Source organism: Erythrobacter sp. HI0063 (assembly GCF_001635685.1).
Taxonomy (GTDB): domain Bacteria; phylum Pseudomonadota; class Alphaproteobacteria; order Sphingomonadales; family Sphingomonadaceae; genus Qipengyuania.
Genome location: NZ_LWFF01000214.1, coordinates 1 through 41,846 on the forward strand (window position 1 = coordinate 1; position 41,846 = coordinate 41,846).

Annotated in this window: 43 protein-coding genes; 23 read left to right on the top strand and 20 right to left on the bottom strand. The window is 64.4% G+C overall.

The genetic code is table 11. From position 1 onward, the window contains the following. Nucleotides 1-149: 149 nt before the first annotated feature. Both A3736_RS06910 and ruvA read right to left on the bottom strand, forming a co-directional pair. A complete protein-coding gene (locus A3736_RS06910) occupies nucleotides 150-659 on the bottom strand; it encodes a DsrE family protein (protein ID WP_067680859.1) in 510 nt (169 codons plus the stop codon). 11 nt (nucleotides 660-670) lie between these two features. Further along, nucleotides 671-1,270 carry a Holliday junction branch migration protein RuvA gene (ruvA, locus tag A3736_RS06915; RefSeq protein ID WP_067680860.1) on the bottom strand — a complete coding sequence of 200 codons (600 nt, stop codon included), beginning with the start codon at nucleotides 1,268-1,270 and terminating at the stop codon, nucleotides 671-673. Nucleotides 1,271-1,383: 113 nt separating this feature from the next. Between ruvA and aroC the strand changes: the two genes are divergently transcribed. Both aroC and A3736_RS06925 read left to right on the top strand, forming a co-directional pair. Next, on the top strand, nucleotides 1,384-2,451 hold the full coding sequence (gene aroC / locus A3736_RS06920; protein ID WP_067680863.1) for a chorismate synthase: 1,068 nt from the start codon (nucleotides 1,384-1,386) through the stop codon (nucleotides 2,449-2,451). Nucleotides 2,452-2,464: 13 nt separating this feature from the next. Further along, nucleotides 2,465-3,025, top strand: coding sequence for a ferric reductase-like transmembrane domain-containing protein (locus A3736_RS06925; RefSeq protein ID WP_067680866.1), 561 nt, complete (start codon nucleotides 2,465-2,467; stop codon nucleotides 3,023-3,025). A gap of 34 nt (nucleotides 3,026-3,059) precedes the next feature. Here A3736_RS06925 and A3736_RS06930 read toward each other — a convergent pair whose 3' ends face one another. Continuing rightward, complete coding sequence (locus A3736_RS06930; protein WP_067680868.1) at nucleotides 3,060-3,575, bottom strand: hypothetical protein; 516 nt, start codon at nucleotides 3,573-3,575, stop codon at nucleotides 3,060-3,062. Between the two features lie 252 nt (nucleotides 3,576-3,827). Here A3736_RS06930 and ahpC point away from each other — a divergent pair, with 252 nt between their 5' ends. Beyond that, on the top strand, nucleotides 3,828-4,394 hold the full coding sequence (ahpC, locus tag A3736_RS06935; protein ID WP_067680871.1) for an alkyl hydroperoxide reductase subunit C: 567 nt from the start codon (nucleotides 3,828-3,830) through the stop codon (nucleotides 4,392-4,394). Nucleotides 4,395-4,546: 152 nt separating this feature from the next. Continuing rightward, nucleotides 4,547-6,136, top strand: coding sequence for an alkyl hydroperoxide reductase subunit F (ahpF, locus tag A3736_RS06940; RefSeq protein ID WP_067680873.1), 1,590 nt, complete (start codon nucleotides 4,547-4,549; stop codon nucleotides 6,134-6,136). Here ahpF and A3736_RS06945 read toward each other — a convergent pair whose 3' ends face one another. Next, complete coding sequence (locus A3736_RS06945) at nucleotides 6,137-6,544, bottom strand: hypothetical protein (protein WP_156502028.1); 408 nt, start codon at nucleotides 6,542-6,544, stop codon at nucleotides 6,137-6,139. Nucleotides 6,545-6,900: 356 nt separating this feature from the next. Here A3736_RS06945 and katG point away from each other — a divergent pair, with 356 nt between their 5' ends. The 3 genes from katG (at nucleotide 6,901) to A3736_RS06960 (ending at nucleotide 12,330) form a co-directional block, all read left to right on the top strand. After that, the gene (katG, locus tag A3736_RS06950; RefSeq protein WP_067680877.1) at nucleotides 6,901-9,120 is read left to right on the top strand and encodes a catalase/peroxidase HPI; all 2,220 of its coding nucleotides are present in this window, start codon (nucleotides 6,901-6,903) and stop codon (nucleotides 9,118-9,120) included. A 166-nt stretch (nucleotides 9,121-9,286) separates the two neighbouring features. Continuing rightward, nucleotides 9,287-10,840 (top strand): catalase, encoded by a 1,554-nt coding sequence (locus tag A3736_RS06955; RefSeq protein WP_067680879.1) that lies wholly within the window; start codon nucleotides 9,287-9,289, stop codon nucleotides 10,838-10,840. Between the two features lie 8 nt (nucleotides 10,841-10,848). Then, complete coding sequence (locus A3736_RS06960; protein WP_067680882.1) at nucleotides 10,849-12,330, top strand: aldehyde dehydrogenase family protein; 1,482 nt, start codon at nucleotides 10,849-10,851, stop codon at nucleotides 12,328-12,330. 6 nt (nucleotides 12,331-12,336) lie between these two features. On the opposite strand, the gene A3736_RS06965 is transcribed toward A3736_RS06960, so the two are convergent. Genes A3736_RS06965 through A3736_RS06975 form a run of 3 tightly spaced genes read right to left on the bottom strand, consistent with a single transcriptional unit; the run spans nucleotide 12,337 to nucleotide 14,815 of the window. After that, complete coding sequence (locus A3736_RS06965) at nucleotides 12,337-12,915, bottom strand: Smr/MutS family protein (protein WP_067680885.1); 579 nt, start codon at nucleotides 12,913-12,915, stop codon at nucleotides 12,337-12,339. Beyond that, nucleotides 12,912-14,120 (bottom strand): murein transglycosylase A, encoded by a 1,209-nt coding sequence (locus A3736_RS06970; protein ID WP_067680975.1) that lies wholly within the window; start codon nucleotides 14,118-14,120, stop codon nucleotides 12,912-12,914. The genes A3736_RS06965 and A3736_RS06970 overlap by 4 nt, the downstream gene beginning before the upstream one ends. A 41-nt stretch (nucleotides 14,121-14,161) precedes the next feature. Beyond that, complete coding sequence (locus A3736_RS06975; protein WP_067680888.1) at nucleotides 14,162-14,815, bottom strand: Tim44/TimA family putative adaptor protein; 654 nt, start codon at nucleotides 14,813-14,815, stop codon at nucleotides 14,162-14,164. A gap of 325 nt (nucleotides 14,816-15,140) precedes the next feature. Here A3736_RS06975 and secB point away from each other — a divergent pair, with 325 nt between their 5' ends. The 4 genes from secB (at nucleotide 15,141) to A3736_RS06995 (ending at nucleotide 19,313) form a co-directional block, all read left to right on the top strand. Further along, nucleotides 15,141-15,674: a protein-export chaperone SecB gene (gene secB / locus A3736_RS06980; protein ID WP_067680891.1), complete on the top strand. Its 534-nt coding sequence runs from the start codon at nucleotides 15,141-15,143 to the stop codon at nucleotides 15,672-15,674. A gap of 64 nt (nucleotides 15,675-15,738) precedes the next feature. After that, nucleotides 15,739-17,325, top strand: a complete 1,587-nt coding sequence (murJ, locus tag A3736_RS06985; protein ID WP_067680894.1) for a murein biosynthesis integral membrane protein MurJ — start codon at nucleotides 15,739-15,741, stop codon at nucleotides 17,323-17,325. A 10-nt stretch (nucleotides 17,326-17,335) separates the two neighbouring features. Continuing rightward, on the top strand, nucleotides 17,336-18,421 hold the full coding sequence (gene trpS / locus A3736_RS06990; RefSeq protein ID WP_067680896.1) for a tryptophan--tRNA ligase: 1,086 nt from the start codon (nucleotides 17,336-17,338) through the stop codon (nucleotides 18,419-18,421). A gap of 205 nt (nucleotides 18,422-18,626) precedes the next feature. Then, on the top strand, nucleotides 18,627-19,313 hold the full coding sequence (locus A3736_RS06995; RefSeq protein WP_067680899.1) for a DUF4136 domain-containing protein: 687 nt from the start codon (nucleotides 18,627-18,629) through the stop codon (nucleotides 19,311-19,313). A 62-nt stretch (nucleotides 19,314-19,375) separates the two neighbouring features. On the opposite strand, the gene A3736_RS07000 is transcribed toward A3736_RS06995, so the two are convergent. After that, a complete protein-coding gene (locus A3736_RS07000) occupies nucleotides 19,376-20,434 on the bottom strand; it encodes a transcriptional regulator (protein ID WP_067680902.1) in 1,059 nt (352 codons plus the stop codon). 147 nt (nucleotides 20,435-20,581) lie between these two features. Here A3736_RS07000 and A3736_RS07005 point away from each other — a divergent pair, with 147 nt between their 5' ends. Beyond that, nucleotides 20,582-21,136 (top strand): hypothetical protein, encoded by a 555-nt coding sequence (locus A3736_RS07005; protein ID WP_067680905.1) that lies wholly within the window; start codon nucleotides 20,582-20,584, stop codon nucleotides 21,134-21,136. Here the strand turns inward: A3736_RS07005 and dut are convergent. Beyond that, complete coding sequence (gene dut / locus A3736_RS07010) at nucleotides 21,133-21,594, bottom strand: dUTP diphosphatase (protein WP_067680907.1); 462 nt, start codon at nucleotides 21,592-21,594, stop codon at nucleotides 21,133-21,135. The two genes, A3736_RS07005 and dut, sit on opposite strands and share 4 nt — an antisense overlap. Continuing rightward, nucleotides 21,587-23,212 (bottom strand): phosphopantothenate--cysteine ligase family flavoprotein, encoded by a 1,626-nt coding sequence (locus A3736_RS07015; protein WP_067680910.1) that lies wholly within the window; start codon nucleotides 23,210-23,212, stop codon nucleotides 21,587-21,589. Before A3736_RS07015 ends, dut begins: the two co-directional genes overlap by 8 nt. A gap of 174 nt (nucleotides 23,213-23,386) precedes the next feature. Between A3736_RS07015 and A3736_RS07020 the strand changes: the two genes are divergently transcribed. After that, a complete protein-coding gene (locus tag A3736_RS07020; protein WP_067680911.1) occupies nucleotides 23,387-23,806 on the top strand; it encodes a hypothetical protein in 420 nt (139 codons plus the stop codon). Here the strand turns inward: A3736_RS07020 and A3736_RS07025 are convergent. Genes A3736_RS07025 through A3736_RS07035 form a run of 3 tightly spaced genes read right to left on the bottom strand, consistent with a single transcriptional unit; the run spans nucleotide 23,757 to nucleotide 27,170 of the window. Further along, nucleotides 23,757-24,893, bottom strand: a complete 1,137-nt coding sequence (locus A3736_RS07025) for a hypothetical protein (protein ID WP_067680914.1) — start codon at nucleotides 24,891-24,893, stop codon at nucleotides 23,757-23,759. The genes A3736_RS07020 and A3736_RS07025 overlap by 50 nt on opposite strands. Continuing rightward, a complete protein-coding gene (ubiB, locus tag A3736_RS07030; RefSeq protein ID WP_067680920.1) occupies nucleotides 24,860-26,416 on the bottom strand; it encodes a 2-polyprenylphenol 6-hydroxylase in 1,557 nt (518 codons plus the stop codon). The genes A3736_RS07025 and ubiB overlap by 34 nt, the downstream gene beginning before the upstream one ends. Before the next feature lie 4 nt (nucleotides 26,417-26,420). Next, entirely contained in the window at nucleotides 26,421-27,170 is a 750-nt protein-coding gene (locus A3736_RS07035; RefSeq protein WP_067680923.1) for a class I SAM-dependent methyltransferase, read from the bottom strand. Between the two features lie 56 nt (nucleotides 27,171-27,226). Between A3736_RS07035 and mutM the strand changes: the two genes are divergently transcribed. The 5 genes from mutM to A3736_RS07060 all read left to right on the top strand — a co-directional run bounded on the left by mutM (nucleotide 27,227) and on the right by A3736_RS07060 (nucleotide 31,706). Then, nucleotides 27,227-28,054, top strand: a complete 828-nt coding sequence (gene mutM / locus A3736_RS07040) for a bifunctional DNA-formamidopyrimidine glycosylase/DNA-(apurinic or apyrimidinic site) lyase (protein ID WP_067680926.1) — start codon at nucleotides 27,227-27,229, stop codon at nucleotides 28,052-28,054. Nucleotides 28,055-28,211: 157 nt separating this feature from the next. Beyond that, entirely contained in the window at nucleotides 28,212-28,472 is a 261-nt protein-coding gene (rpsT, locus tag A3736_RS07045; RefSeq protein ID WP_067680929.1) for a 30S ribosomal protein S20, read from the top strand. Between the two features lie 546 nt (nucleotides 28,473-29,018). Further along, on the top strand, nucleotides 29,019-30,431 hold the full coding sequence (dnaA, locus tag A3736_RS07050) for a chromosomal replication initiator protein DnaA (protein ID WP_156502030.1): 1,413 nt from the start codon (nucleotides 29,019-29,021) through the stop codon (nucleotides 30,429-30,431). A gap of 76 nt (nucleotides 30,432-30,507) precedes the next feature. Further along, nucleotides 30,508-30,924, top strand: a complete 417-nt coding sequence (locus A3736_RS07055) for a DUF983 domain-containing protein (RefSeq protein ID WP_067680932.1) — start codon at nucleotides 30,508-30,510, stop codon at nucleotides 30,922-30,924. Continuing rightward, nucleotides 30,921-31,706, top strand: a complete 786-nt coding sequence (locus A3736_RS07060; RefSeq protein WP_197465530.1) for a HesA/MoeB/ThiF family protein — start codon at nucleotides 30,921-30,923, stop codon at nucleotides 31,704-31,706. The genes A3736_RS07055 and A3736_RS07060 overlap by 4 nt, the downstream gene beginning before the upstream one ends. A 570-nt stretch (nucleotides 31,707-32,276) precedes the next feature. Here the strand turns inward: A3736_RS07060 and A3736_RS07070 are convergent. Next, nucleotides 32,277-32,987 carry an NAD-dependent deacylase gene (locus tag A3736_RS07070; RefSeq protein ID WP_067680938.1) on the bottom strand — a complete coding sequence of 237 codons (711 nt, stop codon included), beginning with the start codon at nucleotides 32,985-32,987 and terminating at the stop codon, nucleotides 32,277-32,279. Nucleotides 32,988-33,022: 35 nt separating this feature from the next. Here A3736_RS07070 and dapB point away from each other — a divergent pair, with 35 nt between their 5' ends. The 3 genes from dapB to A3736_RS07085 are packed head-to-tail and all read left to right on the top strand — an operon-like array spanning nucleotide 33,023 to nucleotide 34,883. Then, entirely contained in the window at nucleotides 33,023-33,751 is a 729-nt protein-coding gene (gene dapB, locus A3736_RS07075; protein ID WP_067680941.1) for a 4-hydroxy-tetrahydrodipicolinate reductase, read from the top strand. 5 nt (nucleotides 33,752-33,756) lie between these two features. After that, nucleotides 33,757-34,422, top strand: coding sequence for an endonuclease III (nth, locus tag A3736_RS07080; protein ID WP_067680944.1), 666 nt, complete (start codon nucleotides 33,757-33,759; stop codon nucleotides 34,420-34,422). A 38-nt stretch (nucleotides 34,423-34,460) separates the two neighbouring features. Beyond that, nucleotides 34,461-34,883, top strand: coding sequence for a hypothetical protein (locus A3736_RS07085; protein WP_067680947.1), 423 nt, complete (start codon nucleotides 34,461-34,463; stop codon nucleotides 34,881-34,883). A gap of 3 nt (nucleotides 34,884-34,886) precedes the next feature. Here A3736_RS07085 and A3736_RS07090 read toward each other — a convergent pair whose 3' ends face one another. Both A3736_RS07090 and dapE read right to left on the bottom strand, forming a co-directional pair. Then, a complete protein-coding gene (locus A3736_RS07090; protein ID WP_067680950.1) occupies nucleotides 34,887-36,143 on the bottom strand; it encodes a dicarboxylate/amino acid:cation symporter in 1,257 nt (418 codons plus the stop codon). Nucleotides 36,144-36,238: 95 nt separating this feature from the next. Beyond that, nucleotides 36,239-37,372: a succinyl-diaminopimelate desuccinylase gene (gene dapE / locus A3736_RS07095; RefSeq protein WP_067680953.1), complete on the bottom strand. Its 1,134-nt coding sequence runs from the start codon at nucleotides 37,370-37,372 to the stop codon at nucleotides 36,239-36,241. A gap of 29 nt (nucleotides 37,373-37,401) precedes the next feature. Between dapE and A3736_RS07100 the strand changes: the two genes are divergently transcribed. Further along, on the top strand, nucleotides 37,402-37,869 hold the full coding sequence (locus A3736_RS07100) for a cupin domain-containing protein (RefSeq protein ID WP_067680956.1): 468 nt from the start codon (nucleotides 37,402-37,404) through the stop codon (nucleotides 37,867-37,869). Here the strand turns inward: A3736_RS07100 and A3736_RS07105 are convergent. Both A3736_RS07105 and A3736_RS07110 read right to left on the bottom strand, forming a co-directional pair. Then, nucleotides 37,866-38,732 (bottom strand): S1/P1 nuclease, encoded by an 867-nt coding sequence (locus A3736_RS07105; protein WP_067680964.1) that lies wholly within the window; start codon nucleotides 38,730-38,732, stop codon nucleotides 37,866-37,868. The genes A3736_RS07100 and A3736_RS07105 overlap by 4 nt on opposite strands. Then, nucleotides 38,732-39,400: a glutathione S-transferase family protein gene (locus tag A3736_RS07110; protein WP_067680985.1), complete on the bottom strand. Its 669-nt coding sequence runs from the start codon at nucleotides 39,398-39,400 to the stop codon at nucleotides 38,732-38,734. Before A3736_RS07110 ends, A3736_RS07105 begins: the two co-directional genes overlap by 1 nt. 103 nt (nucleotides 39,401-39,503) lie before the next feature. On the opposite strand from A3736_RS07110, the gene A3736_RS07115 reads away from it, so the two are divergent. After that, entirely contained in the window at nucleotides 39,504-39,920 is a 417-nt protein-coding gene (locus A3736_RS07115) for a VOC family protein (protein ID WP_067680966.1), read from the top strand. 57 nt (nucleotides 39,921-39,977) lie between these two features. Here the strand turns inward: A3736_RS07115 and A3736_RS07120 are convergent, their stop codons facing one another. Beyond that, the gene (locus tag A3736_RS07120) at nucleotides 39,978-41,213 is read right to left on the bottom strand and encodes a methyl-accepting chemotaxis protein (RefSeq protein ID WP_197465531.1); all 1,236 of its coding nucleotides are present in this window, start codon (nucleotides 41,211-41,213) and stop codon (nucleotides 39,978-39,980) included. A gap of 142 nt (nucleotides 41,214-41,355) precedes the next feature. Beyond that, the coding region (gene yihA, locus A3736_RS07125; RefSeq protein WP_067680972.1) for a ribosome biogenesis GTP-binding protein YihA/YsxC at nucleotides 41,356-41,846 on the bottom strand (491 nt) is incomplete at its 5' end.

The window sequence follows — 41,846 nt, forward strand, 5'->3', positions numbered from 1 at the left end:
CGGGGTCGGTCATGGTAGGCTGCAAAGGTCGCGTTCGTAATTCCAAGCGCCACCAGCATCAAGACAGGCATCGATCGATAGCCAGTCGTTTGCGTGCCAACCCGCGAGACATCCCAGTAGAAACACCGTAATCTTGACGACTGGTTGCCTCAAAACGGGTTCACCGTATATCCGCGCTGCTGGAGCAGGGCGTGCGCGGTCATGGCGGAGAGCGCCATCTCGACACCGGGGATCAGGTCTCCTTGTGCGATTTCCGATCCCGCCGCGCTCTGGCCGCAGACGATGAAACGCACACCTTCTTCGAGCAATCGTTCGACCATGTCGCGCGAGGCGTTGTCCTCGCTCGCCAGCAAGTCCTTCACCGCCCCGCCATGGACCACCACGGCGATGCGGATGTTTTCCGGGTCGACGCCTGCCGCAGCATGCATGTTGATGAAGCGCGCGGCGCTTTCGAAACCGCGATTGCGCGTGCCATCCTCCGCCGCCCTCGCCACGTCGAAGGCGACTGCGAACTCAGCATCCTCGGGCACACGATCGATCCCTTCGACCGCGTAATGCGGGCCGAATTCTTCGAACACGGGGCCATAACGAACTTCAGGCGCTTGCGCGGCGAGCGGCGCCGCCAGCGTCATTGCGAGACTTGCCAACACTGAACGCATACCGATTGTCCTCACCCCGCCGCCCTCTTCAAGGCCACTCTGATCAGCTCGCCCTCGCCGGCGCTATCGCCCAGCTCCCCCTGCGCCAGAGCGACCGCGCGCGCGGCGACGGCGGGCTTGAAGCCGAGATTTTCGAGCGCGCTGACGGCATCCGCGCTGGCACCACCCCTGGGGGCTGCGACCGCGCCAGTCCCGCCACCACCCGGCAGCGCCCCGGCCTTGTCCTTCAGCTCATTGACGATGCGCCCGGCAAGCTTTGGCCCGACCCCGTTCGCACGCGCGACCATCGCAGCATCGCCATTGGCGCAAGCCGCCTGCAATTCGTCCGCCGACAGCGCCGAAAGAATCGCCAGTGCGACCTTGCTTCCCACGCCCTGCACCTGCGTCAACAGCCGGAACCAGTCCCGCTCTGCCCCGTCGGCGAAGCCCAGCAGGCGCATGTCGTTCTCGCTAACCTGCAGGTCGGTAAAGACCGTGCACGCCTCCCCCGCCTCGCCCAGCTGGCTGAGCGTGCGGGCCGAACAATGGACCAGATAGCCTACCCCGCCGACATCGATCACCGCCCAATCGGCGCCGGTTTCGTCGAGCAGGCCTTTCAGCTTGGCTATCATACGATTTCTACGGGCAAGCGGTTTCTCCGGGCATGGTTTGTTCTTGGCCCTCAAGAAGGAATTGGTCCAGCGCGAATGGACACAAGCCCACAATTGCAGGCAAGAAGAGAGCCATGAGCTGGAACACATTCGGGCGCGTGTTGCGCTTCACGACCTGGGGCGAGAGCCATGGCCCCGCGATCGGCGCGGTGGTGGACGGGTGCCCGCCGGGTCTCGCGCTGTCGGAAGCGGACATCCAACCCTTTCTCGACGCGCGCAAGCCGGGGCAGAACAAGTATACGACGCAGCGGCAGGAAGCCGATCTCGTCCGCATCCTGTCGGGTACGTTCGAGGGCAAGACGACCGGCACGCCGATCGCGCTGATGATCGAGAACACCGATCAGCGGTCGAAGGATTATTCCGAGATCGCCAACACCTATCGCCCAGGCCACGCCGATTACGCCTATGACGCAAAATACGGGTTCCGCGACTATCGCGGCGGTGGGCGTTCCAGCGCACGCGAAACGGCGAGCCGCGTGGCGGCCGGCGCGGTGGCGCGGCTGGCGATCCCCGAAGTGACGATCACCGCCTATGTCGCCGAGATCGGCGGGGATGCCGTCGATCCGGCGAATTTCGATGCGGCGGAAATCCAGCGGAACCCCTTCTGGTGCCCCGATGCCGCAGCCGCGCAGCGCTGGCAAAGCCAAGTGGACGAGGCGCGTAAATCCGGCTCCTCGCTCGGCGCGGTGGTTGAATGCGTGGCGACGGGCGTTCCCGCCGGATGGGGCGCACCGCTCTACGCCAAGCTCGATGCCGACCTCGCCTCAGGAATGATGAGCATCAACGCGGTCAAGGGTGTGGAGATCGGCGACGGGTTCGCCGCGGCGCGATTGACCGGCGAAGAAAACGCCGATCCGATGCGGCCCGCCGATGACGGCACCGAATTCCTTGCAAATCACGCCGGTGGTATCGCGGGCGGGATTTCCACCGGCCAGCCGGTGACCTGCCGCGTCGCCTTCAAGCCGACCAGTTCGATCCTGACGCCGGTCGACAGCGTGACGCGCGACGGGCAGGCCACCCAAGTGCGCACCAAGGGTCGCCACGATCCGTGCGTCGGCATTCGCGGCACTCCCGTGGTGGAGGCGATGATGGCCCTGGTGCTCGCGGATCACAAATTGCTGCACCGCGCACAATGCGGCTGAGCGGGGAGCGAGCATGAGCCGGGAGCGATGGCTGTTGTGGCTGGCGTTGGCTCTGCCCGCATTGTGGATCGGCTGGCAGTGGATTTCGACGCCCGCAACGTACGGCTTCGGCCATGCCGTAAAGGATAGCGGCGATTGGGCCGCATGGTTGTTGCTGGCAACGCTCGCGGTCACGCCGCTACGGCTCGCCTTTCGCAAGAGCACCTGGACGCTATGGCTGATGAAGCGGCGGCGCGATCTCGGCGTCGCCAGCTTCGCCTATGCGGCGATCCACACCGCTATCTACCTCGTCAACAAGGCCGATCTCGGCGCGATACTGGAAGAAGCGGCGGGGTTCGATCTGCTGACCGGCTGGCTCGCGCTGATCCTGTTCCTACCGCTCGCGATCACGTCGAACGATCGGTCCGTGCGCGCGATGAAAGGCGGGTGGAAGCGGCTGCACATGCTGGTGCATCCCGCCGCCGTACTGGTGTTCGTCCACTGGGCGTTGACGGCCTTCGATCCGATCACGGCCTATATCCATATCGGGATACTGGCCGCGATCGAGATCGCCCGGTTCGCGCTCAAGCGGTAGCGCAAGCGGCTGGGCCGCTTGAGCGCGAAAAGGATCAGAGCGTGACGTACTGGCGCAGGCGCGCGACTTCCGCTTCGTCGACATATTTGCCGATCTCGCGATTGAATTCCTCGATGTTTTCGTAGGGACGGTATTCGAGAAATTCGCCGACCATCCGGTCGCTCATCCCGGGGACGAGCGCGATGTCTTCGCGGCTGGCGCTGTTGAGATCGATCGGCACGAAAACGCGCTCCCGGACCTGCGCCGCTTCGTCGGCGGACAGCGACTGCATCAGCACATCGTTGAACGCGGTCGCGCTCTCGTAAGGCTGGCCGTCGACGATTGCCTGGGCGAGTTCGGGGTTCACGCCGGTCAGGGCCTGAAGCTGATCGATGGTGACGAGGCTCGCATTGAGGACGGCGGTATCGGTCGCGGCCTGGTCCATCGCGGCGGGCTCTGCTTCCGAAGAGGCGGCGGTCGTCTCGGCGGGGGCTTCATCAGCCGGTTCGGAACAGGCGGCGAGAGAGAGCACGGATGCGGAAAGGGCGAGAGTGGCGAAAACTATACGCATGGCGATTCCTTTTTTGCGAATGCCTCGCACTAGCGGCGAAATCGCAAGAGCGAAACCTGTAAAGGCGCCGTTTTACCGTGAAGCCAAACGCTCTGGATCGCGCATCGCCGTGCTTTTCGAAAGTTCCAGTCCGGTGATGGAAAATTTCGATATTCGCAATCGCACATAATCGCTTTTGTGCGCTGCAACAGCGCCTATCTCTTACCCAGCAGTTTCACCCGAACCTTTTGAAAAACAAACGGAGACCATCCCATGGGTATCATCGGAACCGAAATCAAACCGTTCACCGCCACCGCCTTCAAGGCCGGCGAAGACTTTTACGAAGTCACAGACCAAGACGTGCGCGGCAAGTGGGCCGTGTTCTTCTTCTATCCGGCGGACTTCACCTTCGTCTGCCCGACCGAGCTCGAAGATCTCGGCGAGCAGTACGGTATGCTTCAGAAGATGGATGTCGAAGTCTACGGCGTCAGCACCGATACGCATTTCAGCCACAAGGCCTGGCACGATACCAGCGAACGCATCGGCAAGCTGACCTTCCCGTTCCTCGGCGATCAGAACCACACCCTTGCGCGCAATTTCGACGTGCTGCGTGAAGGCGTCGGCCTCGCCGATCGCGCCACCTTCGTGGTCGATCCCGATGGTGTAATCCAGATCATGGAGCAGACTTGTGAAGGTGTCGGCCGCAACGCCAACGAACTCGCCCGCAAGATCAAGGCCGCACAATATGTCCGCGCCAATCCCGGCCAGGTCTGCCCGGCAGCCTGGGAAGAAGGCAAGGACACGCTTGCACCGTCGCTGGACCTTGTCGGCAAGATCTGAGTTCAACGCATAACCGCGCCCGCTAATTCCTCCTGCGGAGCGCGGACAGAGCCCGAGCCCCGCTCGGGTCGCTGGAAGGCCCGGGGCACCCTCCCCCCCCCTCGCCCCGGGCCTTTTCATCTCCCCTGTTATTAGCCTTTCGGAGTCTTCCCGTGCTCGACGCCACCATGACGCAGCAGCTTTCGACCTATCTCGCCAATCTGCGCGAGCCGATCGAGCTCGTCGCTTCGCTCGGCGACGATCCGAAATCTCAGCAGACGCGCAAACTGCTCGAAGAGATCGCCGCGCTCCACGATATGGTGAGCGCGCAGTTCGACGGGACGGACGATCGCAAGCCCAGCTTCATTGTGCGCCGCGCTAGCGACGCGGAAAAATGGGTCCGCTTCGCTGGGCTCCCGATGGGCCACGAATTTACCTCGCTGGTGCTCGCCCTCCTCTGGGCTGGCGGCCATCCGCCGAAGGTCGATGCCGACCTGCTCGAACAGGTCCGCGGCCTCGAAGGCGATTACCATTTCGAGATGTATTTCTCGCTGTCGTGCCACAATTGTCCGGACGTGGTGCAGGCGCTGACGCTGATGGCATTCGAAAATTCACGCATCACCGCAACGCTGATCGAAGGCGGCACGTTCAAGGACGAAGTCGAAAGTCGCGAGATCATGGCCGTGCCCGCCACATTCCTGAATGGTGAGCCGTTCTACAACGGCAAGATGGAACTGGCCGAGATCCTGTCGAAGCTCGATACCGGCAGCGAAAAGAAGGCGGCGGACAAGATGTCGGCGAAAGAGCCCTTCGAGGTTTTGGTGGTCGGCGGCGGGCCTGCCGGGGCCGCGACTTCTATCTACACCGCGCGCAAGGGCTTCCGCACGGGCGTCGCGGCAGAACGCTTCGGCGGCCAGCTGCACGATACGCTCGGCATCGAGAACCTGCCGGGGACGCCTTACACCGAAGGGCCGAAGCTGGCGGGCGAGCTGGAACGGCATGTCGGCGAATACGACATCGACGTGATGAACCTCGCCAAGGCTGTGAAGCTTGTGCCCGCGCGCGAGGAAGGCGGCCTCCACACGGTCGAATTCGGCAATGGAGCAAAGCTCAAGACGCGCAGCCTGATCCTTTCCACCGGCGCGCGCTGGCGCAATCTCGGCGTTCCGGGCGAAGCGGAATATCGCAACAAGGGCGTGGCCTATTGCCCCCATTGCGACGGCCCGCTGTTCAAGGGCAAGCGCATCGCAGTGATCGGCGGCGGCAATTCGGGCGTCGAAGCGGCGATCGACCTCGCCAAGATCGTCGGCCACGTGACGCTGATCGAATACGATTCCAAGCTGCGCGCGGACGAGGTGCTTCAGGCCAAGCTCCGCAGCCTTTCCAATGTTGAGATCGTGACGAACGGCCAGACGACCGAAATCACCGGCTCGAACGGCAAGGTCGATGGACTGGTGGTGAAGGATCGCGCCAGCGGCGAGGAACGCCGCGTGGAGCTGGAAGGCGTGTTCATCCAGATCGGCCTCGTCCCCAACACCGAATGGCTGAAGGATAGCGGCCTCGACCTCACCAAATTCGGCGAGATCGCGGTGGACGAGGAAGGCCGCACCAACCTCCCCGGCGTGTTCGCAGCGGGAGACGTCACGACCGTTCCCTACAAGCAGATCGTCGTGGCGATGGGCGAAGGGTCCAAGGCCGGCCTGTCCGCCTTCGACTATCTTATCCGCACCGAACCGGCAGAAGAGATCGCGCAGGCGGCGTAGCTATCGCGAATAACGATACTTCAACCAGAGCCCCCGAATTCCAAGGACCGAGAGAATTCCGCTTCCACCAGTCCAAACGAAATCGACCGGCTCAGAAAAGCTCGACTGCGATAGTAGGGTAACACAAGCTATCGCAGAAGCTAGTGAAATGCCGACAAGTAAAAGCCAGCTGGTGGACGAAAAATGCGCCGCCAAAATCTCGTCTTTGGTCATGGGAACACCAACTGAAGGCCGGTCAGCGAGAACTCTGGCTGGCGCGCTTGAGTTTCGCATGCCGAAAAAGGCGATGGTCCCTATCGCAAGTAAGCTGATCACGAGCGTGCCATAAGGTCCATCTGAAAAATCCGGTGCAACCACTGAAGCGATCACAATAACAAATATCACCGCCGCACAGACGGCCCATATCATTCGGCTAGTCGCGCTCCGGTATTGCCGTGCAAACTCGTTCCTTTCGCCTTCCGTCACTGGAATGGGGGCTCCGCGCCTGGACCTCCGGTAGATAATTCCATCACTGCGGTCTTCGAACTGGCGAAGGAAAATAGCTTCTAACTGATCCAAGTGTCGTTTCAGGAGCATGCTTTTCCATAGGCTCAGCTTCCCATCCACGCCAACGAAACAACTCATCCCACAATCGGCTCAACCAATCAATTCGACGCAATTAATCGATTGGACCCATCAGAGGGTTCGGTGCATTCTCTTTCTAGACGCTCGCGCTCACGTTTCGCGCGCGCTTACGTACCAAATCTGAGAGAGGATTTCCCACGATGGACGCCAAGACCGGAGATATCAGCGGCTGCCCCTTCCACGGCGATGGAGGCTTTCGCGGCCTGCTCGGCCGGACCAACAAGGATTGGTGGCCCGACAGTCTCGACCTGCACATCCTGACGCAAGGCGGTACGTCGCCCGATCCGATGGGCGAGGATTTCGATTATTGCGAAGCGTTCAACGCGGTCGATTACGCAGGCCTCAAGGCCGACATCAAGGCGCTGATGACCGACAGCCAGGATTGGTGGCCGGCTGATTACGGGCATTACGGCCCGTTCTTCATCCGCATGGCCTGGCACGCGGCGGGCACTTATCGCACCGGCGACGGGCGCGGCGGTGCCTCTTCGGGCCAGCAGCGCTTCGCTCCGCTCAACAGCTGGCCGGATAACGGCAATCTCGACAAGGCGCGCCGCCTGCTGTGGCCGATCAAGCAGAAATACGGCAAGCACATCAGCTGGGCCGACCTGTTCGTGCTCACCGGCAATGTCGCCATCGAATCGATGGGCGGCCCGGTGTTCGGCTTCGGCGGAGGCCGCAAGGACGTCTACGAGCCGGAACAGGACGTTTACTGGGGCACCGAGGAAGAGTGGGTGGATACCGGCGCGGAAACGCGCATCATCCCAGATGAAGGCAAGGCGCTCGAAAACCCGCTCGCCGCAATCCAGATGGGCCTGATCTACGTCAATCCGGAAGGTCCGGGCGGCAATCCACACGATCCCGAAGGCATGGCGCGCGACATGAAGGAAACCTTCGCGCGCATGGCCATGAACGATGAAGAAACCGTCGCGCTGACCGCGGGCGGCCACGCCTTCGGCAAGTGCCACGGCGCCAAGCCGTCCGACACGTTCGGCAAGGCGCCCGAAGCCGAAGGCATGACCGCGATGGGCTTCGGCTGGATGACCGATCCGGAAGAAATCGGTAAGGGCCACATCACCACGTCGGGCATCGAAGGCGCGTGGACTCCAAATCCGACCGAGTGGGGCAACGACTATTTCCGCCTGCTGTTCAAATACGAATACGAGCTCGTGAAGAGCCCGGCAGGTGCCTATCAGTGGACGCCGATCGACCCGGAAGAAGCCGACATGGCCCCCGATGCGCGGGACCCTTCCAAGAAGGTCCCAACCATCATGACCACCGCCGACATGGCGTTGAAGCGCGACCCGGCCTATCGCAAGATTTCCGAGCGGTTCCGCGACGATCAGGCGGCGCTGGACGATGCCTTCGCCCGCGCCTGGTTCAAGCTGACCCACCGCGATATGGGCCCCAAGATCCGCTATCTCGGCCCCGACGTGCCGAGCGAAGACCTGATTTGGCAGGATCCGATCCCTGCCGGGACCAAGCCTTCCGACAGTGCCGTTTCGGAATTCAAGCAGGCCGTTCTCGATAGCGGTCTGACGGTGGCCGAACTGGTCAAGGCGGCGTGGGCTTCGGCCAGCACCTATCGCAAGTCCGACCATCGCGGCGGCGCCAATGGCGCACATATCCGCTTCGATGAATTGCGGAACTGGAAGGTCAACGATCCGGAAGAACTGACCAAGGTCCTCGGCAAGCTCGACGAGCTTCGCGGCGGTATCTCGATGGCGGATGCCATCGTGCTCGGCGGCGCGGCGGCGATCGAGAAGGCGGCCAAGGACGGCGGCTACGACATCTCCGTCCCGGTCACCACCGGTCGCGGCGATGCGGCCGAGGATCAGTTCGATGCCGAAAGCTGGGAGCCGCTGGAGCCCTTCGCCGACGGGTTCCGCAACTACCTCAAGACCAAGGCTTCGGTGAAGACCGAGGACATGCTGATCGACCGGGCGAACCTGCTCGGCCTGTCGATCCCCGAAATGACCGTGCTGGTCGGCGGGATGCGCGCTCTCGGCGCCGTCTCCACCCATACGGAGCATGGCAACAGCATCGGCGTCCTCACCGACAAGCCGGGCACGCTGTCGAACGATTTCTTCAAGAACCTGCTCGACATGGGCACGCTGTGGGAAGTGGTCGACGAGAGCGGGGACGAGGAATTCGTCGGCAAGTGCCGACGGGAAGGTCACGCCAAGTGGCACGCCACGCGCACCGATCTGGTCTTCGGCTCGAACTCGCAGCTGCGCTCGGTCGCGGAAGTCTATGCCGAGAACGGGAACGAAGAGAAGTTCGCCAAGGACTTCGTCAAGGCCTGGACCAAGGTCATGGACGCGGACCGGTTCGACCTCACCTATCAGCAATACCACTCGTAAGGGGCAAACCCTTCGGGACGCGGGAAGCCCCCGGTGCGCAAGCGCCGGGGGCTTCTTCGTTTGCGCCCGTCACCAGCCGCAGCGCAATTGCGACGAAGCGGTGGAACGCGCGCCTCCGCCTGGGCGTTCATCACCGTAACCTCCCAAAATCTCGAAAGGCGTCGCCATGGCCGACCGTACCGTTTCCCCCACCACCACCGATGCAGGCATCCCCGTCCAGAGCGACGAGCATTCGCTGACCCTTGGCCGTGACGGCCCGATCGTGCTCAACGATCACTACCTGATCGAGCAGATGGCGAACTTCAATCGCGAGCGCATTCCCGAGCGCCAGCCCCACGCCAAGGGGTCGGGCGCGTTCGGTTATTTTGAAACCACCGCCGATGTGTCCAAATACACCAAGGCCAAGGTCTTCCAGAAGGGCGTGAAGACCGACACCGCCATGCGCTTCAGCACGGTGGCGGGCGAACGCGGCAGCCCCGATACGTGGCGCGATCCGCGCGGCTTCTCGGTCAAATTTTATACCGAGGACGGCAATTTCGACATGGTCGGCAACAACACGCCGATCTTCTTCATCCGCGATCCGCTGAAATTCCAGCACTTCATCCGCAGTCAGAAGCGCCGCGCCGATAACGGACTGCGCGATCACGACATGATGTGGGATTTCTGGACGCTGAGCCCCGAAAGCGCGCACCAGGTCACGTACCTGATGGGCGACCGCGGCGTGCCCAAGAACTGGCGGGAAATGAACGGATATTCCAGCCACACTTACATGTTGATCAACGAGGAGGGTGAGAAATTCTGGGTCAAGTTCCACTTCCACACCGATGTCGGCGACAAGGGTGGCAACGCTCACCTGACGCAGGACGAAGCGGTAAAGAAGGCGGGTGAAGACAGCGACTATCACCGTCGCGACCTGTTCGACGCCATCCACGAGGGCAATTTCCCGAGCTGGACGCTCAAATGGCAGATCATGCCGTATGAGGATGCGAAGACCTACCGCATCAATCCGTTCGACCTCACCAAGACCTGGCCGCATTCGGACTATCCGCTAATCGAGGTCGGCACGCTGGTGCTGAACGAAAACCCGGTCGACTGGGATACGCAGATCGAACAGCTCGCCTTCGAGCCCAACAACATGGTGCCCGGCATCGGCCTCAGCCCCGACAAGATGCTGCTGGCACGCGGCTTTTCCTATGCCGATGCGCACCGCCACCGGCTGGGCGTCAATTACAAGCAAATCCCGGTCAACGCGCCGAAAAATGCCGATCAGGTCAATTCCTATTCGCGCGCGGGCGCCATGCGGACGGTCAACGCAGTCGATCCGGTCTATGCGCCCAACAGCTATGGCGGCCCGGCGGCGCAGCCGCAGGTCGGCGGCGAAGCGACGTGGTATGCCGATGGCGACATGGTGCGTGCAGCCTATACCCTGCGCGAAGACGACGACGACTGGAGCCAGCCGCGCGCACTGATCAACGAGGTGATGGACGATGCGCAGCGCGACCGGTTCGTCTCGAACGTCTCGGGCCATCTGGCCGACGGCGTCAGCGAAAACGTGCTGGTCCGCGCGTTCGACTATTGGAAGAATGTCGACAGCGCGATCGGCAAGCGGATCGAGGACAAGGTGCGTGAGATGATCGGCGGAAAATCGGAGGCTCCCGGCCTTGCGAGCGCCAAGTCGATCTCGGGCGAAGCCGCCCCCCTTCGCGAAGCAGCGGAGTAAGGCCGATCATGACGAAATACGACAAGCTCGATCGTCTGTATCTGGCGGGCGAATGGCGCGACGGTAGCGGCAAAGCGCTGACGAATGTCAGCCCGTGGGACGAAAGCACGATCTTCGAGATGAAGGGTGCGACTGCCGACGATGTCGACGAAGCCTATCGCGCCAGTGCCGAAGCGCAGAAGGAATGGGCCAAGCTGCCGCCCGCCGCTCGTTCGGCCAAGATGCACGCGATCGCCGATATCCTCGATGCGCGTAAGGACGAGATCGCGGACTGGATCGTGCGCGAGGTCGGCGGCACCAGGCTGAAGGCCGCGCTTGAACTGATGCTGGTGACGCAAGTCGCCCGGCAGGAAGCGGCTGCACTGCCCTTCATGGTCGAAGGGTCGATTCTTCCCGAAAGCCTGCCGGGCAAGGAAAGCCGCGCCTATCGCCAGCCCGCCGGTGTGGTCGCACTCGTCTCGCCGTGGAATTTCCCGCTACAATTGACTGCCCGCACGCTCTTCCCCGCGGTCGCGTTGGGCAATGGCGTCGTCGTCAAACCGGCAAGCGATTCGATCGTCACCGGCGGAACCTTGTTTGCCGCGATCTGCGAGGAGGCGGAGCTTCCGCCCGGCCTCGTCGCGGTGCTGCCCGGTTCGGGCTCGGAGATCGGCGATGCCATGGTCCAGCATCCGGTCCCCTCGGTGGTGTCCTTCACCGGGTCGACGCCGGTGGGTCGCGGTGTCGGCAAGGCCGCGCTCGATTCCAAGCGTTTGAAAGCGCTCGAACTGGAGCTTGGCGGCAATTCGCCGATCGTGGTGCTGGACGATGCCGATATCGACTATGCGGTCGAAGCGAGCGTCTGGGGCAAGTTCGTCCATCAGGGCCAGATCTGCATGATCGCCAACCGCCTGGTGGTCGAGGATGCGATCTACGACGAGTTCGTGGAGAAATTCGTCGCCCGCACGAAAGAACTGGTCGTCGGTCAGCGCGACGATCCGGCCTGCATGATCGGGCCGATCGTCAATCGCGACCAGTTCGACAAGATCAACGATATGATCGCCAAGGCCAAGGATCAGGGTGCGACCTGCGCGCTGGGCGGCGAGCCCGATGGGCTGGTCATTCCGCCGCATGTCTTCACCGATGTGGGCGAAGACAATTGCCTCGTCACCAACGAGATCTTCGGCCCCGTCGCCCCGATCCAGCGCGCGCGGGACGAAGAACACGCGCTCGAACTCGCCAATGCGACCGATCTCGGCCTGTCGAGCGCGGTGTTCAGCCGCGACGAAGGCCGCGCTCTGGCCTTCGCCAAGCGGATCGAGGCGGGGATGACGCATATCAACGACCAGACCGTCAACGACAGTCCGTTCAGCCCCTTCGGCGGTGCCAAGAATTCGGGCCTCGGGCGGTTCAACGGGCGCTGGGCGGTGGAGGCATTCACGAAGGCGCACTGGATCAGCGTCCAGCACGAAAAACGGCAATTCCCCTTCAGCGCCGACGATCTCGGCTGAGAGCGATCAGCGGGGGCGCTTCAGGACGATATAGAGCGCCCCTTCCCCGCCGTGCCGGCGATGCGCGGAGCGGACCGCTGCGATGGCGGAATGGTGGCTCGATGCCGCCAGCCAGTCCAGCACCTTGGCGCGGATCGCTCCCCTGCTCGATCCGCGATCGGCAGCGGCAACCGGCCGCGGCTTTCCCGTCACCAGCAGGATCGTGCGCGCCTCCATCGCACGCGCCTGCGCGACGCCGCTCATCAGCCGCGAATAGGCGGCGTCGAGCCCATGGCCGTGCAGGTCGAGCGTGAAATCGGGCGCGAGCGTGCCTCCCTTCAGCCGCCGTTCCCAATGCGAATCGAGACCCGCCTGGCGAGCCTGTGCCGGAGGAGGGCTCGCTGCAGAATGGGAGCGCTGCGGTGCCTTCTGCTTCGACGCAGCGGTGGACTTGGGCGGCACGGGTTTGGCTTCGGGCTGAGACGAGGCCGCGTGGAGGCGTTTCGCCGCCACCACCTTTGGCTGGGGATCAAGCGGCTTCACCGTCGCCGCGACCTTTTCCCACGCCTCGGCTTCTTCGCTGCTGAGGCCGCGCGGCGCGCTCATTGCCCTTGGCGGCGGGCGAGCGTCCCCTTGGGCAGCAGCACCAGCGCCTGTCCGCGTCCGCTCATCCCGCCCGCGATTTCGCGCGCCTGCGGTCCATTGCCCCAGAACGTGTCGAAGCGATTGGCACCCTTGATCGCGCCGCCCGTATCCTGCGCGATCCACAAGCCGTCCGCCACGTCGCGATCGAGATCGAGCCAGACGGGCGCGCCCAGCGGCACGTAGGCCGGGTCAGCCGCAACCGACGATCCACGCCGCACCGGCACTTCCAGCGCACCCAGAGGCCCATCCGTCGTCAACTCGCGGAAGAATATCCAGCTCTTGTTGAGCCGCATGAGGTCCGCACCTGCCTCGGGGTAGTCGCGCAGATATTGGACGATGCCCTGCATCGATCCGGCATACTGGCCCGGCCCGTCACCCAGCAGGCCGCGCTCGCGCATGACCGATCCGATGCCGACATATTCGCGACCGTTCTGGCCGGCATAGCCGATCCGCATCAGCGATCCGTCGGGCAGGCGCAGCAGTCCCGAACCCTGGATCTGCAGAAAAAAGAACTCGATCGGATCGGCGGCCCAGGCGATTTCGAGATTGCGCCCGGCGAGCGCCCCCCGCTCGATCTCGGCGCGCTCGTAATAGGGGACGTGGTTGCCGCTCGCATCCTTGCGGCCCAGCGGCGCGCGTCCGGTCCGCTCGCTCATCGCCATGTCGGCGGGCCAGTCGCGCACGAGATCGGGCGGCAGGCGATAGACGGGCACGTCATAGCCGGGGCGGCGCGTGCGGCTGCCCAGGATCTCGGGCTCGAAATAGCCCGTGGCGAACGCTTTGCCGTCACCGATCCGGGCGCTTTCGAAATAGGTAGTGAAGAACCGCAGCGCATCGCTGGCGGGCCATGCCCGCGCTGCATCGCAAGCCGGGCGCCAATCTTCGCGATTGGTCAGCCCGCTCTGATCGTGGCGCGCGACGAGCTTGGGGCAGGATTCGAGAAAGCTGGCAAGCGCGGTGCCCGCATCGCCCGATTGGATGCCGAGCGAGCCGATATTCGGCCCTGCGGACAGGCCGGAAAAAGCCGCGCTTTCGACCTTTGGCACGATCGGCGGCAACGGCGTGGCTGTGCGAGGCGGTTCGGCCTTGGGGACGGCTTGGCAGCCGGCAAGCGCAAGCCCCGCGCTCAGGATAAGACCGCGCAGGGCCCTCGTCGCAACTTGCATCATCCCTCCCCGAATGCCCGCCGCCAAAGCGGGCCAAACGATCAACCCTGATCGGTCTCGTCGAGAACCCAGTTCGGATCCGCCGCGTCGACATTGCGCTTGAACGTCCAGATGTCGCGGCTCTCGACCGCGTCGTCCAGCGAACCGGCAATGGCCGTGCCGTCCCGGTCGCGCGTGATCGCCGCGATGTCGGAGACGAACAGAACCGCGATGCGCGCCATCCGCCCATCCATGTCGGCGGACTTGATCGTCGCGTCCTCGATCCGGATCAGGCGGTTTTCCAACGTCTCGCCCGCTTCGGTGCGCGCGTCGATCGCGCCGGCGAAGCTTTCATAGACATCGTCGTCGCACAATTCGCGCAGCGTTTCCTTGTCGCCTTCCCAGAAGGCTTCGAGCACCATCGCATAGGCGCCCTTCGCCCCGTCGAGAAAGCCGAGCACGTCGAAGCGCGGATCGGCGGCGGCGATGGCGCGCACGCCGCTTTCGGTCCCGGCGGGAAGATCGGCCTGGCGCAGCGCGACATCCGGCTGGGCCCGCCGCGCGCGGTCATCGCCCTGCGGCGCGATCGCGTCCGGGCGTTCGAACCGCTGGGGCGCATGCTCCTCCTCATGCTCGGCCCTGCGGCCCAACACCGAATAGAGGCGCAGCCCCAGAAAGGCGGCGATGGCGGCGAGGATGACGATTTCGAGAATCACTATGCGTGCACCTGCAGCTTTGCGTGCGCACCGGGTGCCTTCGACAGGGCACCTGTGGCAGCGCGCGGGATATGTCTTCGTAACCTGCCCTACATAGGTAAGAATTACAAATCGGCAACGCGATTGAGCAGCCCGGGTGCCCGGGCGGGCGCAGATTCCGCACCTGCCCGCTTCAATCGCCTTCCGCCATCGCCCGGCCGCCATCAATTGGCCGCCATCGGCTCGGTTGCCGGGGTTCGAGGCAGGTGCTAGGCGCGCGGTCGAACCGGCGCACGCTTTTACCTGGCGTATCGCCCGTCATAACATCGAACCGAAAGTGTGCCCAATGGCCGACGAAGGCGACATCCTCACCGATCTGAACATGGACCCGAACGCGAAACCGAACGGGGCCGACAACCGCCCGGCGGCGGGCATCGTGACGCAATATATCAAGGATCTCTCGGTCGAGAACCCGAACGCGCCCGATTGCTTCCAGTGGAACGAGCAGCCGCAGATCGACCTTCAGGTCAATATCGGCGCCAACACGGTCAATCAGGAATTGTCCGAAGTCGAGCTGAAGGTGAACGTCACCGCCAAGGGCGAAAAGGGCGATTTCTACCTGATCGAACTGTCCTATTGCGGCCTCGTCGGCATGCGCAATCTGCCCGACGAGCAGGCCCACGCCTTCCTCTTCGCCGAAGCGCCGCGCATCCTGTTTCCCTTCGTGCGCCGCGTGATCGCGGATGCCAGCCGCGATGCGGGCTTCCCGCCGCTGATGATGGACCCGATGGATTTCGGCGCGCTCTATCAACAGCAGCTTGCCGCGCGCGCGCAGCAGCAGGGCCAGACCGGCGATGCCATGCCCACGGGCGAGAACTGATCGGGCGCTCGCGCCGCGCCCCGGCCTAATTGTGTGACATGACCGCCGGGGAAGGACAGAGCCGATGAAACTGGTCAAGGCGCTCGGCTCGATCGGGTCGCTGACGCTTGCCAGCCGCGTGCTGGCGCTGGTGCGCGACGCCTTGCAGGCACGTTACGTCGGCGCGGGCTTCGCATCGGACGCCTTCCTCGTCGCCTTCCGCCTGCCCAACATGTTCCGCGCCCTGTTCGCGGAAGGGGCGTTTTCCGCCGCCTTCATCCCGATGTTCAACCGCCAGGTTGCCGAAGGCGGTGGCAAGCCCGCAGGGGTCGATTTCGCGGAACGGGCGCTGGCGGTGCTGCTGCCGGTCCTGGTGGTCTTCACGATCGCGCTGATGATTGCGGCCTGGCCGCTCACCTATGCGCTGTCGGGCGGGTTCAACGATCCGACGCCGGAACAATTCCGCTACGCCGTGATGCTGTCGCGGATCACTCTGCCCTATCTGCTGATGATCTCGCTGGTGTCGCTGCTCGGCGGTATTCTCAATTCGCTGGAGCGATATTGGGTCAATGCCGCCGCCCCGATCCTGCTCAATATCGCGATGGTTGCGGGTCTCGCGCTGTTCCACGGCGAAAATCCGTACGAGACCGCCATGGTGCAGGCCGTGTCCGTCACTGTCGGCGGGGCGCTGCAACTGGTGTTCCTCATCTGGGGCTGCCGCCGTGCGGGCATTAAATTGAAGCTGCGCCTGCCCCGGATCGACAAGGACATCAAACGGCTGATGACGCTGATCCTGCCAGCAGCCGCGGGCGCAGGTGCGACGCAGATCAACCTTCTCATCTCGACTGCGCTGGCAGGCGCGCTGCTGGCACCGGGCGCGATCAGCTTTATCTATTATGCGGACCGGCTGAACCAGTTGCCGCTTGGCCTGATCGGGATCGGCCTCGGCACGATCCTGCTGCCCACGCTTTCCCGCCTGCTGAGCAACGATCAGGTGGACGAAGCGCTCGACATGCAGAACCGCGGCATCGAGTTGGCCCTATTCCTGACGCTGCCCGCCACCGCCGCTTTCCTGACGATTTCAGAACCGATCGTGCGCGGTCTGTTCCAGTATGGCGCGTTCAGCGCGCAGGATACGCGGGCGACCGCGCTGGTGCTGGCCGCCTTCTCGCTCGGCCTGCCTGCCTATATCCTGATCAAGGTGCTGACGCCGGGCTATTACGCGCGTTCCGACACGCGCACGCCGGTGCGTTTTGCCATCATCGCGATCATGGTCAATATCGTCGGCAATATCGCGCTGATCCCGACCATCGGCTATCTCGGCCCGCCGGTCGCCACCGCCGTATCCGCCGCGATCAATGCTGCGCTGCTGTTCTGGACATTGCGCAAGCGCGGCCAGTTCGCCGCCGATGCGCGCCTGCTGCGCCGTCTGCCCCGGCTGGCGCTGGCGGCGGCGATCATGGGCGGGGCGCTGGCGCTCTCGCGCCCGCTGATGGCACCGTTCATGGCGGGTGACATGGTGATGCGCGGCCTCACTCTGGCAGTTACGGTCGGTGCGGGCGCGGCCGTCTATATCGCGGCGAGTTTCCTTACCGGCGCCTTCCGGCTAAGCGACCTAAAGGCGCTGCGCCGCCGCGCCCCTGCACCCAAATCCCCCGAACCAGAGCAATAGGCCCAAAACCATGCGCGTCGTTTCCGGCATCCAGCCGACAGGCAATCTCCACCTCGGCAATTATCTCGGCGCGATCCGCAATTGGGTGCGGATGCAGGATGAGATTACCGGCGCTCAAGCAGCCGAAGGCGGTAGCGCTGAGAAAAACGGCGCTCAAGCAGCCGCAGGCGGTGGCGCGGAAAAGAACGAGGCTCTGTTCTTCCTCGCGGACCTGCATGCCATTTCCATGCCGCACGATCCGGCTCAGCTCCATCAGGGCACGCTGGAGATGGCTGCGGCACTGGTTGCCTGCGGGATCGATCCCGAACGCTCGATCCTGTTTAACCAGGCGCAGGTGCCCCAGCATGCCGAGCTGCAATGGCTGCTCAACGGCACGGCGCGGATGGGCTGGCTCAACCGCATGACGCAGTGGAAGGACAAGGCGGGCAAGAACCGCGAAGGCGCCAGCGTCGCCCTGTTCGCCTATCCCGTGCTGCAGGCCGCCGATGTGCTGCTCTATCAGGCCACCCACGTGCCGGTGGGTGAGGACCAGAAGCAGCATCTCGAACTGGCGCGCGACATTGCGCAGAAATTCAACCACGATTTCGCATCTGAGGACGCGCCCGTCTTCACTCTGCCCGATCCGATCGTGCCGCCCGATGCCGCGCGCATCATGAGCCTGCGCGACGGGACGAAGAAGATGTCGAAATCGGACCCTTCCGATATGAGCCGCATCAACCTCGCCGACGATCCGGACGAAGTGATGAAAAAGGTCAAGAAAGCCAAGACCGATCCCGAGCCCTTGCCATCGGAGCGCAAGGGGCTGGAAGACCGGGCCGAGGCGCTGAACCTCGTGACGATCTATGCCGCGCTGACAGACAGCAGCGTCGACGCCGTGCTCGAAGAGCATGGCGGGCAGGGTTTCGGCCATTTCAAACCGCTTCTGGGCGAAGCGCTGGTCGAGACGCTGAGGCCGATTTCGGCGCGGTTTACTCAGCTTCTGGAGGACCGCGAGGCACTCGATGCGATTCTGGCGCGCGGCGCGGCCCAGGCGCGCGAGCGGGCGGTCGCGACGCTCGATGCCACTTACGATGCGCTCGGTCTGGTGCGCGGCTGAGCCTTCGGGGCCAGCCGCTTCGGGAACCGGAAGCGCGCAAGTGCGCTCGATAAGAGACGGATATATCATTCAAACCGGGTTCAGCCCGGCTGCGATAGACCGTGCCTATTCGCTGACAGATTGGCCGCCGATCGACCCGTGACAGGTAGTGACAGGCAGGGGAAAGGGCCCGCGCAGCGCGATTCGAACTTCGAAAGGACTATCTATGACCTTCGCATCGCAAGGTTGGGGGCGCATCGCCAGGAAAGCCTCCGTACCTCTTCTTCTCGCCAGCCTCGCGGCGTGCGCGACGCCGTCATTCAAGGCGGACGTATCCCGTTTCCAGACCCAGCTCCCCGCGCCGACGGGCGAAAGCTTCTTCGTCGTCGCCGACGATCCCGCTCTGGCGGGCGGCCTCGAATTCGCGCTCTATGCAGACGAGGTCGAGGAAGAGATGCAGCGTCTGGGCTATGCGCAGGCCGCCTCTCCCGAAGCAGCCAGCCTGCTGGTCCGCTTCGATTACGGTGTCGATAACGGGCGCGAGCGCATTCGCAGCACCGGCGTGCGCGATCCGTTCTACGATCCGTGGTATCGCTTCAGCCCCTATCGCTCGCGCCTCGCCTATCGCGGCTTTTACGGGCGGCCCTGGGGATACGGGTTCTACGATCCGTGGTTCGGCGGCTCGGACATCCGCAGCTACACCGTCTACACCAGCGGCATCGATCTGAAGATCGACCGTGCCGCATCGGGCGAGCGTCTGTTCGAAGGCAAGGCCGAAGCGGTTTCGACCTCCGACCGCCTGCAATATCTGGTGCCGAACCTTGTCGAAGCCATGTTCACCGATTTCCCCGGCAATTCGGGCGAGACCGTGCGCATTTCGATCGCACCGGAAGACAAGGCCGCGCGCCGCTAAACCGGCCGGAGCCGAAACATCTGTCGAAAGGGCGGCATCGCGAGGTGCCGCCCTTTTCGCATCTAGTCTCGCCCGGTCCGGCCCCTGAACGCGAGCCAGACAGCACCGATGGTCCCGGCGCTGAGGATCGCGCCTTCCACGATCGTCGCCGCCGACAGTGTGCGCGGGCCGAAGCCATTTTCGCCGAGAACGGTCCCAAGGCCTTCCATCTCGAGCCGCGTATCGCCGAGCCCCAGCTGCAAGGCATACAGCGACCCGCCCAATAGTCGGCCCCCGACGAGGTCGATCGCCAACCCGCCCAGCGCGCCCACGAGAATCGCGAGAAGCGCCGCCACCGCGATCCCGCTCCGCCGAATCCATGCCAGCCAGAGCGCGCAACCGATCGCGCCGCCCATGATCAGGCCTTCGACCAGGCTCGCCACCGCGCCGATCGATTGCGAGGTCAGGAGGCCCACGCCGTCCCTGCCCATCGTCCCGCCCAGCGCGCCCACCGCCATGCCGCCCAGCATGGCTCCGGCGATCAGCACCGCATCGATCCGCCCCCGCCATGCAAAAGCGCTCGCCATGCCAAGCCCGATGCCCGCTCCCGCGAGAGTGCCCAGCAAAGCGACGAGCGCTGTCAGCACCAGCGCGGTCGATGCGCCGCCCGACGCCCCAGCAATGCCGTAGAACAGACCGCCGATAACGCCGGTCAATGTCCCGCCAAGAGTGGTCGCTGCGGCGAGGCGTCCGGGGCCGGGTTCCTGCTGCAAAAGTACAGAGGTGTATGCGCTCTCAACCACGCTTTGAGCTTCAGCTTCCTCCTCGACCTCGGCCAGGAAGCGATAGCCGTGCTTGGGCACGGTCTGGATGAAGCGCGGATTGCCCGCCTCGTCGCCCAGAGCGCGGCGCAGAGTGCGGATGCATTGAGTCAGCGCCTCGTCCGTCACCGGAATGCCGCGCCAGACTTCGTCCATGAAGCGGTCCTTGGACACCAGCGCCCCGCGCGCTTCCACCAGCAGGACCAGAGCGTCGAAATAGCGGCTGCCGAGATCGAGCGGCGCGCCATCGCGGCAGACCTGCCGGTCGGCGCGATCGAGCGCGAATCCATCGAACCACAGGATGGGCAAAGTGTCGGTCATGCTCCCCTCTTCGCGCTTCGGCCTATGCCAAAGGAGTCGCGACGGGAAGGTTTTCACGCCTAGCTTCGGCTTTCCTCAGGAATTGCTCATGCCGCTCAGGCGCATGGCAAGGCATAGGATCGCCATCGAAACCGCAGGAATTGAACCATGATCGACTCGCCCCAGCCCCCCTCGTCCCAATCACACTTCTTCAACGGCTGGCGCATCGCCGGGTGGAGCGCGGCGCTGGCGCTGCTGCTGTTGCCCGCCATCGCTATGCGCTTCACCGACGAGGTAGAGTGGACCGCGCTCGATTTCGTCTTTGCCGGCGTGCTGCTCTTCTCGCTCGGCATGGGGCTGGAGATTGCAGTGCGAGTCGGACGCGGCGGCATGCATACGCTCGGCCTCGCCATCGCGGCGGTCGCGGGCTTCCTCACTCTGTGGGCCAATGCGGCGGTCGGGTTCATCGGGGCCGAAGGGGAGCCGGTGAATATCGCCATCAGCCTGATGGTCGTCGCCGCAGCCATCGTCACGCTCGCCGTGCGTTTTCGCCCCAAAATATTGCGCTTCGTGTTTGCAGGCGTCGCGCTGGGGCAGATCGCGTCGGGACTCTATGCGACGAGCGCCATGCCTGGCCACGAAGTCGAATGGGGCATTCTGATCGTCTTTGCCGGCATCTGGAGCACGGCGGCAATGTGCTTCCACCGCGCGGCGAGCGCTTAGCCCAGTTTCGCGTGGCCGCCGGTCGATCCAAAGCCGCCCGTCCCGCGCGCGGTCTCGTCCAGCTCCTCCACCTCGCTCCAGCGTGCCTGCACCACCGGGGCGAGGACGAGCTGCGCGATCCGGTCGCCCCGCGCGATGGCGAAATCTTCGCCACCGTGATTGATCAGGATGACCTTCAATTCGCCGCGATAGTCTGAATCGATAGTGCCCGGCGTGTTGGGCACGGTGATCCCATGCTTGAGCGCGAGCCCCGAACGCGGGCGCACCTGGACCTCGTACCCTTGGGGGATCGCCAGCGCGAACCCAGTCGCCACCGCATGGCGTGCGCCGGGCGCGATCGTGCATTCTTCCGCCGCCAGCACGTCCATGCCCGCCGCGCCTTTCGTAGCGTAGGCAGGCAGCGCCAGCCCCGCCCCATGCGCCAGACGCTTGATCTTCACGCCCACCGGATCAGTCATGCGCTTCCTCCAGCACCGCAGCCGCGCGGCGCAACAGCTCGCGCGCGACATCCTGCTTGGGCATTTCGTCCAGAGTCTCGACGCCATCTTTCGTGACGATGTGGACCCGGTTGCGATCGCCGCCCATCACCGAACCCTGCCCCGTATCGGCGACATCGTTGGCGACGATCCAGTCCGCCCCCTTGCGCACCCGCTTCGCGACCGCATTGTCGACGACGTTTTCGGTCTCCGCCGCGAACCCGATCAACAAGGCCGGGCGATCTTCGGCCTGGCCCAGGCTTGCCAGAATATCCGGATTTTCCGCGAGTTCGAGCGCGGGCGGGCGCGATCCGCGCTTCTTGATCTTCTGTCCGGCAGGCAGGCTCGCCTTCCAGTCCGCGACGGCGGCCACCATGAAGGCCGCATCGGCGGGCAGCGCCGCACGCACCGCTTCAGCCATTTCTTCCGCGCTTTCGACATCCACCCGGTCGACGCCGAGCGGGGTCGGCAAATGCACCGGCCCAGCGATCAACGTCACCCGCGCACCCGCCGCAGCGGCCATGGCGGCGATGGCGAAGCCCTGCTTTCCCGAGCTGCGATTGGCGATGTAGCGCACCGGATCGATCGCTTCGTGCGTCGGCCCGGCGGTGACGAGCACATGCCGCCCGTAAAGCGGGCGATGCGCGGGATCGGTGTCGAATTCCGCCTGCCCGTCGAGAGGATCGGGTTCGGGCGCGACCTGCCGTCCGACTTCGTGATTGATCGCCTCGCGATCGGTGGGCGGAGCGGCGGCGGCCTTGCCCTTGATCGCCAGAAGAGGCCCGGTATCGAGCGCGTCGGGCGACGGGCCGAATTCGAGCGAGGTTTCGGGCGCAGCTTCCGGCGCGGCCCCCGCCGCGACTTCATCGAAATCCGGCAGCGCGTCGAGCTCGGCCTCCAGATCGTCATGGCTGCGCCGTTCGGTGCTGCGCGGGATAATCGCCGACAGGAGCGAGCCCAGCCCGCCGCCACGCGCCGGTGGCGCAGCGAGGTCTTCCTCCGGCACGTCCAGCCATTCGTCGCCAAGATCGGGTGCGGGAAGGCCCGGCACTTCGATGTCGAGATCGAGCTTGTCGGCAATGGCGCGCAGGATCGCGGGCGGTTCGGGCAGCCGCCCCGGCCCGAATTCGCCGCAGGCCATCGGCCCTTCGTCGGGATCGACCACAGTGACGCCCGCCTGCCGCAGCCATTCCGCGTTGCGCTGCGTCGCCTCGTGCTCCCACATCCGCACGTTCATGGCAGGCACGGCCAGCACGGGCTTGTCGGTGGCGAGGATCAGCGTGGTCGCCAGATCGTCGGCAATGCCCGCCGCCATCTTGGCGAGCATATTGGCAGTCGCCGGGCAGACGACGACGAGATCCGCCTCGCGCGACAATTGGATATGGCCCATCTCGACCTCGTCCTTGAGATCGAACAGCGAGGTATAGACCTTGTTCTCGCTCAATGCGGCGAGCGACATGGGCGTGACGAATTGCGCGCCCCCGTCGGTCAGTACGCAGGTCACGCTGGCGCCCGCCTTGCGGATCAGGCGCACGAGTTCGCAGGATTTGTAGGCCGCGATGCCGCCGCCGATCACCAACAGGATGCGCGGCCCGCTCATCGCCGCGATCCGCCCGTCATGGCGGTCGCTCGTCGAAGAGGCGCAACGCGCTGCCGATTAACCCGATATCTCATCGCTCCGCCTGCTAGCGCGCCCGGATCGCGAAGGCCAGCGGGCTTGCGTAGCGGGTGCGCGCAGGCCTAACGCGCGAATCGAAGATTGGGAGAGAAAACAATGCATTTCGTCTTGAGCGCCCTCGTCGCCTTGCTGGCGCTGCTCGATCTGATGCTGGGCGTGGGTTTTCTCGTGAACCCGGCGGCATCGGGCGCGGATTTCGGACTGTCGGCGGTTGATGCACTGAATGGCGGAGCCGAGGGACTTTCGGCGATGCGGGCGGACTTCACGGCCTTCTTCCTGGTCGCTGCCGGTTTCATGGGCCTCGGCGCGTGGCGCCGCCGGGGCGACGTGCTGACCGTGCCGCTCGCTCTCTTCGCAATCGCCTTTACCGGACGGCTGATCAATCTGCTGGTCGTGGGCAGCTATGAAGGTTGGTGGCTGCCGATGGCGGTAGAACTCGGCCATGTCGCGATCCTGGCGCTGGCCATCAAGGTGTGGCCGTGGCGGCGGCGTCGCTCGAAATTTCGCGCAGGCTGAGCGCGTCCACAATGGCGCGCGGCACGAAAGCGAGGCCTACGCCGTAGGCCGGCACGACGAGGCCCATCCAGTAGAAATTCTCCAGCCGCGCGAACAGGGCGACGAACAGGAGGAACCCGGCAAACCAGCCGAGCGCCAGCGTCCCCAGCCGCCCGCCCAGCGCGGCCCAGCCGAGCAGCGGCAGCACGCCGAGCGGCCCGGCGATCCAGGCCGGAAGCTCCTGCAGGATCGTCAGCAGGTTGATCCCGTACAGCGGCAAGGCCGGGCCGATCAGAGCCTGCCACCCTTCCGAAACGAGATCGCCCGGAAGACGCGCCGCCGCCACGGCATTCGCGTGGAGGACCAATCCGATCGCGAGGACCGCCAGAGCGGCCCCCAACGCCATCGCCCGCGACAATCGCTTTTGCGAAATCGCCAGCGCAGTCCATAAGAGCAGGAACGGCACGGCGAGCAACCGCAGCGCGCTGGCGCAGAAGGCCAGAGCCAGCGCGGCCGGAAAAAATCGTTCCGACAGGGCCAGCGCGAGTGAGATCATCAGTCCGGCAAGCGCTTCGTGGCTGGTCGCGATCTCGGGAATCAGCGCGACCACGCCGAACAGCGCCACCAGCCCTGCCGCCCCCATCCGCTCGTACCGCGAGCCGCGCGTCTTGAGCGCCGCATGCCAAGCCAGGATATCGGCGACCCACAACAGGATCGCGATGGCCCGCCATCCCGCAGCATCCCATAGCGCCGTCGTCCAGGCCAGCACCGGCGTACGGACGGTAACGAACGGAGCGGTAGGGTATTTCGTGCGCCGATGTTCGTCGGTCGCGACCGCGTAATATTCCTCGCCCGCCGCCACGCGCGCATTGATCGTGCGGTAGAGATCCATGTCGACTCGCGCGCCTTCTTCGCTGCGCGCGGAGTTCTGGGTTTGCAGCCGCTGGTCGAGCGTTTGCAGGCTGGTTGCATTGGCGATGCAAGCGATGGCCGTCAGGATCAGCAGGAGAACGCCCGCCCAGCGCGGGAAAAGGCGTAACGGACGCTCGGGCAGCGCGCCGAAACGCCCCGAAATCAGCCGATCCAGCCCTGCGCCGCGGCCAGCCATGCCAGTCCCCCTCCGCCAAGAGCCGCGACGAGGTAGCCTAACCAGCCCCGCTCGCGCTTGCGCCGCTCGCCGATAAGCTCGATCTCCGGCAGAGGCGGCGGTTCGGGCGCACCGCCGCGCGGCGGATACATCTCTTCCAGCCGCCGGATCAGCGCAGGCACGCGCAGCAGCGTCTCGGTATCCTCGCGAATCCGGTCGGCCAGCGCGGCTTCGGGGCCCAGTTCGTCGCGGATCCATTCGCGCACGAAGGGCGCACTCACATCCCACATATTGATCTTGGGATTGAGCTGGGTGGCGATCCCTTCGACCATCACCATCGTTTTCTGAAGCAAAAGTAGATGCGGCTGGGTCTGCATGTCGAAATCGCGCGTGATGGCGAACAGCCCATCGAGCATCTGGCCGACGCTCAATTCGCTCACCGGCTTGCCGCGCATCGGTTCGCCCACCGCCCGCAGCGCGGTGGCGAATTCGTCGACCGAATGGTGGGAAGGCACGTATTGCGCCTCGAAATGAATCTCGGCGACGCGGCGATAATCGCCCGTGGTCAGCCCGTAGAGGATTTCCGCCAGCCATTGCCGCGCCTGCCGGTCGATCCGGCCCATGATACCGAAATCGATCGCCGCGATCGTCCCGTCCGGCTTCACGAACAGATTGCCCTGATGCATGTCGGCGTGGAAATAGCCGTAGCTGATCGCCTGTTTGAGGAAGGCCAGCACCAGCCGTTCGGCCAGATCGGGCAGATCATGTCCCTGCGCGATCAGCTCTTCGGTGCGTGATATCTTGGTGCCGTCGATCCATTCGATCGTCATCACCCGGCCATTGGTGCGATCCCAATCGACCTGCGGAATCATATAGCGCGGCGTGCCGCGCATCGCTTCCGAGAGTTCGGACGCACTCGCCGCCTCGCGCCTGAGGTCGAGTTCGCGCAGAGTCCAGCGCTTGAAATTGGCGATGGTCAGCGCCGGGCGCAGGCGGCGCACTTCGCCCGTCCCCATCGCTTCCAGATGCGCCGCCGCCCATTCGTAGGTCTGGATGTCGCGCGCGAAGCGTTCGCGGATGCCGGGGCGAAGAACCTTGATCGCCACGGTTCGCCCGTCGGTGGTGACGCCGCGATGGACCTGCGCGATTGAGGCCGCGCCGACCGGATCGGGCTCGATCGACTGGAACAGCGTGTCGAGCGGCTGGCCGAAGGCAGCTTCCATTGCCGCCTCGATCTGCGCGAAGGGCACGGGCGCCAGACTGTCCTGCAACCCGAGAAGGTTCGACGCCGCATCCTCGCCCACAAGATCGGGCCGGGTCGCCAGTGTTTGGCCGAGCTTGATTGCGGCCGGACCGATCGCCTGGAAGGCACCGGCGTAATCGGGCTGGCGGGATTTTACCGTGCCAATGCTGAAGAGGCCGATCAGCCGCTTGACCGGAGCCGGGGTGTTCGGATCGTTTTGAACACCGCGCAAGGCGCCGTGGCGCGCGGCGATGCGCGCCCATTTCCCCAGTCGCCAGATATGCGTTGCGGGTCTGGTCAAATGCTCAGACCTTCCACCCGGAATGGATCGCGACAAGACCGCCCATGATCGGCTCCACTCGCGTGTTTTCGAAGCCTGCATCGCGGATCATGCGTTCAAATTCCGGCATGGGCGGAAAGCGGCGGATCGATTCGATCAGGTAGCGATAGCTATCCTCGTCACCCGCCACCATCTTACCGATCTGCGGCACCAGCTTGTGCGAATAGAGATCGTAGGCTTCCCTGAAGCCGGGCCATTCGACAGTGCTGAATTCGAGGCAGAAGAACCGCCCGCCGAATTTGAGCACGCGATGCGCTTCCCTCAGCGCCTTGTCGATCCGGGTCACGTTGCGGATGCCGAAGGCGATCGTATAGGCGTCGAACTGGCGCGCGGGATAGCTCAGCTCTTCCGCGTTCTGGCACGACCAGGAAAGGCCGGTGATGCCGCGTTCCATCGCGCGTTCGATCCCGACGTCGAGCATGTCCTGATTGATATCGGCCACGGTCACTTCCGCGCCGCGTTCCGCCATGCGGAAAGCAATGTCGCCCGTGCCCCCCGCCATGTCGAGCACCGCTTCACCGTGCTGGGGCTTCACCCGTTTGACGAAGCGGTCCTTCCACAGCCGGTGCATGCCCCCCGACATCGCATCGTTCATGATGTCGTATTTGCTGGCGACATTCGAAAAGACCGCGCCGACGCGGGCGGCTTTCTCGTCCGCAGCGATATCCTCGTATCCGAAGGAGACAGTGTCGTGGTCGGGAGTGGGCTGATCCATGACGCGAAGCCTTAGGGGGAATTGCCGGGACGGCAAAGGGGTGTCAGAGGCAGATCATGCCGGAACTTCCCGAAGTCGAAACCACGGTGCGCGGGCTGGCGCGCTATCTCGACGGCGAAACGATCACGCGGGTGACCGTAAACCGCCCCGATCTGCGCCGCCCCTTCCCGCCCGACCTCGTCCAGGCGCTCACCGGCGCGCGCGTATCTGGCCTGTCGCGCCGGGCGAAATACGGGCTGATCCATACCAATCGCGATCACGTCATGGTGTTTCATCTCGGCATGAGCGGGCGCTGGCGAATCGATCCCGAAAGCGCGGAGACGCACGACCATCTGGTGCTGGAAACTGCCGCGCACCGCTTCGCCCTCAATGATCCGCGCCGCTTCGGATCGGTGGATTTGCTGACGGTGCCCGAGCTCGATCTCTGGAAACCCTTCGCCGCGCTCGGCCCGGAACCGTTGGGCGATGCGCTGACGGCAGCGCATCTGCGCAGCGCGACCGCGGGGCGCAAGCCCGCGATCAAGTTGCTCCTGCTGGACCAGCGCGTGGTCGCCGGGCTCGGCAATATCTATGTCTGCGAGGCGCTATGGCGCGCGCGCATCGATCCGCGCAAGACCGGGGCGAAGGTCACCCGGCCCCAGCTCGAACGGCTCGTCCCCGCGATCCGCGACGTCCTCGAACAGTCGATCCGCGACGGCGGCTCCACCCTGCGCGATTTTGCGCAGCCCGATGGCGAGCTGGGCTATTTCGCCACCCGCTTCGACGTCTACGGGCGCGAGGGGCAGGCCTGCCACCGCGCCGATGAGGAGAGCTGTGGCGGCACGATCCGCCGCGTGGTACAGGCCGGGCGCAGCACATGGTTCTGCCCGGTCTGTCAGCGCTGATCCGGCCGCGCGGTAAATTCCTTGACGATTCGCGCCCGCCCCCGTATGTGCGCCGCTTTCCGGCGGTAATGCGCCGTCTCTTTAATTCGAGATTCGATCAACCAACGCGCCGCTCCATCAGGCAGGCGCCCAAGCTACGAGCCAGACAAGGACCGACATGGCCAATACGCCGCAAGCCAAGAAGCGCATCCGCCGCAACGAGCGCCGGGCCGAAGTGAACACCGCCCGCATGAGCCGCATCCGCACGCACCTCAAGAAGGTCGAAAGCGCAGTGGCCGAAGGCGACAAGAAAGCTGCGAGCGATGCCCTTCAGGCCGCGCAGCCCGAACTGGCCCGCGGCGTGTCGCGCGGCGTGATCCACAAGAACACCGCCGCGCGCAAGATGAGCCGGCTGTCGAAGCGGGTCGCCGCCCTCTAAGACAAGCGGCTGCACCGGCCCTTGCGGGTCGGCAAGCCACGAATATTCGGAAAGGCCGTTGCGAGGAATCGCAGCGGCCTTTTCGCGTCTGAGCACCCTTCGTCATACCGTGTCTCAGACCCGTAACCGCCCTGTCACATGCGCCGCGCGCAAGCCTCCGGAATCTCATGATTCGCGAGCGTTTGAGCGGATAAAAACGAACCGATTCATTGGCTTGAACGGCGGCCTGCGGGTCTTGGCGGGTCAAGCGCTTTATTTCAGATTTTTTGCCTTGTCCCCACTTGCGACTCGCTTCGAGACCGACCTACAACATGGCCACGCCGGGCGACTGGACAGCGCCCGGCTTCACAATCTGATTGAGCGGGGGAGCCGCCGGATCAGCGATTCCGGGGCAGTGCGAAGCTTTATCGAAATGCCTTCTCGGGGGCTTGGGGCGCTGGAAATGCGTGCGTTTCCGGTGACGGGACGGGTGTGCGTACGATGGGTAGAACAAGTGGCGGGGCGCAAGAGCGCCAGCCGGAACGGCAGAAGGGTCGGGACGATTTAATGGAAGACCTCGAAGCTATCAATCTCGCGGCGGACTGGGCGGATATCAGCCAGGGCCTGCGCAAGGATCTGGGCCACCAGCTGCACAGCCAGTGGATAAAGCCGATTCAAATCGGCGGGATCGACCGCGAAACCGGCACGCTCGACCTGTTCCTGCCCACCGAATTCTCGGCGAAATGGGTGCAGGACAGGTTTGCGGATCGCCTCTCGCTCGCGTGGAAGATCGCGTCCGCCGAAGTGCGCAATGTGCGCATCAGCGTGCATCCCGGCCGCCGCAAGGTCGCCGACCCGCACCTTCACTCCGATGGGCGGCGCGCCGCCAATGACGGTGCCGACACCGGCATGATGGCGATAGCCGCCGACACGATCGGCGATGCTGGTTTCACATCGCATGTCGGACTGGATGCTTCGCTCACTTTCGCAGCCTTCGTGACCGGCGAAGCGAACGTGCTGGCCTGTAACGCCGCCCAGCGCATGGCCGCACCCGAGCAGCCCCAGTTCAGCCCGCTCTATCTCAAGGCGGGCACCGGTCAGGGCAAGACGCATCTGCTGCACGCGATCGGCCACAGCTTTCTGAAATCCCATCCGCGCAGCCGGATATTCTATTGCAGCGCCGAACGCTTCATGGTCGAATTCGTCCAGGCGTTGAAACAGAACCAGATGATGGAATTCAAGGCGCGCCTGCGCAGCTTCGATCTCCTGCTGGTGGACGACATCCAGTTCATCATCGGCAAGGCTTCGGCGCAGGAGGAGCTGCTCTATACGATCGACGCGCTGCTGGCCGAAGGCAAACGCCTGGTCTTTGCCGCGGATCGCGCGCCCCAGGCGCTCGACGGAGTCGAACCGCGCCTGCTCTCGCGCCTATCGATGGGCCTCGTCGCGGACATCCAGCCCGCCGATATCGAATTGCGCAAGACGATCCTGGAATCGAAGCTGACTAAGTTCGCCCCGCTCGAAGTGCCGGGCGATGTAATCGAATTCCTCGCTCGTACCATCACGCGCAATGTCCGTGAGCTGGTCGGCGGGCTGAACAAGCTGATCGCCTATGCCCAGCTGACGGGACAGGAAGTCTCGCTCCAGCTGGCCGAAGAACAGCTCACCGATATCCTGTCGGCCAATCGCCGCCGGATAACGATCGACGAGATCCAGCGGACCGTCTGCCAGTTCTACCGCATCGACCGCAGCGAAATGAGCAGCAAGCGCCGTGCCCGCGCCGTAGTGCGCCCGCGCCAGGTGGCGATGTATCTGTCGAAGGTGCTCACGCCGCGCAGCTATCCCGAGATCGGCCGCAAATTCGGCGGGCGCGACCATTCGACCGTGATCCACGCCGTCCGCCTGATCGAGGATCTGCGTCAGCGCGATGCCGATATGGACGGAGACGTGCGCAGCCTGCTGCGCCAGCTGGAAAGCTGAGGGATTCGATCTTAGCGCTGACTCCGCGCCGGAAAATTGGGTTCCGGCGCGGCCTTCGAACGCCTAGGGCAGGCGCATGGCCCCCTCCCCACCATCTTACGACTTGCCGCACAGCTTCCTGGCCGCGATCCTGCGCGGCTTTCTCGGCAAATGTCCGCGGTGCGGTGAGGGCCGGCTGTTCCGCGCCTGGCTGAAGCCCAAGGATCATTGCCCGTGCTGCGCGCTCGACCTGCGTGAGCAGCGCTCCGACGATTTTCCCGCCTATGTCGCCATCTTCATCACCGGCCACGTCCTCGCACCGATCCTGATCATGCTGGTGCTCGATTTCGAGCTTTCGATCCTCGCCTTGACCATTATCGTCTTCGCCATGGCGATCGCGATGCTGATGGCGCTCATCCAGCCGTCGAAGGGCGCGGTGATCGCGCTCCAGTGGTGGAACGGGATGCACGGCTTCAAGCGCGAGCGAGCCCTTTCCGAAGACGGCGAACCATGACTCGCGGCCCCGCTTTGTCCGAAGCCCGCCTCGACCGCTTCGCGCGCCATATCGTCCTGCCTGAAATCGGCGGTGCGGGGCAGGTCTCGCTGGCGGGCAGGCATCTCGTTCTGATCGGGCTCGGCGGGATCGGCAGCCCGGCCCTCCAATATCTGGCGGCGGCGGGTATCGGGAAGCTCACTTTGGTGGACGACGATCGGGTCGAACTGTCGAATCTCCAGCGCCAGACACTCTATTCGACCCGCGATATCGGCCATGGCAAGGCAGTGATCGCCAAGCGGTGGATCACCGGCTTCGACCCCGACCTCGACGTGACGATCAGCGATCGCCGGATCGATGCCGCCAATGCCGAGGCGCTGGTCGAGGATGCCGATCTCGTGCTCGACGGGACGGATACCTTCGCCACTCGCCTCGCCGTGTCGGACGCCTGCGTGCGCGCGGGCGTGCCCTTGCTCGCCGCTGCGGTCGGCCGTTTTCAGGGCCAGGTGGGCGCCTTTGCCGGGCACCGCGAGGATCAGGCCTGCTACCGCTGCTTCGTGGGCGATGCGTTCGACGCGGACGATTGCGACACCTGTGCCGAGGACGGGATGCTGGGCGCGATGGCCGGCTGGACCGCCAGCTTCGCCGCGATGCAGGCAGTACGCGTCCTGCTCGACGGGGTCACCGATTTCGGCGGCGCCCAATGGGGGACGGTGCATCTGATGGACGGGATGGCCCCCGCCATGCGCAGTTTCCGCATTGCCAAGGATCCGGCCTGCAAGGGATGCGGATCGGGAGAATGATGGTTTAGCTCAAGCGTGAAAACCTATCAGCACGAACTTCCTGCCTGGTCATTTTCCTTCCCAGTCAGCGCGCCATATTGTCGGAGTTTCCGTTTCGCGGCTGCAACGAGATCAAGCGATCTACGATAATTTCGTGCGCATTGCCCCCCATATGGCCGAACGATCCGGACTCCTGCGTTTTTCGGCCTAGGAACCTAATTTGGAAGATCGCGCCGTCCTGAAAACGATCTACGGAGACTGGCCTCTGGCCTTCGGAGAACGTTAGATAGGTCCCAGTCCCATATTCCGTCAGCTTGCACTCCGTGGCTGGCGCTGGACAGAAACGAGAACCCTCAAACTCGTTTACCCAAAGGCCTACCCATTCCCGCTGGCGTTGCATGGGGAAGCAGCGATCTGTCGGGCCGTTCAGCGCTTCGAACCCTTCGCGCTTCGCCCTTTCAACACATTCTTTGGTCATAGTCGGAAAGGTGTTACGGACCAGAGCGACATCATCCTCGGAGAGGACCGGGGTTTTCTGATCGCAACTCGGAAGCCCTAGAAAAGATGCGAACAGGATGAAGGCAGCGCTTCTCATCTCCCGACGATCTCCTCCACCCATTCGGGCACCAGCACGCTCGCCGGGCCGTGTCGGGATTCGTCGAACCAGTGCGAGCCCTGGCTGGCTTCGAGATTGAGTTCGAGCGTTTGTACGCCGAGATCGCGCGCGTTCCGGACGAAACCGGCGGCGGGATAGACCGCGCCCGACGTGCCGATCGAGACGAACAGATCCGCTTCGCGCAGCGCGGCGAAAATGCGGTCCATCTCGTAAGGCATCTCGCCAAACCAGACGACATCGGGGCGCAAGGCCTTCTCGCCGCAATCGGGGCAGGCGGGCCGGTCGATCAGAGTACCCCGCCATGGACTGCGTATGTCGCAGGCAGTGCACCAGGCGTTGAGATGCGTGCCGTGCATGTGCAGCACGCGGTTCGCCCCGGCGCGTTCGTGCAGATCGTCGACATTCTGCGTGACGATCAACAACTCGCCGCTCCATTCGCGGTCCAGCTTGGCCAGCGCCTCGTGCGCGGGGTTCGGCTGCTTCGTCTGGATCGCTTCGCGGCGCATGTCGTAGAAGCGCAGCACAAGCTCCGGATCGCGTTCGAACGCTTCGGGCGTGGCGACATCCTCGACCCGGTGCTGCTCCCACAACCCGCCTTCCGCGCGAAAGGTGTCGATGCCGCTTTCCGCGCTCACGCCAGCGCCGGTGAGAATGACGATATTGCGTATGTCGGATCGGTCGGCCATGCGGACGTTCAAGCACAGGCGAGCGGGGAGTGGCAATGGCGCGGATCGGTATAATCGGGAGCGAAGGAGCAATGGGCGCGGCCCTGATCTCCGTCGTGGAGCGATCGGACCACGAATTATCGGGCGGGATCGATCGCGGTGGCGATCCGGCAGGGCTTGCCGACCGGTCGGACGTGCTGGTGGATTTCAGCGCGCCCCAGGCATTGGACGCCAATCTCCACGCGGCGATCGGGGCAGGCATTCCGCTGGTGATCGGCACTACCGGGCTGGAAGCGCGCCACCATCAGGCGATCGACAATGCCGCGCGCGCGGTGCCCGTGCTTCAGACCGGCAACACCTCGCTCGGCGTGACGCTGCTTGCCCATCTGGTGCGCGAGGCGGCTGAGCGTCTGGGGCCGGACTGGGATATCGAGATTCTGGAAATGCACCACCGTCGCAAGGTCGATGCACCCAGCGGCACCGCGCTTCTGTTGGGCGAGGCGGCAGCTGAGGGCCGCGAGATTACGCTGGCCGAGAATTCGGAACGGGGGAGAGACGGCCAGACCGGCGCGCGGGCGGAAGGCGCGATCGGCTTCGCCAGCCTGCGCGGCGGCACCGTGGCGGGCGAGCACAGCGTGATTCTGGCGGGCGAGGAAGAGCGCATCACTCTGTCCCACAGCGCCGAAAACCGCTCGATCTTCGCGCGCGGTGCCATCCGCGCGGCGGGCTGGCTGATCGGGCGCGAGCCGGGGCGGTACCGGATGGACGACGTCCTCGGCCTCTGACGCGCATGACCAAGGACCAGATCTTCGAATTCTTCCGCCGCTTGGCGGAGGACAACCCCGCGCCCGAGACCGAGCTCGAATACGGCAATGCCTACCAGCTCGTCGTGGCCGTGGCGCTCTCCGCGCAGGCGACCGATGTCGGCGTCAACAAGGCGACCCGCGCGCTGTTTCGCGAAGTCGAGAAGCCGCAGCAGATGCTCGACCTGGGTGAAGAGGGGCTGAAGCAGCATATCAAGACGATCGGCCTGTTCAATTCCAAGGCCAAGAACGTGATCGCGCTCTCGCAGCTTCTGGTCGACGAATACGGGGGCGAGGTGCCCGGCACGCGCGAGGATCTCGTCCGCCTGCCCGGCGTGGGGCGCAAGACTGCCAATGTCGTCCTCAATTGCTGGTTCGGTCAGGAGACTTTCGCGGTCGACACGCACATATTGCGCGTCGGCAATCGCACCGGCCTCGCCAAGGGCAAGACGCCCGATCAGGTCGAAGCCAAGCTGGAGAAGCGCGTTCCCCAGCCCTTCCGCCTGCATGCCCATCACTGGCTGATCCTGCACGGCCGCTATGTCTGCAAGGCACGCACGCCCGAATGCTGGCGCTGCCGGGTGGCGGATCTGTGCAGTTATCGGAAGAAGACTCCGGAACCTGCCCGCAAGGCGCCGGTTCGAAAGGAGTAGGCTTCAAACGGCGAAGCCGCCTTTCAAGGAGACGACCGATGCTCCGCCCCGTACTTTACTCCGGCTTCATCTCGGCAAGCCTCGCGCTGATATCGGGCTGCGCCCCGCTCGGCACCAGCCGCACCTTTGTGAGCGATGCACGCCCCGCCGCTGCGGTGGGCGAGGCGCAGCGCTGCATAAACACCTCGCTGATCTCGCGCCAGACGGTTCAGGACGACCGCACCATCGATTTCCGGCTGGGCTCGACCATCTATCGCAACACGCTCCCCTCGCCCTGCCCGCGCTTGGGATCGCTGCGCTCGATCGCCTACGAGCCGCTGGCCGGTCAGTTATGCGCCAATCAGACGGTCCGCGTGATCGATCCGATCGACGGCGGCGCATCGCGGGGTGCTGTCTGCGGTCTCGGCGATTTCGTCCCGGTCGAATATGTCGATCGGACGAAAGACGCGATGGGCTCCTGATCCCTAGACGTCGTCCGCCGAGATCATCTCCGCGCGGTCCAGCTCTCCCGTCATGCTCGCCACCGTCACGGCCACCGCCGCGTCACCGCTGACATTCGTCGTAGTGCGCATCATGTCCATGATCCGGTCGATCCCCGCAACCAGAGCGATGGTTTCGAGCGGCACGCCGACCGCGCCGAACACCAGCACCATCATAATCAGGCCCGCACCCGGAATGCCCGCCGCGCCGATCGCGCCCAGCGTGCCGAGGATGGAGATCAGGAAATAATCGTTCCAGGTCAGGTCCACGCCGAAGGCCTGTGCCCCGAAGATCGTGGCGAGGCCGAGATACATGGCCGTACCGTTCATGTTGATCGTTGCCCCCAGCGAGATCACGAAGGCGGCGACCGATTTCGACACGCCGAGATTACGCTCCGCACAGCGCAGGGTCACAGGCAGGGTCGCGTTGGAGCTGGCGGTCGAGTAGCTGACCGCGATCGCATCGGTGATCCCGCGGAAGAAATCGATCACCGGCAGCTTGGCCAGGAATTTGATCATCCCGGCATAGATCAGCCCGATTATCAGCAGACAGCCGAAATAGTTGAGCGCGACGAGGATACCGAGCGCCTGAAGCGCCTGCAGCCCCAGCGTGCCCGCTACCCACGCCATCAGCGCGAAGACGCCGAACGGAGTCAGTTCCATCACGATCATGGTGACCTTCTGCATCACCACCGATCCGCTTTCGAAGATGGCGAGCACGGGCTTGCCCTCTTCCTTCGCCATCAGAATGCCGATGCCGATCAAGAGCGAGAACACGATCAGCGGCAGGACATTCACATCCGCCATCACCTGAACCGGGCTGTCGGGCACCACTTCCAGGATCATGTCACGGAAGGTGACCGCCTGTTCCTGCCGCGCCTGCGCATTTTCGAGCGCGCCCTGATCGAGGGCCATCGTGCTGCCATCGATCCGCGATCCGGGGGTGAAGAAGCTGCCGATGGCAAGGCCGAGCCACACCGCCATCTGCCCGGTCACGACGAACAGCAACAACGCGCGCCAGCCGACGCTGCCGAGCTTCCTCAAATCCCCGATACTGGCGACGCCTGCGACGAGGCTGAAGAAGATCAGCGGCACCACCAGCATCTTGATGAAGGCGATGAAGATATCGCCGATGATCTTGATGCTTTCCGCGCCCGGCCCCCAGACGAAGCCGACGATCACGCCGAGAACGAGCGCCGCGATGACGCGCTGCCACAGCGGAATGGCGAACCAGGTTTTCATGTTTTGGCTTCCCTACCCGAATTTCGCGCGAAGCTACGCAAAGCGAGGAGGGAAGGGAAGCGTGCTTGCAGGAATCCTCCCCGAAAGCGGGAAGGTCAGGCCAGAGCCGCCTTGACGATACGCGCGTAGATCCGGGTCAAGACGTGCAGATCCTCTACCGCCACGGCCTCGTCGCGTTTGTGCATGGTCGCATTGACCAGCCCGAATTCGATCACCGGACATACGGCGCGCAGGAAGCGCGCGTCAGACGTGCCCCCGGTGGTGGAAGGCTCGGGATCGACGCCGGTTTCCGCCTTTACTGCGTCGGCGATGATGGCGGAAAACTCGCCCGGCGGGGTCAGGAACGGCTCGCCGGAGACGATGGGCAGCGCAGTGCCGCCATGCTTCTTCGCGATGGCGACGACCTTTTCGGACAACGAGGCGCCCGAATGCGTGTCGTTGAAGCGGATCGAGATGCGCGCCTTGGCCACGGCCGGGATGACGTTGTGGGCGGTGTTGCCGACTTCCAGATCGGTGATTTCGAGATTGGAAGGTTGGAACCAGTCGGTGCCCTCGTCGAGCACCAGCGCGTCCAATTCGGCTAGCATGGCGACCAGCTTCGGGATGGGATTGTCGGCGAGGTGGGGATAGGCGACGTGGCCCTGCGTCCCCTCGACCTCCAGCCAGATATTGACCGAGCCCCTGCGGCCGATCTTCATCATGGTGCCCAGGCGATTGACGCTGGTGGGTTCGCCGACGAGACAGAGATCGGGCTCTTCGCCGTGCTCGCGCATCCAGTCGATTAGCGCGCGCGTGCCATGGAGCGCGGGGCCTTCCTCGTCGCCCGTGATGATGAAGCTGATCGTACCCGCATCCTCCGGCACATCCGCCACCGCCGCCGCCATGCAGGCGATCGCCCCCTTCATGTCGACCGCGCCGCGCCCGTAAAGCAGATCGCCTCTGATTTCCGGCTCGAACGCCCCGCTCGCCCAGCCTTCACCCGGAGGGACCACGTCAAGATGGCCGGCAAAGGCGAAATGTTTCGATCCCGCCGGACCGCGTCGCACCGCGAAGAGATTTTCGACCGGCGCCTCCGGCGATCCCGCCTCGCCATCGCCCCGCGTGAAACGCGTGACTGTAAAGCCGAGCGGAGCCAGCATGTCTTCCATCGCGTCGAACACCGCGCCGGTGGCGGGGGTGACGCTGGGCGCGGCGATCAGCCGCTTGGCGAAGTCGAGAACATCGGTCATCCTTGGTGCGCTAGCAGGAGTGCGCGCCCATGCCCAAGCTCGATCTCGACGCCATCCCGAAAACCAATCTCACCGGCTATCCGACGCCTTTCGACGAGGACGTGGCGGGCCGCTGGTATCGCCGCCTCGCGCCCGTCGCAGGGCTGACCAAGCTGGGCGCGAGCCATGTGACGCTGGAGCCGGGCGCGTATTCGTCACAGCGGCACTGGCATCGCGGGCAGGACGAGCTGGTGGTGATGCTCGAAGGCGAAGCGGTGCTGATCGAGGATGGGGGCGAGACCGTGGTACGCGCCGGAGATGTCCTCGCCTGGCCTGCGGGTGTGGATGACGGCCATCGGCTCCACAATCGCTCCGACGAGCCGTGCGTGTACGTGGCAATCAGCGGCGGGGACCGCGCGAAGGATTCGGGCGAATATTCCGATATCGATCTCGTATTCGATGCCGAGGGGTATGCCCGCAAGGACGGCACTCGGTACGACGCGGAACGCCCGGCCTAGCGTTCGTCCACCACCAGCGGTCCCGGCGCGAACGCGGCGTCGAGCGCTTCGGCAATCCTCAGCCCGGCCTGCAATACGCGCCGTCGTGCGATCGGAATGGCGCGATCGATCGCCTGCTGGTCGAGTACGGTCCGCTCTGCCAGATCGCCCGTGCACGGATCGCAGCCATAGGCGTTGGGATAGACGAAATCGCGCGACAGTTGCCAGCTTTCACGACCCCAATCCGCCGGGCCGCCGCCCGCCAGCTCCGCGCGTTCGGCTGCCGTGTAGCGGCGCACCACCGGCGGATTGCCGCTGATCGCACGCTCGGCCAAGGGGCCGTCCCAGATCCAGTGCAGGTTTAATTGCGGCACGATCCCGTAATCGACTACCCGGTCGTTCCCTCCGCGATCGTCGAGATCGCCGGAATGAAGCGGCATGTGGATGTCGCCCGCAAAGTGGACCAGAAAGGCGAGCGCTTCGAGGCGGACATTCTCCGGCAGGCTTTCATCGGCCAGCACGCGCTGATTGCGCGTGACCTGCGCGCTGACGCAGGATCCGCCCGAACAATTCTTGCGGTCGCTGTATTCCTCGGTGATCGGTTCGGTCTGGTAGTGCCAGGGGAAGGTATAGGCCCAGCGCCAGCCTTCGCCGCGCAGGCAGTCGGGCCATACCGACGCGTCCTGAATGGTCGCCAGCGGGCAATCGGGCGTGCCGATCTGATCTTCGGCCCGCATCAACCGCTCGATGGCGCGGCGCGTTTCGGGCTTCACATTCGCTTCGGCGATGTCGGCAGTGATGGTGTGAGCGTAAAACCCCCAAGCGGAGGCCGTCTGGGGCAGCGCCAGCGCGAATGCGGCGGCGATAAGTGCGAACAGGCGCATCAGGCTTCTCCGGGCGCGGTTTCGTATTGTTCGATCACCCATTCCTCGTTCTCGGAGGCGGCGATCCAGCTCTGCATCCAGTCGTGCTCCCACACCGCTTCCATATAGGTCGCGGCGAAACCGGGCACGCCGATGCCGTAGCTGATGAAGCGGCTGACCACGGGGGCATAGAACACGTCCGCCGCGCCGAACGTGCCGAACAGGAACGGCCCGCCATCGCCGAAGCGCGCCCGCGCTTCCGCCCACAGGCCGAGGATGCGCACGATGTCGTGCTTGCACGCATCGGTGAGGTGCACGCCTTCGAAGCGCTTCCTGATATTCATCGCGCATTCGCTGCGCAGCGCGTGGTAGCTCGAATGCATTTCGGCGACCATCGCGCGGGCCATGCCGCGCGCGGTATCGTCCTTGGGCCAGAACCGCTCGCGCCCGACCTTGTCCGCGCAATATTCAAGAATCGCGAGGCTGTCCCAGATCACGGTTTCGCCGTCCCACAGGATCGGCACCTTGCCCGACGAGGCCTGGAACCCGTCCTGCTGCTTGGCGCTTTCCCACTGTTCGCCGAACATCGGCACGGTGATCTCCTCGAAGGAGAGGCCCGATTGCTTGACCGCAAGCCAGGCGCGCAGCGACCAGCTGGAATAGTTCTTGTTGCCGATAATCAGTTTCATGGGATGCCCCGTTTGCTTGGTCGCGCGGTAAAGGCTCGCCGGGACGCTGTCGAGGCGGATGCGGGCTCTAGGCGCATCGCTCGGCCAGCGGTATGAAAGCATCATGACACTGCGCCCCTTCCACCTCGCCTTCCCCGTCCGCGACCTGGCGGAGGCACGCGCCTTCTATGGCGACCTGCTCGGCTGCGGAGAGGGGAGAAGCTCGGACGAATGGGTCGATTTCGATTTCTTCGGCCATCAATTGGTAGCGCATACGGGCGGCGAGGCCGGAGACCGCGCAAGCAATTCCGTCGACGGCCAAGACGTGCCTGTTCCGCATTTCGGCGTGTTGCTGGAGATGGAGGACTGGCAGAAACTGGCGGACAGGCTGGTCGCAGCAGGCACGGTTTTCGCGATGGAGCCGACGATCCGCTTCAAGGGCCAGCCGGGCGAACAGGCCACCATGTTCTTCCGCGACCCCAGCGGCAACGCGCTTGAGTTCAAGGCGTTTGCCGACGATGCGATGATCTTCGCGAAGTAGCGCGGAAGCCGCGCGCCTGCGCACGGCACGCGGGCGAGCAGCTGCTTCGCCTCCCGCCTAAGCGGCTTCGCTTCTCGCCAGATGCGCTTCCTTGAAGCGCGTGGCACCGTTCACGAGCACCGAAACCGTCTGATCGACGCTGCGGAAACGCTGCTCCGTCCCATCCAGCGTGGCGACGAGTTTGCCGACGTCCCGATCCGCTCTCCGGCTCATGTCCCGCATGGAGGATGCCGTTGCCGCCGTTTCATCGATCGTACGCGTCACGGATCGCATTTTGGTCTTCTGGTCGGCTGTCTTGGTCCGCAAGGCCTGGGAAAGATCGTTGATACTGACGATCGCCGCTTCGATCGTATTGTTGGCGGCCAAGGCCTGCCCGACCATTTCCCGCATCTCGACGAGATCGGATTCCGTCTTTGCCGCAGCTTCGTCGATCTGCTGAGCGAGCGATTTGACCTCCTGGGCCACCACGGCGAAGCCGGTACCGGCGTTTCCGGCCAAGGCAGCCTCGATCCTTGCGTTGAGCGAGAGAAGGCGGCTTTTGTCGGCGAGCGAGCGAATGATACCGAGGACATCGTTGGCGCTGTCGACCCGCGTCACGCACGTGTCTGCTATGGTCTTTCCTGCCCGGGCGCTCTCCACGGCGATGCGGGTTTCCGACGCCACCCCATCGAGATCGAAGACCAGTTCTTCGAACAGCGTACCGATGTCGCCGGTTATGGCCGATGCATCGTTCAGGGAGTTCGCCGATCGTTCCGAAGCCGTCGCCAGTTCGGTGATAGAGGCCGACGCTTCGCGTGCCGCCGACAGCCCCTGGCCATGCTGGCTGCGCGTGTCCTTCGACGCGTCGGCCACGGACGAAATCGTGGACTGGACCTGTTCGTGAAAGAGGTCGGCCTCGGTCTGGCGCGCTTCCATCATTCTGGCGAGCTGCCGCTCGATCGTGACGTCATCGTAAGTCAGGACGGCGCCTTTGCCGTGGGAAGGAAAATAGGAAATTCTGAGGATCATCCCATCGTCGAAATGATGGAATATTTCCTTGTCCTCGCCGGCCGACTTCCAGGTCCGATGATTTTCGTGGACATTGGCGATCCGCTCTTCGGACCAGCCGACCTTCCGGCCGATACAGGCCAGGAATTCTCCGAGGCTGCTCCCCTCACCGATCGAATTCGCGTCGCAACCGAACAGGGTGAGGGCCTTCGGACCGATCAGCTGGATGATCTCGGCTTCGTCCAGGATCACGACGCCGTTCCCGATATGGGTAAGTGCGCGGGCCCAGACTTCGTTCATGCTCATTCGCGTGTCTCTTCCATGGGTGAACCCGGCTTCGGGGCCCATTCTATTGGCACACGACGGTTAACACGGATTAAAACCTTGCTGCGTGCAAACGCGCAAAAAACACCGGAGAATACGTGAATCTGTCGACTTATCCGGCGACTCAGACCCCCGCGTCGCTCAGCACCGCTGCCCTTAATTCGTCGATCCCCATGCCCTTCTCGCTGCTCGTTACATGGACATGCGGATAAGCGGCGACGTGTTTCTTGGCTTCGGCTTCGGTCGCGGCGACCACTTTGGCCAGCTCGCTCGCCTTGATCTTGTCGGCCTTGGTCAGGACTACGCGATAGCCGACCGCCGCCTCGTCGAGCATTGTCATCATCTCGCGGTCGACATCCTTCAGCCCGTGGCGGCTGTCGACGAGGACCAGATTGCGGGCCAGCACCTGCCGTCCGCGCAGATAGGTGCGGACCAGCTTGCGCCATTTCTCGACCACCGCGACCGGGGCCTTGGCAAAACCGTAGCCGGGCATGTCGACGAGGCGAAACAGCGTCGGCTCGCCCACTTCGAAGAAGTTCAGCTCCTGCGTGCGGCCCGGCGTCACCGAGGTACGCGCGATCGCGCGGCGGCCGGTCAAAGCGTTCAGCAGCGAGC

What these genes read in the sequence shown, in the direction of transcription:
- A3736_RS06910 (WP_067680859.1), bottom strand. Translation starts at nt 659, where the DNA reads ATGCGTTCAGTGTTGGCAAGTCTCGCAATGACGCTGGCGGCGCCGCTC.
- ruvA (WP_067680860.1), bottom strand. Translation starts at nt 1,270, where the DNA reads ATGATAGCCAAGCTGAAAGGCCTGCTCGACGAAACCGGCGCCGATTGG.
- aroC (WP_067680863.1), top strand. Translation starts at nt 1,384, where the DNA reads ATGAGCTGGAACACATTCGGGCGCGTGTTGCGCTTCACGACCTGGGGC.
- A3736_RS06925 (WP_067680866.1), top strand. Translation starts at nt 2,465, where the DNA reads ATGAGCCGGGAGCGATGGCTGTTGTGGCTGGCGTTGGCTCTGCCCGCA.
- A3736_RS06930 (WP_067680868.1), bottom strand. Translation starts at nt 3,575, where the DNA reads ATGCGTATAGTTTTCGCCACTCTCGCCCTTTCCGCATCCGTGCTCTCT.
- ahpC (WP_067680871.1), top strand. Translation starts at nt 3,828, where the DNA reads ATGGGTATCATCGGAACCGAAATCAAACCGTTCACCGCCACCGCCTTC.
- A3736_RS06945 (WP_156502028.1), bottom strand. Translation starts at nt 6,544, where the DNA reads ATGATATGGGCCGTCTGTGCGGCGGTGATATTTGTTATTGTGATCGCT.
- katG (WP_067680877.1), top strand. Translation starts at nt 6,901, where the DNA reads ATGGACGCCAAGACCGGAGATATCAGCGGCTGCCCCTTCCACGGCGAT.
- A3736_RS06955 (WP_067680879.1), top strand. Translation starts at nt 9,287, where the DNA reads ATGGCCGACCGTACCGTTTCCCCCACCACCACCGATGCAGGCATCCCC.
- A3736_RS06960 (WP_067680882.1), top strand. Translation starts at nt 10,849, where the DNA reads ATGACGAAATACGACAAGCTCGATCGTCTGTATCTGGCGGGCGAATGG.
- A3736_RS06965 (WP_067680885.1), bottom strand. Translation starts at nt 12,915, where the DNA reads ATGAGCGCGCCGCGCGGCCTCAGCAGCGAAGAAGCCGAGGCGTGGGAA.
- A3736_RS06970 (WP_067680975.1), bottom strand. Translation starts at nt 14,120, where the DNA reads ATGCAAGTTGCGACGAGGGCCCTGCGCGGTCTTATCCTGAGCGCGGGG.
- secB (WP_067680891.1), top strand. Translation starts at nt 15,141, where the DNA reads ATGGCCGACGAAGGCGACATCCTCACCGATCTGAACATGGACCCGAAC.
- murJ (WP_067680894.1), top strand. Translation starts at nt 15,739, where the DNA reads ATGAAACTGGTCAAGGCGCTCGGCTCGATCGGGTCGCTGACGCTTGCC.
- trpS (WP_067680896.1), top strand. Translation starts at nt 17,336, where the DNA reads ATGCGCGTCGTTTCCGGCATCCAGCCGACAGGCAATCTCCACCTCGGC.
- A3736_RS06995 (WP_067680899.1), top strand. Translation starts at nt 18,627, where the DNA reads ATGACCTTCGCATCGCAAGGTTGGGGGCGCATCGCCAGGAAAGCCTCC.
- A3736_RS07000 (WP_067680902.1), bottom strand. Translation starts at nt 20,434, where the DNA reads ATGACCGACACTTTGCCCATCCTGTGGTTCGATGGATTCGCGCTCGAT.
- A3736_RS07005 (WP_067680905.1), top strand. Translation starts at nt 20,582, where the DNA reads ATGATCGACTCGCCCCAGCCCCCCTCGTCCCAATCACACTTCTTCAAC.
- dut (WP_067680907.1), bottom strand. Translation starts at nt 21,594, where the DNA reads ATGACTGATCCGGTGGGCGTGAAGATCAAGCGTCTGGCGCATGGGGCG.
- A3736_RS07015 (WP_067680910.1), bottom strand. Translation starts at nt 23,212, where the DNA reads ATGAGCGGGCCGCGCATCCTGTTGGTGATCGGCGGCGGCATCGCGGCC.
- A3736_RS07020 (WP_067680911.1), top strand. Translation starts at nt 23,387, where the DNA reads ATGCATTTCGTCTTGAGCGCCCTCGTCGCCTTGCTGGCGCTGCTCGAT.
- A3736_RS07025 (WP_067680914.1), bottom strand. Translation starts at nt 24,893, where the DNA reads ATGGCTGGCCGCGGCGCAGGGCTGGATCGGCTGATTTCGGGGCGTTTC.
- A3736_RS07035 (WP_067680923.1), bottom strand. Translation starts at nt 27,170, where the DNA reads ATGGATCAGCCCACTCCCGACCACGACACTGTCTCCTTCGGATACGAG.
- mutM (WP_067680926.1), top strand. Translation starts at nt 27,227, where the DNA reads ATGCCGGAACTTCCCGAAGTCGAAACCACGGTGCGCGGGCTGGCGCGC.
- rpsT (WP_067680929.1), top strand. Translation starts at nt 28,212, where the DNA reads ATGGCCAATACGCCGCAAGCCAAGAAGCGCATCCGCCGCAACGAGCGC.
- dnaA (WP_156502030.1), top strand. Translation starts at nt 29,019, where the DNA reads ATGGAAGACCTCGAAGCTATCAATCTCGCGGCGGACTGGGCGGATATC.
- A3736_RS07055 (WP_067680932.1), top strand. Translation starts at nt 30,508, where the DNA reads ATGGCCCCCTCCCCACCATCTTACGACTTGCCGCACAGCTTCCTGGCC.
- A3736_RS07060 (WP_197465530.1), top strand. Translation starts at nt 30,921, where the DNA reads ATGACTCGCGGCCCCGCTTTGTCCGAAGCCCGCCTCGACCGCTTCGCG.
- A3736_RS07070 (WP_067680938.1), bottom strand. Translation starts at nt 32,987, where the DNA reads ATGGCCGACCGATCCGACATACGCAATATCGTCATTCTCACCGGCGCT.
- dapB (WP_067680941.1), top strand. Translation starts at nt 33,023, where the DNA reads ATGGCGCGGATCGGTATAATCGGGAGCGAAGGAGCAATGGGCGCGGCC.
- nth (WP_067680944.1), top strand. Translation starts at nt 33,757, where the DNA reads ATGACCAAGGACCAGATCTTCGAATTCTTCCGCCGCTTGGCGGAGGAC.
- A3736_RS07085 (WP_067680947.1), top strand. Translation starts at nt 34,461, where the DNA reads ATGCTCCGCCCCGTACTTTACTCCGGCTTCATCTCGGCAAGCCTCGCG.
- A3736_RS07090 (WP_067680950.1), bottom strand. Translation starts at nt 36,143, where the DNA reads ATGAAAACCTGGTTCGCCATTCCGCTGTGGCAGCGCGTCATCGCGGCG.
- dapE (WP_067680953.1), bottom strand. Translation starts at nt 37,372, where the DNA reads ATGACCGATGTTCTCGACTTCGCCAAGCGGCTGATCGCCGCGCCCAGC.
- A3736_RS07100 (WP_067680956.1), top strand. Translation starts at nt 37,402, where the DNA reads ATGCCCAAGCTCGATCTCGACGCCATCCCGAAAACCAATCTCACCGGC.
- A3736_RS07105 (WP_067680964.1), bottom strand. Translation starts at nt 38,732, where the DNA reads ATGCGCCTGTTCGCACTTATCGCCGCCGCATTCGCGCTGGCGCTGCCC.
- A3736_RS07110 (WP_067680985.1), bottom strand. Translation starts at nt 39,400, where the DNA reads ATGAAACTGATTATCGGCAACAAGAACTATTCCAGCTGGTCGCTGCGC.
- A3736_RS07115 (WP_067680966.1), top strand. Translation starts at nt 39,504, where the DNA reads ATGACACTGCGCCCCTTCCACCTCGCCTTCCCCGTCCGCGACCTGGCG.
- A3736_RS07120 (WP_197465531.1), bottom strand. Translation starts at nt 41,213, where the DNA reads ATGAGCATGAACGAAGTCTGGGCCCGCGCACTTACCCATATCGGGAAC.